This window comes from Candidatus Glassbacteria bacterium, from assembly GCA_019456185.1.
Classification (GTDB): Bacteria; Gemmatimonadota; Glassbacteria; order GWA2-58-10; family GWA2-58-10; genus JAJRTS01.
The window spans coordinates 89999-147669 of sequence record VRUH01000002.1 but is presented as its reverse complement, the minus strand read 5'-3'; the positions used below and the strand labels follow the sequence as shown (position 1 = coordinate 147669).

The window sequence follows — 57671 nt, the reverse complement described above, 5'->3', positions numbered from 1 at the left end:
TCAGCCCGCAATGGCGATTTAACCGCCGCTTACGCCGATCTCAACCGGGCCGCGACAAATTATATCGGCGACAGGCTGAATGTCGAGGCCGCCGGGATGACTGTCGATGAGATCGACAACCTGTTGAGCGGGCGGGGAATCGATGAGCAGGTCCGCGATAACCTTCGCTCCGCGCTGGATCACTTCGCGTTCGTGCGGTTCGCCGCCGGCGCCGCCGGCGACCTGGAAACGTTCAAAGAATATAAAGCCGGGATCGGTAAACTGCTGAACAACCTGGGCAGGAAACTATGAGCAGGAAAACAGTAAAGCCGCGGATGACGGGACTCTTGGTCCGGGTAGCCCTGCTGCTGCTGCTGACGGCAGCACAGTTATCGGCTCAGGATGAGGGCGAGACCACGCTGATGGCCCAGTTCCGTGCAGCGAACCAGGCATACAGCGAAGGCGCCTACGCCCTGGCCCTGAAGGGCTACCGCGAGCTGCTCGATGCGGCTGATCCCAGCGCGGAGTTGTACTATAACACCGGATGCGCCGCGCTCAAAACCGGAGAGCTGGGCGAGGCGGTCGTTAATTTTCACCGCGCTTCGCGGCTGAACCCGCGTGATCCTGATATCAGGTTCAATCTGCAGTTTGTCGGTGAACTGACCCGCCCGAAAGGAGAAGAGGAAGAGGCTGAAAATGTCTTTTTCGGCCTGTTGTCCCGCCTGGTATTCAGCCTGACCACCCGGGAAGCGAGCATCATCCAGCTCGCTTTCCTGCTGGTTTTCACCCTCGGCGCTGTAACTGCGGCCACCGGAGCCGTGGGCGGCAAGCGCAAATTCGCACTGGCGCTGACTCTGACGGGACTGTTTCTGCTGCTGGTCAACAGTTCGGTACTGGGGTTACATATCTACCGCTTTACCTATGTCAGCGAGGCGGTGGTGCTGCAGGCCGATGTCGAGGCGCTCAGCGGTCCGGGCGAAGACAATACGCGGGTACTGGTGATCCCGGAAGGGACTGTGATGCGGGTCAGGGAGCAGCGGGGGGACTGGGCGCTGGTCAGCCTGCCCAGCGGGCGCAGCGGATGGCTGAGGTTGGAGCTGATAGAGGTGATCTGATAATCAGTCCTGCCCGGATTTGTCCTTGACGCTGTACGGGTAACCGGGCACTCGCTTTTTCCCGTCGACCAGCGGCCCGCGGCCGGCGGGATCGCGGACGATTCGGAAGCCCACCGCGCTGATTTTGTAGTCGGGCCGGGCGCGTTGACGGTAAGCGGCCTGGCAGCCCTCGGCCTTGAAATGCCATCCCCCGCCGCGCAGGACTCTCGAATTCCCCAGAGACGGGCCGTGCGGGTTTCTGGTTTTCAACTCCTCGTAATTCTCCATCCAGTCGTTGCACCATTCCCACACGTTACCGTGCATGTCGAACAGCCCCCAGGCATTCGGTTCCTTGGAGCCGACAGGATGGGTCGTGCCCTCACTGTTGAGCTTGTACCAGCCAACCCGCTCCAGATCGACCTCCTCATCCCCCGAATAGTAACGGCTGGCGCTGCCGGCGCGGCAGACGTATTCCCACTCCGCCTCGGTCGGCAGGCGGAAACCGTTGCGGCTGAAAATGCAGCTTCGGTTGCGGATATCGTAAGCCGGCATAAAGCCGGCCAGCTCGCTCAGGCGGTTACAGAACTGGGCGGCGTCGAACCAGCTCGCCTGGTCGACCGGCCTGCGGCTGTCCCCTTTCATCAGGCTCGGGTTGAACCCCATCACCTTCTCGAAAAGCGCCTGCGTAACCTCGTACGCCCCGATCTCGAAACTGTCGACATATACCCGCCGCAATGGCCTGGAATGAACCAGCCAGTCATCGCGCTTATCCTCGCTACCCATCACGAAACTGCCGGAGGGTATCCTGATCATGTGCAGATTTTCAAACACCCAACTGCTGTCATCGGGACTGATTTCGTAACACTGTCCCGGAATGGCAAACGCCATCAAAGCAAAAACCAGCAGTCCGCCGGCCAGCCGGGCCGTAAGTGCTCGACTGTGGAGATTCGGCCGCATACTCATTTTAAGTCTCCAGTTCTCAGCACTCATCCCGTAATGAACATGCTGCTTACCCCGTTCGACAGCGGTGAATTGAACTCTTTTATCTAGTTAAAATATTTTTTCCGGAATTTCAAGTCCTGTCGCCGATAATTAGAATAATATCTTTCTGTTCGCGCTTCCATGCACGGTATGTAATAATTTGAGAATTCGGCGCTAGTATATTAATTTGAAATCTGTGTCATCCGGCTTAGGGTGATGACTGCGTGCGCGGTATTCATGGTCAATCATCAGGATCAACCCGGGAAGGATACCCGTATTATCGCCAAAGACCTGGAATTGAGAGAGTTATCGGACGAGGAGCTTGTCAAGCAGTTCAGGGATGGCCGGGAGCGGGCTTTTAACGAGTTGATGGGGCGCTATAACCGTCGTATTATTAACTACATATACCGGATCATCGGTGACAGGGACAGGGCTGAAGACCTCCTCCAGGATACGTTCGTCAGGGTTTACCGGAATATCGACCGGTTCGATGTGGACCGGAAGTTTTCCACGTGGCTCTATACTATCGCCACCAACCTGTCCAAGAACGAACTGCGTAATAAAGGGCGCAGTCCGCTCCTCTATTTTCAAAACTTCTTTTTTCGCAAGTCGGACCAGAAGATGTTCGAGGCAGTGGACCAGAAAATCCGCCCGGACGAGGAGGTTTACCGCGGCGAACTGGCCCTGATAGTGGATGCGGCGATCGAGAAACTGCCCAAGCGGCACAAGCTGGTGTTCACCTTACGCGAGCGCGAGGGCAAGAGTTACGAGGAAATCGCCGACATTCTCGACTGCAATATCGGCACGGTAAAAAGCAGGCTCAACCGGGCCAGGGCCAAATTCGCCCAGGTTGTCGAGCCGATGCTGGAATAACACTGAGATAACAGTCAACCGGAGGGTGGAGTCAAAATGGCGTTTCCCATACAGCGCGGCCGCCGGCTGAGAAACAGCAAGGCGATCAGGGACATGGTCGCCGAAACCAGCCTCAGCCCCAGGGATTTCATTTTCCCATTGTTTGTCGTTCCGGGCAGCGGAGTGCGCAGAGAGATCGGCTCGATGCCCGGAAACTACCATCTGTCGCTCGACAGGATCGCCGGGGAAGCCGGGCGGGTGCATTCGCTGGGAGTTCCGGCCGTGATCCTGTTCGGACTGCCCGAGGAGAAAGACCCGCTGGGAAGCTCCGGCGCACGCGATGACGGAGTGGTCCAGCAGGCTGTCGGAGTACTGAAGAAGGAGCTGCCGGAGCTGTGCGTTATCACCGACGTCTGCCTCTGCGAGTACACCGACCACGGTCACTGCGGCAGGATTGTCGATAACGATGTGGACAACGATTCCACCCTGGAGCTGCTGGCCGACCAGGCGCTGAGTCACGCCAGGGCGGGGGCCGATATGCTGGCGCCCAGCGATATGATGGACGGCCGGGTGGCGGCTATCCGCGATAAACTCGACGCCGGAGGGTTTCACAACCTGCCGCTGATGAGCTACGCGGCTAAATATTCGAGTGCTTTCTACGGCCCGTTCCGCGAGGCCGCCGAGAGCGCCCCCGCCTTCGGCGACAGGCGGACCTACCAGATGGACCCGCCCAACGTCCGCGAGGCGCTCCGGGAGGTGGAGCTGGATATCGCAGAAGGGGCGGATATCGTGATGGTCAAACCAGCGATGGCCTACCTGGATGTGATCAGAGCGGTCCGGGAAAATTTCGACACGCCGGTGGCCGCCTTTAACGTCAGCGGCGAATTCTCGATGGTCAAGGCCGCGGATAAGCTGGGCTGGATCGACGGGCGGCGGGCGATGATGGAAGTACTGACTGCAATCAAGCGGGCCGGGGCGGATATGATTATCACATATTTCGCGCCGGACGCCGCTGAACTGATAAACAGGGAGGGTGCGTGAGCGGAAGCGATGGACTGGACGGGCGGATTCTGGATCGGGTGCAGAGCGGATTCCCGGTAACCGAGCGGCCTTTCGCGGTTATGGCCGATGAGATAGGAATTGCGGAAGCTGACTTGATCGAGCGGGTGAAAGCCCTGCGCGAACAGGGTGTTATCAGACGGTTCGGAGCGGTGTTCGACTCCCGTAAACTGGGTTATGTCAGCACGCTTGTCGGAGTGAAAATTCCACGGGCTGAGGATCTCCCGGCCGTGGCGGCGGAGGTCAGCACGTATCTTGAAGTGACCCATAATTACCAGCGCACTGATGAGTACAACCTGTGGTTCACGCTGATCGCCGCCAGCCAGGAGCGGATCGATAACATAATCGGTCGGATCGGCTCATTGCCGCAGGTGGCAGAGATCAGGAACCTGCCCGCTCTTCGCCTGTACAAGATCAAAGCCGATTTCCGCGCCGCGCGGGGGCAGGGAGGGGGAGAGTGGTGAGTGTCAATGCTGCTTTGCAACTGAGTAAAAAAGATAAAAAACTGATTCGTCTTCTGCAGGTGGAACTCCCCCTGGTGGAACGTCCATACGCCGAGCTGAGCGAGCGGTTGGGCATGAGCGAGCGGGAGGTTCTGGATAAAGTGTCGTCCTGGGTCGGCAGCGGGATTATCAGGCGGTTCGGGGCCACGGTCCGTCACCAGCGCATGGGCTACAGCGCCAACAGCATGGTGGTCTGGCGGGTCACCGATCCCGAGGTCGCTGACCGGGCCGGCGAGATATTCGCCGGATTCCCCGAGGTTACCCACTGCTACCGTCGTCCCGAGTTCGAGGGCTGGCCCTACACGTTGTACACGATGGTTCACGCCACCAGCCAGGAGGGTATCGAACAGACCCTTGAGAGGATGAAAGAGGCCTCGGGCCTGGACGAGTACCGTGGACTGCTCAGCGAGAAGGAATGGAAAAAAACGTCAATGCAGTATTTCAGTGAGGAGGAGGATCAGTGATCGGCAGCCGTTCCGCGCAACTTTTCGAGCAGGCCTGCAGGGTAATTCCCGCCGGAGTCAACAGCCCCGTGCGCGCGTTCGGCTCGGTGGGCGACACTGGACCGTTTTTTGTCGAGCGGGCCGAAGGTACGCGGATATTCGATGTCGACGGTAACGAGTACCTGGACTATGTCTGCTCCTGGGGCCCGCTGCTGTTCGGGCACAACCCGCCGGGCCTGGCGGAGGAGTTGAACCGGGCGGTCGCCAATGGCACCAGCTACGGTGCGGCAACGGAACTCGAGGTGGAACTGGCTGAACTGATCACCGGCATGGTGCCCTCTATCGAGATGGTCCGTCTGGTTAACAGCGGCACGGAGGCCGCCATGAGCGCCGTGCGGCTGGCACGGGGCTTCACCGGGCGCAAGCTGGTGGTCAAATGCGAGGGCTGCTACCACGGCCACGGCGATGCGTTCCTGGTCAAGGCCGGCAGCGGCGGGGCCACGTTCGGCGTGCCGGACAGCGCGGGAGTCCCGCCGGAGCAGAGTGCGCTGACAGTCAATGTCCCCTACAACGATCTCGAGGCAATGGAAGACGTGTTCGCGTCCTCGGGCGGAGATATCGCCGCGGTGATCATAGAGCCGATAGCGGGCAACATGGGCGTGGTGCCGCCCCTAGAGGACTATCTCCAGGGTTTGCGCCGGGTCGCCGGACAGCACGGCGCGCTGCTGATTTTCGACGAAGTGATCAGCGGGTTCCGCGCCGGTTCCTCGGGCGCCCAGGGCCTGTTCGGCATCGAGCCGGACCTGACCTGCCTGGGCAAGATTATCGGCGGCGGTCTGCCGATGGGTGCGTTCGGCGGCAGGCGCGAGGTGATGGAAAAACTGTCGCCGCTGGGGCCGGTGTACCAGGCCGGGACCCTCTCGGGCAACCCGCTGGCTGTCACGGCCGGGCTGTACATGCTGCGCAGGATCGGCAAGGAGCCGCCTTACGACAGGCTCGAGAGCCTGGGCGCGCGGCTCGAAACCGGTATCCGCGCCAATCTGGACAAGCTGGGTCTCGAACTGACAGTCAACCGGGCGGGCAGTGTGCTGACCCTGTTTTTCAACCCCGGACCGGTCAACGACTTCAGCGCCGCCAAGCAGTCGGACACAGCGGCGTTCGGCCGTTATTTCCACGCTCTGCTGGAACAGGGCATCTTCGTGGCTCCGAGCCAGTTCGAGGCCGTGTTCATCTCCGCGGCCCACACCGAGCAGGATATCGACCGCACGGTGGAAGCAAATTTTAACGCATTGCAGAAAGTATCCGGCTGAATGAAATGTTTGTCCGGCAAAATGGTGCTGCTGCTGCTTTCGGCATTTCTGCTCGCGGCGCTCTCCGCCTGCCATCGCGGGGCCGTCCTTCCTCCCGGGCTGGTAAGTCCGCCGGGAGGATCTCCGCCGGTGCGCGTGCGGCTTATGAACGGTCCGGGACCGGTGGAGATCGGAGCCGAGAGCGGGGTGCTGCTGTTCTCCGATCTGGCCTCGGGCGAAAAGATAGCCGCGATCGAGCCGGGTGGTCGCTGGTCTGTGGTGCTGTTCGGCCCCGACGGCCAGTTGCGGGTGGCCTCGCCGGACGGCCGGGTGAGCAGGCCGCACCCCGCTGGTATCCGGGTGCATATGCCGGGGGGGAACGGAGAGTTCAGGTTAACGGGACGGAGTTATCGCGGGGAACTGCTGCTTGTCAATTCCGGCGGTAACCGGATCATGGCGGTCAACCGCCTGCCGCTTGAAGAGTACCTTCGCTCGGTGGTGCCCTCGGAGATCGGCTCTCCCGGCAGTGCGGCCTACCAGGCGCTGAAAGCCCAGGCTGTCAGCGCGCGCAGCTATGCGATGTCGCTGATGAGCGAGAACCGAAGATTCAGCTACGACCTCACCGCCGACACGGGCGACCAGATGTACAGGGGAACGTCCACGGAACACCAGCTTACCGACAGCGCAGTATTTGAAACGGCTGGAGAGTGCCTGACCAGCGGCGGCCGTGTGCTGACAAGTTTCTACCACAGCACCTGCGGGGGCCGCACCGCAGATCCGTCAGAGGTCTGGGGCAAACAGTTCGCCGAACGTAACCGCTGGCTGCGCTCGGTGGGTGACGGTTCTTACGACAGCGGATCGCGCTGGGCCGAGTGGGAAGTCAGCTGGAGCCGTCAGCAGTTGCTGCTGCTGCTCAAGAAATACCTGCCGGAGCTGATGAAGATGTCGGCCGGGGAGGTGGGAGAGCCGACCGATATCGAAATCATGCGGAAAGGGCCGTCCGGGCGGAATGTCCTGCTGAAAGTAACTACCGATAAACGCGTGCTGCAGGTGGAGGGAGACAATATCCGCCGTGCGCTGCGTAAGCCCGACGGTTCGATACTGCCGAGTACGATGTTCGACCTTTCGCTCCAGCGCGGCGGGAGCAGCGGCCTGTCGATAGTGGCGCGCGGACGGGGGTTCGGCCACGGCCTGGGCATGTGCCAGACCGGCGCGATAGCCAGGGCGTCCGCGGGCCAGGACTACCGTAAAATCCTCGATCGTTATTTCCCCAAAGCCGGCATCAGCCGACTTTACTGATCCCGCTGGCACAGCTTTTTCTCTGAAACTTAATCTTTCCCGATAAAAAAACAGGAGCGACTCATCCATCGCCCCTGCGATCAAGCTCGATATTTTCAACATCCGCGCTAATCGACCTGGAAAGTATTCCTGGCCGTTGTCCGGTTGAAAAAACGGTCCCAGGCCTGCACACTGACGGTGTGTTCGCCTTTTCCCGGTTTAGCCAGTTCGACCCGGAAACTCTCTTTGGTCGTGTCCAGCAAGTCATCCGAGGGTGACATCGGCCTGGCATCTCCGGAGTCCAGCGTAAGCTCCACCCGCTCGATCCTGGTTGTAGTGTCCTCGACACGGAAAGACACGACCACGGCCCCATCGGCCTGACTGTCCACCACGAGGTCGCGGATAACAGGCGCGGTATTGTCCACGAAGAACGGGGCGCTCAGGCGTTCCGAGCAAAGTGCCCGGTCCGCCGGATTATCCAGCGAATCGAACGCGACCACTTTCAGCAGGTAGCGACCGTCGGCAATATTCTCCGTATCGAAAATCACGGTGTTGGTTTTGCTTTTTTCCCGCAGTGTGCGCCAGGAGCTTTCATCGATTCCCCGGTAATAGATGCTGTAGCGGAGCTGGTCGCCGTTGGCGTCGTTGGCGTTCCAGCCGGCCATCCTGAACCTGCGATCGTATTCCTTTTTGCCCTGAAACGGCTTATCGGTATCGTTACTGGCGCCTTTCATCAGTTGCGCAACTTCCTGCGGGTATTTCTTGGCAGAACCGCCCTCAGCGAGCGGAGCTCCGTTCTGCTTGATATAGAGTCCCTGTGGCATGAACCGCACGGGGCTGATCATCGGCGGGCGATTGCGCCTGAGATAGGACACCGTGACCTCGCGGAGCAGCGGAGTCCGCGACGGGTTGTCGGTCTCCATCTCCACTCGCCACTGGAAATTACGGCGCGCCGGAGAAGATATCAGCTCTTCGGCTACGCCATGCATGGGCGATGACCACGGACTCCAGGTTGTGTCGGGCTTATCGGTGTTGCCCGAGCGCGTGCGGAAACTCAACTTGGTCCCGGATGGGACTTCGCCCATCCAGGTAAGCCGTCCCCACTGCGCCGGGATACCGGCCGGCAGGACGTCGCTGGTGAAAGTCCCCTTCAGCGAATAACCTTTTTCCAGCGAGTGCACCTGGCCGGGGTTGCCGGTGATGATCAACGTTCTGCCGCCGGTATAGAGGAACCCGGTGGCTTCGCTGCTGCCGAACTTGTTGATCAGGGTAAGCTCTCCCCGGCGGTCGATCTTGTAAAGGCTGCGTTTGTCCTTGGAGGCGACAAACAGCGCCTGGTTGTCCTCGGAGAGGCCCAGGGCCATGATCGCATCGCCGCTCTCGCGCCAGATTCGGGTGACAAACCGGTCCTGGTCGAAATAGTAGATCTCGCTGTTGGTCGGCGGGGCCATCCGCACCGAGGGCGGGCGAAGAATCATCCCGCGTTTCAACTCCTGGCCCTCCTGCTCCTGATTGTTTTTTCCCGTCTGCCCGTCGGTATCACTGGGTTGGGAGAACATGTTCTGGCCCTGGCCGTTGCCGCTCTTGATCTCGAACGCGACCACGAACAGGTTGTTGTCGCTGTCGACAACGATCGAGCGCATGTCGTTCAACGGGCTGTCATAGACAATCGAAACACCGCCGTCGGCATCGATCTGGTAGAGCAGGGCGCTGCCGCTGGAGCCGGCGAGCAGGTTGCCTTTACGGTCGAGAGCCAGGGAAATGATGTGGTTCTCGTCGGAATCGAGAATCAGGCTCCCCCGGTGGCTGCCGGTGACTTTGTAGACTTTGCCCTTGAAGCCGACCGCGACGAACAGTTCGCCGGCGGGGCCCGGCAGAATTTTCCAGATATATTTTTCCTCGGGATCGAAATAGACCTCGGCCTGGCCGGTACCGCCCGGTATCCGGTAAACACGTCCCTCGGGCGAGGCGCCGACGAACAGGTCGCCGTTGGGGGCGACCGCCAGCGCCATCACCTCCGGCTCCAGCGCATCGTATACCACCGACGTATCCCCGTTGACATTTACCCTGAGCACTAGCCCCTCGTGGCCGGTGCCAAGATATGCGCCGCCCTTGCCGTCGGGAGCTATCGACCAGATAAAAGGCACTCCCGGCTCGGTGAAGCGCTTTAGTTCGGGCGCAAGCGACAGAGACTCGTCGGCAAGGATAGAGACGCCCTCTGTTTCGCCGCCGAGGAAATCCTTCCTGCCGTCGATCTTCCAGAACCGGACTCCGTCCGCCCGGGCGGCGGATGCCAATGCCGCGATCAGAAAGATTACAACCAGCGCATGTTTTGCCAAACCAGCCTCCGTGTATTTCCAGACTCAATGAATGTCCAGGCTATCAGGTTCCGGGCTTCAATGTCAACTGAATCAGGCGGAACCCGTTAAGCACGTAATCGGTCGGCAGCTCGAATTCAGCGACAGTTTTGTCGTTGAGCGGCATTGTGGCGCCCGAGGATTTCCGGGAATTGAGCAGCGACCATACCGAGCCGGGCAGCTCGGGCATCTCACTGCCGCCAAGCACCAGGCCGCGGTCCATCGTAAACGCCTTGACATACAGGCAGTTGTTTTTTCTCGTTTTATTAATCAAGCCCACCAGTTCTGCCAGGCTGGTATACAGAAACCGTCCCGGTGAAAGCTGAAACTCGGCGCGGGTGATATAGTCGGCCGAGCCGACGAGGATAAACAGGCGGGTTTTCTCGACTGTTTCCGGCGCGACAACCTGGAACTGCCGCCGGAAGGACGGGGTTACGAACGGGTCGAGCGTGACGTTCACCTGCAACGTATCGCCGGGCGTAAGCTCATCGCTGTCCACGTGGACCTCCGCGACCCGCGCCCTGGGCAGTCCCTCGGCCACCTCGAAATCGAAACTCACCCGACGAACCTTGGCCGGGCCGTAGTAGTTGGCATACAGGTACTGCATTGTCTGCAGGGCCTGCTGGATGAACTGGCCGGTCGCCGAGGAGCCGGCGTACATGTTTTCAAGTTTCACCGCCTCGGTGCCCTCGATCTCAATAGTTCCGCTGACCCTGAGAGTCTGTTCGGTAACCGCATTGCCGGCCTCTGAAAGGGAGTTGAGCATGGTAATCGCCGCCAGTACCGGCGAGAGCATCTTGTTGTCCACCATCTCGTAGTGGAACGTTTGCCTGGGCAGCGATGGCAGCGACAGGCTGATTTCGATCGGCACCATCGCCGGTTGAGCGCCGATAATGCCGAACACTCCGTTGGTGTGGTCGGCGCGGATGCTGCCCTGAAAATCCGTGGTATTGGAAATCTTGAATGAGCGGGCCACGTTGGGCAGGACAGTTATTATTTCCGCGGAGGTCATCGGAAAATCGACCGGACCGAACTGCATGAACGGGTGGCCGAACGCCAGCACTTTTTCGTCGTCGCGATGGGTGAGCGTGCCGGTGGCCGCCAGCGACAGGTCTCCACGGACAAGCTGGGCGGCCACGGCAGAACCCGGCTGGAGGCTGACCGGCCCGGAATCAGTCGAGCCGACGCTGCCGCCGGCCAGGGGAACCAGCCCGAACCGGTCGAACATGCCGCCGAAGCGCTCGAAGACCGACTGGCTGCAGCCGGCGAAAATCAGGGGGATATCAAGCCTGGCCAGGGGGAAGCCGCCGGCTGCCAAACCGCCCGTCGCTGCCGGCGCGTTACCGGAGTTATCAAGCAGCGGGTTCTCGGGAGCGGTGAACGGATCGTAGCGCGCGGGTGCGGACCGGGTCAGGCCGCCCTCAATCGGTCCATGTTCCGCTGATGTGTTTCGACTGGAAGAAATGACCGTGCGCTCGATCTCGAGCATCTGCTCGATCGGCGTGATTCCGCAAATCGGCTCCTTGCTGAACTGCCAGCCATAGGCCAGCGCGCCGATCAGCTTGTCACCGATGTAGATCGGGCTGCCGCTCATGCCGCCGATAACCCCCGTGTGGCGCAGACGCTCGCCCAGCAGTTCGGCGAGGATGATATCCTTCTTCGGGGAAAAATTGTTGAGTTTACCGAGTATCCTGACTTCAAACCGTTCGATGCTGTCGCCGCTGAATACCGATAGCCCCCAGCCATCCATCCCGGCCTCGACCTCATCGATCGGCATGATCTGGCTGGCGGATGAGCCGGCCGCGGAACAAAGCAGGAAAACGGCCAGCGTAACTGCGGTGCTGTTGCTGAGAAAAGACTTGAATGTCATTCTTATCAATCCCCGTTATCCGTTGATTCGTTTGAATGTAGCAAATTAGCTGGCTGGAATAGTTCTGTCAACCGTCAAGCATGCAGCCGCCTGATACTGGAATGATAGTGGACAGAGGGCCTAAGAGTTCCAAGAGGGAAGATTTAGGCCGGAGTCTCGTCAACCTTGCGTCCCACCACCCGGATCACGGCAGCCAGCAGCGCCAGCACCAGCAGGTTCGACAGCCAGGGATTCACCAGGCCGAGTCCGACGGGGAGATAACCGAGCAGGACAGCGCAGATTCCGACAGTGATGCTGTATGGCAGTTGAGTGCGAACGTGGTCCACATGGTCCGCTCCGGAGGACATTGAACTCATGATGGTGGTGTCGCTGATCGGGCTGCAGTGGTCTCCGAAAACGGACCCCGAAAGGATCGCGCCTATCGTGCCGAGCATGGTCAGTTCCACCGCCTGCCCGCTCATGCCTGCGTCCAGCGGCAGATGGTAGGACAGCGGGATTATCAGGGGCATCAGAATCGCCATCGTGCCCCAGCTCGTGCCGGTGGAGAAACTGGTGAAAGCGGCGAGCAGGAAAGTGATCGACGGCAGCAGGCCGGGACTCAGCAGACGTCGGGTGACAGTCAGCAGGTAGGTTGCGGTCTCGAGCTCGGTGCAGACAATCTGGATCACCCTGGCCAGGGTCAGAATCATCATCGCCAGGACAAGCGACTTGAAACCGACCAGGAACGCCTCCATCGCCTGGCGCAGCGTCAGCAGGCGTTGGGCGAATATCAGCGCCAGGCTGGAAAACACACCGGCGAACGCGGCCCAGAGCAGCACCTGGAACGGGTCGGCCGCCCCGATGATGTTATACAGGGTCGGTTCCGTTCCCCCGGCGGACACCGCATCGCTGCCGCTGCGATACAGACCCGCCATCAGCACGATACTCATCACGGCGATCGGCAGGATTGCGTTGTACCAGCGATGGTCAGAGCTCGGTTCCGGTTCGAGCCGCTGCATTTCATAATCAAGCAGAGGCTGGGCGCCCGAGGCCAGAACCCGCCCGGTTTTGAGCGCACGTTCTTCCGCTTTCAGCATCGGGCCGAAATCCCGCCGCGAAATCACGATCAGCAGCACGAACAACAGGCAGGCCCAGGAGTAAAAATTATACGGCAAGGCCTTGAGGAACATCCAGTAAGCGCTCTCGTCAAGCCCCAGGCTTTCGATAGCCGAGCTGAGCAGGGCCAACTCGTAGCCGATCCAGGTGGAGATCAGCGCAACGCTGGCCACCGGTGCGGCTGTTGAATCGACAATGAAGCTGAGTTTCTCGCGGCTGACTTTCATCTTGTCCGTGAACGGCCGCATGGTGTTGCCGACCATCAGCGTATTGGAATAGTCATCGAAAAAGATCAGCAGGCCGATCAGCCAGGTGCTGAACTGGCTCATCCTCCTGCTGACCGCCAGCCTCGACAGTTTTTCGACCAGTCCCGCCGCGCCGCCGCTGCGCGTGATCAGACCCACCATCCCGCCGAGGGTCATGCTGAAGATGATTATCCGGACATGGTCCGTATCGGTCATGGCTTCCACCAGGTAAGTGTCGATCAGCCGCACCAGACCGGTCCAGGGGTTCAGCCCCTGGATCATCGAAACACCGACCCAGACTCCGAAAAACAGCGCCGGCAATACCTGGCGGAATACCAGGGCCAGCAGGATAGCCAGCAGGGGAGGAAGGATGGTGAAGAATCCCGGCCAGACCCGGATCGATCTGCTGATTTTCGAGCCGTCCAGTGCGATTTCAATGACGTACGAACCCGCGCCGGAAAACCTTAGTGATGCGTTCCCATCGCTGTTCAGGACCGTGTCCGGGACGGCTGCCCGGCTGCCGTCGGAGTTGAAAACCCTGACAGGAGCGCGGTCGGGGAAAACTTCCGGACCACCCTCAACACTGACTGTCGCAGGAACGCCTGCAAAAATCACGGCGGGAAGCCGCAGAGAAGGAGCCGGCTCACTGTCCGCGGCGGAGCTTACTCCTGGCAAACAGAGAATCAACAAGGTAATGACAATAAGTGGAATGGCTGGACGTAAGCTGATTGAGAGTAGTCTCATCCTCATCTGGCCTCGTTTCGCGGAGTTCCTCAGAAAGCCGGCAGCGGCAATGTCCGGCGTATGCAAATCTATTTCTGATGGACAGAATTGTCAAAGAACTCTCGAAACCCGTTAAATATGACTGTTACTTCACTTGTAGATAGATCATGACTTGACTTGAAGCTGATCTGGAGCCATAATGACTCAGAAGCGGACAAACGTTGCAAAGTTGCTTCAGGCAGGTATTTGGGCATGATGTTACGGTTCCGGTTAATCTCAAAGAGTGCCTAATGGCTGAAAAAAGACAAAAAGACATATCCGAAGAGGACGGCCCCGGGGAAGACCGCCTGGACGATTCGGAAGAGGACAAACTGGAAGGCGGCGGGGCCGAAGATGCGGCAGCCTCTGTCAGCGATCCTGTAAGTCAGGCTGCGAGTGATTCCGCCGGCAAGGAATCAGCGGACTGGTTTGTCGATTTCGACGTCTGGGAAGCCGCGCTGGAAGCCAAGTTCGGACCGAAGTTCGAGCAGGTTCTGACCGGAGAGCTCGGAGCCGATTGGGTAAACAAGCTGAACAGCAAAATGATGAACGAGCGTAATTTTTACAATGTACTGGATGATGTTAAAGACGGGATCACCGGTCAGACCCAGGCCGGCCATCCGCAAATCGTGGAGCGCGGAGACAGTGATTTGCCGGATGACTGGGTGGGATTCGAGGCTCTCGGGCCGGGCGAGGTGATCTACGATGAGAGAATGGTCGGTCCGGCTGGCCCAGGCGGCGGGGGCGGCGGAGGCGGGGGCGGCGGCAGGTCTTTGCCAAATCTGTCGGATATCAGGAAAAAAGAGTTCGATCAGGCAGGTGAGCTGAAGGCTGCCAAGGAAGCTTTCAGCGACTTTGATATGATCGACGGTGACTCGACTCTGCCCGACGAAGAGGTCGTGCTGATGGATCGCAACGATTTCAGCAGACTGAGTTATTTCGCGCGCAAGGAACTGGACCGCCACAAGGACGATCTCGATACCAGCAAGGTGCTCGAACGAAAGAGCGAAAAAAAGGAACAGCAAAAGATCGGCGCTGCCAACAAGTTAATCCTGCTGTTGGCGTCGCTGGTGCTGCTCTACACGATATTCACTCTGGCAGCGCTTCCGTTCGGAGAATATTACGAAAATAAAATAGCGGCGGACAACCCTGCCGACTACCTGTTCCGGCCATCGACAGCTCTGTACAAGCAGGGCGAGCTGTCCCGCACTACCGGGGGGGCGGCGATCAGTTTTTACTTCCTGCAGCCCGCGATGAACCGTCTGGAACTCAATCATATAATCGGCGGCGACGAGCGCAGGTTCGAGCTCGAGCTGTATAACGGTAAAAGCCTGGAGATCGCCGACGGTCCGTGGGGCGGGGCGATGGAAGTACACCGGTTTTACAGCCAGAACTGGCCGACCAACCGGAGCGCATTCCTGCAAAGTCCGTATCTCAGTCTAAGCAGTAACGGCACGCCGCTGCTGCTGGCGTTTGAACGGTCTGTCAGCGGAATTCTGCCCGGCTTGCTGGTGATGGATGTGGTTACCGATGACGGCCGGCACGTGGCGGTGGCGTACGTTGCGGACAATCTGCTTAACATTCGGCTTGTCGACCCGGTTCAGCAAGGCAGCGCCGAAGAAGCCGGATTGACAATCCAGTTCCTGTTTCTGTTTTCCCTCCTCGAGCTCTAATCGAATTCTTCGCGGGTTCACCCTTTCAGTCGGCACTCCGTGTTATTAGATTGAACTCTTTATCAGATCAGGGGGAATCCGCGCTGGATACCGGATACTTGAGACAATCGCATTGGGTGGAGAGAATATCGATGAACCTGTTCGGCAGAAAATTACAGAAGCCCGCGATGCTTGCCGCCGCCTTGTTTGCGCTGTTTTCCCCGTCACGGGCTGCCGCGGACGGGCCGGACAAACTTTCCCTGCTGAAAAGAGCATTCAACGCCGACAGCGTGCTTGTGTTTCAGGCCGACACTGTCCTGAGCGGCCAGCCGTCGGGAGTGAGCGAGACAATCGTCTTTGTCAACTGTAACGGTGCGGTGGACAGGGCTGTCAACGGAAGCGTGGTGATACTTAACGGCGAGCTGGGCCTGCGGCGCGAAGCAAAACTGGCGGGAGATATCATCCTGGTGCGCTCCTCTCTGTTCAAGTCACGCGGGGCCGAAGTGGCCGGTGAGACGGTCAGCATATCTTCCACGGACGCCGTTCGTGAGGTGAACTCCGCTGTCGAGGACCGGAGCAGTGTTGGAAGTGCGTTCCCGATCCACCTCGATATGTGGACCAACCCCATGGGCGGGTTCAGGGTCGAGGGCTATGACCGGGTTGACGGGTTCTCAGTCTCCTGGGGATTCGAGTTGGTTCAGCCCGACTGGAAAGATTTCCGTGTATTCTCGGCCAAGGTGATCTCATCGACTTCCCGCCAGGCGATCGGGTTCGACAGCCGGCTGAGGGTTCCCCTGGATAAAGAACAGCGCTGGCGGGCGGAGCTGGGAGCGCGCAGCCTGACAGACACTAACGGGCGCTGGCGTCTCGGCGATCTGGAAAACGCGATCAAGGCGTTTGTCGCCGGCTACGACCATCGCTACTACTTCCGCCGTGAGGGCTTTTCCGCAGGAGTGGTCAGACTGTTCGGCAGGCGGAGCAGGATCGGGCTGATCTACCGCAGCGAGCGCTTTGCCAGCCTGTTTAACCAATCCCCGTTTACCCTGGTGGGCGCGGAGAATTTCGAGCCGAACCTCCCGGTTGACGGAGGACCGCTGCATGGCCTGGCTCTTGAGGGCGTGATCGATACGCGCAACGATCTCTATTTCACTCTGACCGGAAGCCGCCTGGCCTTCGAGGCTGAACTCGCGGGCGGAGCCCTGGGCGGCGATCACGGATTCGCACGCTACGTCTTCAGCCTTGAGCGCTGGGATACATTTAACAGCAGGCACCACACTTATCTGTGGCTCAAATTGGCGGGAGCTGACCAGAGCCTTCCGTTCCAGCGCGGCTATACGATGGGCAATGCGCTGCGCGGGCATGACAATTTCGCCTATTCAGGTGACAGGATGGTCCTGATCCAGGCGGCTTACGGTTATAGCCTGCCGACCATACCGGTGGTGGAATACCTCTTTTTTCGCTGGCAGGCGGACTTTATTTACGAGACCGGGACAGCGTTCTTTCACAACGACCCCTCCGAGAGCTTCAGCGACCTGAAACAGGACGCCGGTTTCGGTTTTACCGGCAATACGATTATGGGCCGTGTGGGGATTCACCTGTTCCAGGACCTGGACAAGTCCATCCACTCGGGCCGCAGAATAACTGTCACCCTGAATATAAACGTCTTCGAGTGAGCGTGGGGAGCGGTGGATGAACATGGCGTGGTGCGCGCTGGCAGTCGCCGGACCGGCGCTGGCGGCCTGGGAGGTATGGAGAAGCACCCGGATTGGATTCAGGCGTTTGGAAATACCCCTGCAAAGTCACACTTGCCGAAATCGCGGCGCTGTCAGGATCCTTCATCTCTCCGACCTTCACATTACCGCCTCGCTTCGGCATAAGCTTGACAGGATTGAAAGCCTGCTCGATGGTGAGTGGGATTTCGTTATGATCAGCGGAGACCTTATCGACAATGACTCCGGGATCGATCCGGTCAGCGATTTTCTGGGTCGTCTTAAGGCCTCATGCGGAAAATTCGCCGTGCTCGGCAACCACGATTACCTGGACTCGATAGCGGGCAACCCGCTGAAGTGGGTCAGGGCTTTTTGGCATGCTCTACTCAACCGCAAGAGTGATGAATTGCATGTAGCAAACGATATCAACAGGCTGGTCGGGTGTCTGGAGGAACGCGGCGTCCGGCTGCTGCGCAACGAGTTGGCCGAAGGCGAAATTCCCGGAGCCGGACCGTTCCAGGTCTTCGGGATCGACGACCCTGCCACCGACAGGGATCGCCCGGCTGAGGTCTCGGCGGATGTTAACCCGGATGCGCTGCGGCTTGTCCTGACCCATGCCCCAATCAGACTCGGACCTCTGGCCCGGTTTGCTCCTGAGCTGATCATGTGCGGGCATACCCACGGCGGCCAGATCAGGCTGCCGCTGCTTGGTGCGATATTAACGCACAGCGACGCCGGGCGCAGGAGCTGCTCGGGTCTGGTGGAGCTGGATGGCTGCCGGGTGCATATCAGCCCCGGTGTCGGGGCGGGCCGCCTGTTCCCGTTGCGGTTTTTTTCGAAAGCCGAAGTTACCGAAATCGTTCTCAAAGCTTCTGATCGGGATATCTAAAGCTTTTCCCGGATTGAACCGGAAATCGGAAACCCTTGACTATGAATTATAGAATTGACTAATATTAGTAGATTTGTGGGGGCGCTGTCAGAGAACGATGGGGGGCACTGTCCGTGGAGCTGAATTTTGCCGTTGCGTGATGATATCAAGAACAAGCTGACCAGTTCCATAGAGAAGATGCCGAGTCTGCCGACGACAGTCGGTAAGATTATTCAGCTCGCCAACGACATCAATTCCTCGGCTAAGGATATTCTGGCCGTGATCCAACTGGATCCAGTCGTGGCGGCCAAAGTCATGAGGCTGATCAACTCGGCCTACTATGGAATGCCAAATAAAGTGTCGCTGAAACAGGCTGTCGTTCTGCTCGGAATCAATACGATCAAAAACCTTGCCCTCTCCAGTGCGGTGGTCAATCAGATGGGCAAGAACAAGATCGCGATCAAAAGTTTCGACCAGCACCGTTTCTGGGAGCACAGTCTAGGCACCGCGATAGCCGCCAGGGCTATCTGCAAGAAAATAGGTACCGACCCCACCGAGGTCGATGAGTTTTTCGTCTCGGGCCTGATCCATGACCTGGGCAAGGTCGTGATGGCTCTGTCGCTGCCTATGATCTATTCCCGCGCTCTGAAGTATGGTGAAGATAACAAGCTGAGCGGGATAGTGGCTGAAAAGGAGAAAGTCGGGATCGATCACGCCGAAGTCGGCAGCATGCTTGGGCTGAAATGGTCGCTTGACGAAGTGCTGGTCGACTCGATTCTAAACCACCATCACCCTGCCGAGAGCAGCAGCAAATTGACCTGGGTGGTGCATGTGGCGAACTGTTTTGTCAGTGCCAACGGATACGAAAATACCGGAGAGTACGATACGCCTGTTGTCGATCCCAGGGCTTTTGAGGTGATCGGGTTGGAACGGGCCGAGATAGAAGCCGAGCTTGCCGATCTGGCCGAGGAAATTGAAAAGGCCAGTGTCTTCCTCCAATCCTGAACCAGCGGGAACAACGATATGCGGCTCAAGTTCTGGGGAGTGAGAGGTTCAATTCCAACCCCTGGTCCGACTACGGTCAAGTACGGCGGTAATACCACCTGCATGCAGATCATACCCGATGATGGCGAGACGTTTGAGGGCGAAGTGCTGATTATCGATGCCGGTACCGGGATCAGGGAACTGGGCCTGGAATTGATGAAACTGCCCAAGCCGCTCAAGATCAATCTGCTGATCACCCATACCCATATGGACCATATCAACGGTTTCCCGTTTTTCGTCCCGGCGTTCATCCCCGGCACCACCATCAATATCTACGGTCCGCTGCACTACGAAAAAAGTCTGGAAGAGATTTTCGCCGGCCAGATGGACTACAGCTATTTCCCGATCTCTACCGCCCAGCTTGCGGCCGGGCTGAACTACCACGAGCTTAACGAGGGCGAGTTCGAAATCAGCTCGCTCAAGGTCAGGGCCCACTATATGAACCACCCGGTCCTGACACTCGGCTACCGGATAACCGACGGGACCAGCTCGATCCTGTTCTCCGGCGATCACGAACCATATTTCGATATCATGGGCGACGACTCATCCGAGGACGAGGATGATGTCAAAGCCATTGTAGAGCAGCAGAACAGCCGGCTGATCGACTTTTTCAACGGTGTCGACCTGCTGGTCTGCGACGCCGCTTATACGCCTGAAGAGTACGAAACTCACCGGGGCTGGGGCCACAGCAGTACCGACCATGCGGTCGACTGGGCTATCGAAGCCGGAGTGAAAACCCTGGTGCTGTTCCACCACGAACCGAATCACAGCGACGACAAGCTGGACGAGGTTCAGGAGTACGCCAGGAAACGGGCCAGGGACAAAGGCTCCAGCCTGGAAGTTCAGACTGCCGCGGAAATGAAAATATTCAGTTGATCGGCGGAGGGCGCATCACTGCCGGTGCCTCCGCCAGCTTTAATTAACTTGTCCGGCCGGCGGGGCTCTCACCAGTTCCCGCCCGCTTGCCGCCGGTATCATGCGAACAGTTCCCGTTCCCCTCACAGACCGTCACGACCTCTCCTACGACATCCTGATCGAACCGGGCTTGTTCGAAAAAACCCCGTCAATTCTGGCCGAAATGTTTTCCGGCCGGGCTGTGGCGCTGATTGCCGACAGCAATGTCGGCAACCTTTACGGACGTGATCTGTCCACAGTTTTACGTGGTAGTAAATTCAGACTTGTTGAATCGATCCAATTCCCGGCCGGTGAGGCCAGCAAATGCCGCAAAGTTAAAGAGGAGCTCGAAGACCGGATGTTCACCGCCGGGATGGGACGCGACAGCCTGGTGGTGGCTCTGGGCGGAGGCGTGACCGGCGATCTGGCGGGATATGTGGCGGCCACGTTTAACCGGGGAGTTCCCCTGGTGCAGGTGCCAACCAGCCTGCTGGCAATGGCCGACAGCAGTGTCGGCGGCAAGACCGGAATCGACGTGCCCTGGGGCAAGAACCTGCTCGGCGCGTTCCATCAGCCCGCGCTGGTACTGATCGACCCCCGCGTACTGAATACCCTGCCGGAGAGGGAGCTGAAAAGCGGGATGGCCGAGGTGGTCAAGCATGGGGTTATCCGCGATGCGGACTTGTTCGGCTATATCGAAGACAATCTCGATAAGATCCTGGGATGCGATGAAGAGACGATGACCGAACTGGTGGCGCGCAATTGCCTGATCAAGGCCGACGTGGTCAGCCGCGATGAACGCGAAAGCAACCTGCGCCAGATACTCAATTTCGGGCACACCCTGGGCCACGCGGTCGAAGCGTTCACCAGATTCGGCTGGCTGCACGGAGAAGCTCTCGCGTGCGGAATGGCGGTGGAGGCGGAACTGGCGGTCCGCCTGGAACTGATGGCCGCCGGCGACCGCGACAGGATTACGGCCCTGCTGCGGCGACTCGGTTTGCCGGTCGGTCTCGGCGCGCTTGACGTTTCCGCCGGAAAGCTGCTGGAACTGACACGGCTGGACAAGAAAGCACGCGGCGGAAGGGCCCGCTATGCCCTGGCCGCAGGGGTCGGCGGGATGGCCGCAAACGCTGATGGCAGCTACGGGATCGATGTCGATGAGGACCTGGCGGTTCAGGTGCTGATCGATGCGGGTGCGCAAGCCTGAACCTGAAAGAAGAGATGATGGCGGGAGAACTGATCAAAACCGGGACCGAGGGGCTGGACGAAATCTTTTTTGGCGGGATAATCCCCGATAACAGCCTGCTGGTGGAGGGTTCGCCAGGCGCGGGTAAAACCACTCTGGGCTTGCAGTATATCTATCGCGGGGCAGCGGATTTCGGCCAGCCCGGGATCATTATCACCTTCGAGGAAGAACCGGAAAAGCTTTACCGTGACGCGCTCGTGTTCGGCTGGGACCTCCGCCACCTCGAATCCCGCAACCTGCTCCGCATTATCCCGTCCTCGCCCGAGGCTGTCCGCGACATGCTGCTCAAGCCCGAGAGCGGGTTCTCCCGGATTTCGCGCAGTATCGGCGCCAACCGGGTGATGGTCGACTCGATCACCCACTTCCGCCGCCTCACGGACAACACCCAGCAATTGCGCGTCCTGCTCAGCAAGTTTATTACGGGGCTGATGAAACTGACCAGCAGCGCGGTGCTGATCAAGGAGATCGAATCCACCGAGCGCGAGGGCGCGAATATCGAGGAATATATCATCGATACGGTGGTGCGCCTCTCTTACGAGCAGCATGGCCGCCAGCGGCGGGAGCGCTTCCTGGAAGTAGTCAAATCCAGGGGGCAGAAGCACCTTTCCGGCAAGCACACGCTGAGGTTCAACGATACGGGTCTGGTGGTCTACCCGGTCTGCGGCGCGTTGCATGGTCTCGACGGCGAGGGGCGCAAAAAGACAGGGAAGAAACAGGCGAGGGCGCATGTTTCAACCGGGATCGAGGGCCTGGACCTGATGTGCCAGGGAGGGCTGCCCGCGGGCAGTTCGAGCGTGGTGGCCGGCAGCAGCGGGACGGGCAAATCCGTGCTGGCGGCCCAGTTCATGTACGATGGCCTCAAGGGCGGCGAACCCGTGCTGCTGGTCCGCTTCGGTGCCGATGAAAGCGAAGCTCTCGAAACCACCGGCCTGTTCAGCGCCAGGCTGGAGAAACATGTCGGGGACGGCAAGCTGAAAGTCCTCTTCCGCAGCACTCACGAACTGGCTCCCGACGAGCTTCTTCACGAACTGAAATCCATGCTGGACCAGCACAAGCCCGGCCGTCTGGTGGTAGACAGTCTCTCACAGCTGATGCAGAGTGTGGACGACGAGGAATATACGGTCGACTACCTGGGCGCGCTGCTCAAACTGTTCGCCCACCACGGAGTCACCAGCCTGTTCACGTTCGAAATGGACAAGATGTTCGGATCGCTGGAGATTGACAGCCGCCGCACGCTGGGACTGTTCGATAACCTCGTGCTGCTGCGCTACGTGGAACTGGAGGGCGAAATCCACCGCGCCGTGGCGATCCTCAAAATGCGCGGAACCGACCATCACAAGTCGATCCAGGAGTACGTGATCGGCGACAAGGGGATCGAGGTCAAGCACAAGTTCGAGAAAGCGGTGGATGTGATGGGCGGCGGAGCTGCAAGCTCGGGTCCCGACAGGCTGGAACTCAAGGATATCCTCGAAGACGCCACCCGCTGGGCGCAGGCGACACGGCGGATGCGCGAACGTCAGGGCGGCGGGTTCTAAAGCGCACTGGCCCGGCGATGATCCGGTTCACGATTCGCTCAGGAGAGATGCCATCGACCGCCGTACTTTTATCCTGGCTTCCGCTGCCGGCCTGGCCGCAAAAGCCCCGGGGCTGGCGGGACAGGAGAGAACTGCGTTGGCAACCGGGGGTTGGCGCAGGATCGAACTGGGCCATCCCATGCCTGACCCGTTCTGCATGCGCTGGGGTGACGCCTGGTATATCACCGGAACCCACCACGGCGCTCATGGTGGGTCGAACGGCCTGCTCTACGACATGTACCGCTCCGCTGACCTCCGCAGCTGGACGCACCTCGGCGGTATCCTGCGGCGTCCGCAATACGAGGGCAGCGGCCGCGCCAACTACTGGGCTCCGGAAATAATGGCCCGCGACGGCAAGTTCTACCTCTACTACACCGCCGACTCCAACGGAGACAACTACAAGCGCTATGTCCGTCTGGGGATTGCCGAACGGATCGAGGGTCCTTATCTCGACCAGGGAGTCAGGCTGACAGCTCAGACCTCGATCGACGCCAACCCCAACTGGACAGATGATGGCGGCGGCTGGATGTTTTTCACCGGCAACGAGGGCAACGAGCATGTCGGCCAGGTGCTGGTGGACCGCCTGGTTTCGCCCACCGAAACCGCTGGAGAACCGCGCAAGGCGTTTCCGGGTGAGACGGTCGGCTGGGAGGAAGGCGCGTTTCTGGTTCCATATGCGGGCAGGTATTTTCTGTTTACCAGCATGGGCAACTGGCGTGACGGGAGCTACCACGTCCTGCTCTCGGTTTCAGACAGGCCCGAGGGACCGTTCACGAGGCTGACCGACGGCGATAAGCCGTTGGTAATCCTTCGCTCCCACGGCAGCCAGCTCGGCACTGGGCACAACAGCGTGTTCGACGGGCCGGATGACAGGTTGGTTATCTGCTACCACGCCTGGGACCCGGAACACACCGGCCGCTACCCCTGTTTCGCCCCGCTGCGGTTCGACGGCGAGAGGTTCCATGTCGAGCTTTAGCACATTTTTCGTTTCGGGAGGCCCGCTCTGGACAAGGAGCTGAAAGAGTTTATCCGCAAAGTGGCCAACACGGTCACCAAGCTGGAAATTCTTGCCTATTTCCAGCAGCATCCGTTCGCCATGGACAACCCGGAGGGCGTGGCGCGCTGGCTGAACCGCTCCGCAGGTGATGTTACTCTCGACCTGGAAGAACTCGCTGCGGCCGGGGTAATCGCCCGTGACGGTTCAGACGAGCCGGTGTACAGTTTCGACGCCCAGGGGGAGTCGGCGGAACTGGCGGCGCGGGCGGTCGAGGCGTTCAACCTCACGCGCGACACGGTTTATGAGGAAGTGCTCGCCCGCCAGCAGGACCGGGATGAGATGCGCCGCCAGTACCAGCGCCTGCTGGATACGGAAAAAGGGAAAACCGAGACGATTCTCAACAGCCTGGCCGAGGCGGTGGTGGTGATCGACCGCAAGGGCCGGGTGTTGACCGCCAACGAGCCGTTTCTTTCCAGATTCGCCGGGAGAGAAGACCGGTTCAGTCCGGGGGCTGAGCTGGGGGATATGGATATCTCTGACGAGGTAAGCGCGGTGATCGAAAAGGCAGGCGAGGCGCAAGGGGCCGGCGTGGAGTTTGTTTGCGATGAAAGCCATTACCTCGTCACCAGCAGGCCGGTTACCGACGGGACGGGGAAAGTGATCGGGGACGATGACGGGCATCCTGTGGCGGCTGTCACGGTGTTCCGCGATGTTACCCGGGAGCGAGAGATCGAGCAGATGCGCGAGGATTTCGTGCGCATGCTCAGCCACGACCTGAAAAATCCGCTGGGAATCATTTACGGCAGCTCGACACTGGTTCTCGACGGGAAACTCGGGCTGCTCAACGAAAAACAGAAAAAGCTGCTGGGCAACGTGATCAAGTGCTGCAGCCAGATGGAAAAACTGATCGGGGATTTTTTAACCCTGTCGCGCCTTGAGGCGGGCCAGCTTGTGCTGAATCCGCAGACTGTCGACCTGGACTCGCTGGTTGGGGGAGTGGTGGAACTCTCGAAAACGCAGTTCGCGGAGAAAGACCTGATCGGTCTGTACCATCCAGCCGGTGAAAAACTGGAAGTGTCCGCCGATCCGGTGCAGCTCGAGCGGGTGGTGAGTAACCTGGTTGGCAACGCGGTGAAGTACAACCGCGAAGGCGGACGGGTGGACGTGTTCTGCCGCCGCGAGGGCGATTGCGCGCGAGTCGAGGTGACCGATACCGGATTGGGCATCCCCGCCGAGGAGGTCCCGTTCGTATTCGACAAGTTCAGGCGCTCGGCGGCTGTGGAGCGGATGAAAGGCTCCGGCCTGGGCCTGACTATCTGCCGCAACCTGGTCCAGGCGATGGGCGGCGAGATCGGCGCCGAAAGTATCGAGGGTCAGGGCAGCCGCTTCTCGTTCAGCCTGCCGCTGGCTGTCCAGCCCGCCTGAACGACATCGAGACTTTCAGACCGCGCTTAGCTCTGGCAGAGACTTTTTCCCCCTGATCTTGAGTGTCAGCATTATCAGGTCGGTAATGCCATCCACCCCCAGCCGCTGCTGGTTGCACACCAGATCGTAGAGATGCGGGTCTTTCAGGCTGGCGGCCATGAAGTCTTTGACGAACCGGCCCCGCTCCCTGTCGTTTTTTTCAACGTGGCGCTTGCACTGCTTCAGGTCATCGAGCCCCTCGTAACCGGCCACCTTCCTGACCCGCCAGTCAAGCGGAGCTACAACCCGTAGATGAAGTCCACCGCTTAAATGTGCGGTGATCACGCAGCTTCCCCTGCCGATCAGGATCACCCGCCCGCGGGCCGCCAGTTGGAAAATCGTCTCGGCGAATTTTTTGAATACCTGGAGGGTGGAGGGTTCGCCGGTAAAGATCCCGGTAATGTAATCGCCGAACGCGAATTTGCGTTGATCGTCCAGGCTGTTGACCAGCGCCCGGCTGAGCTTGTGGTTCCGGCAGACCGTGTCGACCAGCTTACGGTCGTACACCGTCCATGGCGGTTGATGGTCTCGGGTCTGGCTGTTGAGAATTTCGGCAAGTCGGTCGGCGATCCTGAAACCAGCACAGCCGTACTCCCGCGAAATCGTGATAAAGCGAGTGGTCCGGTGGTCAGGCTCATGCCTGGTCCGGCGGCCGCCGGACTGCCACAACTTGAACTGCTCTTCTACCTGCGCTGGCCTGTCTTTACGTGAAAGTCCGCGAAGTTTGAGGTCATCCTGCATGGCTGCCGCTCCTTTCTCCCGTAGTATGGTGGGAAACCGCGGCGGTAAAATGCGGCAATGCAATACTATTCTCTAACTAAAGATGAGGATTGCGACAGGATAAAGTCAAGTGGTGGAGTAGGGAATAGCGGGGGCGAATCAACTGAAAAGCAGCGCCAGGACGCCCGCCAGCACGAACTGGCTGTCGCCTGTGACCTCGACAGGGATCTCTCCCTGGAGCGTGCGGCGGTGAAAGAGTTGCAGGTAGCAGAAAATGTAAACGCTCACAGCAAGCATCACCCAGCCGAACCCACTCAGCCAGCCGGCAACCGTTCCGGCGGCGATCACGATCGCCTGGAGGGTTGTCAGCGAGTAAAGCAGGGCCGATGTCCTTTTCGTGCCGATCAAGGTCGGCAGGGTCTCCCTGCCCACGATCAGGTCCCCCTGGATATCGCGAAGATCGAACAGCAGGGAGCGGACTGTTACCAGCAGGAATGTTGAAATAAAAATCAGGGCGAACGCGGGCGTTAGCAGAGGCAGACCCTTGAGGTAAAACGGAAACATAACTGTCACCACCGACCACCCCAGGGCCATGAACAGGTCCTTGCTTGCCGGGATCAGCCGCAGAGACAACTTTCGAGCACCGATTGCCAGCAGCTTTCCCGGGATGTCGATCCGGTAAATCATGCCCAGGCCGATCAGCAGGAACATGATCAAGAACGGGGCCGCTCCCTGCGTTCCCGCCAGTATCAGGGCGGCGGCGGCGCTTACAATTGAAAGCCAGAGCAGCAATTTATTCAGTCGGGAGCCGGGCATGGGTGCTGTCAGATTCTCCAGGACGACATCGCCGCTGACGGTGAACCTGCTGATCAGGTGCACGCTCAGGATATAACAGAACGAGATTGCATACGGCAGCCAGCCGAGACTGATCCCCATCAGCCGCGCATTGGCATAGCACAGCATCGCGCTGCCAAAGGCCACATAGAGGTTGGAGCGTACCATGAACCGGAGCGTCCGTCTCAGCCGGCGCCAGGCGCCGCTTGCGTTCTCGGGCTCTATTTCTCGAAGGCGTTCGACGACCTGCATCAGAATCCAGTTCGGAGTGCTGGCGCCGGCGGTTACGGCCACGGTCCGGAACCGTCTGAGACTGGTTTCCTCAAGTTCATCTGCTGTTTCAACGTGGAACGTGGGCGTTCTCACTCCCTCGCTGATCTGAACCAGGTGTCTCGTGTTCGCGCTGTTTTTGCCGCCGACAACGACAACGGCATCCGCATCGGCGGCCAGTTCCCGCAGTTCGTCCTGGCGGCGGTGTGTGCTGGGACAGATCGTGTCCAGCACTTCCACATTCCCGAACCGTTCCCTGACCGCGTCGGTCACCTGCTTGTAAATTTCCCGGGTCAGGGTGGACTGAGCCACCACGCATACGCTGGTGGCCTCGGGAAGAGCGGCGACCTCCTTCACCGTATTGAGCACGTGGCCCTCACCCTTTGCGTACCCGGCCAGCCCGACCACTTCCGCGTGCTTGCGGTCGCCTACAATCACCACCATCTCTCCGGCCCTGTGGTGACGGCGGACCAGGCCCTGGATCCGTGCCACGTCCGGGCAGGTGGCGTCGCACACCGGCCCGCCCATCCGCTTGATCTCCTCACGCCGCTCGGGAGTTACCCCGTGGGTCCGGATGAAAATCGTCTCTCCCTCCGACGGGTGGTTTTCCTCGTCCATGATCCGCACGCCCCGGCGCTTCAGGATTTCGATAGTCTGGGGATTGTGGATCAGCGGACCATCGGTGAAAATAGGCCCGCCGGCCGCCTGGTCGCTCTGCTCCAGCACCCGGGCCATCGCCCGCCGGACTCCCTTGCAGAAACCGGCTGTTTGTGCGAGGATGACTTTCATCTGCAACCTTTCAGGCTGATAAATCTTGTCCGCCGGCCCGGATAGTGGTTATTCTGTTATCAGAGTTTACGGCCGGTCGTGCCGGGAAGTATATTTACCCTGATCAAGCCGTTAAGTCAACCAGGAGCACACGGGAGAAAACGTTGCCACCTCAAAAAGATAAAGTTCTCGGAGTTATTCCGGCCCGCTGGGCCTCGAGCCGCTTTCCGGGCAAAGCGCTGGCGATGATTGCCGGCAGGCCGATGATCGAGCGAGTCTGGCGCCAGGCCGCCAGGTGCGCCACTCTCGATCAGATCGTGGTCGCCACTGACGATGAGCGGATCGCCGGTTGCGTGCGGGAGTTCGGCGGCGAAGTGGTGATGACCCCGGCTGACACGCCCACCGGCACCGACCGGATAGCCATTGTCGCCCGTGAGCTGCCCGGGTTTCCGCTAGTGCTCAATATCCAGGGTGATGAGCCCCTGCTCGAACCTGAACCGATTGACCTGGCCGTGGAGTTGATCCACGCCACGCCATCGGCCGGCTGCACCACCCTGGTCCGTCCGGCCCGGACCGTCGGGGAAATTGACGATCCGAACGCGGTAAAGGTCGTGATGGGCGCGGGCGGGAGAGTGATAACATTCAGCAGGGGGCAGGCGCCGTTTTGCCGCGACGGGGGCCTGCTGAAAAATGTGGGCACGGGCGGGGAACACCCCTGGTGGATTCATCTCGGGCTGTATGTCTGGCGGCGCGAGGCGCTGCTGAAGCAGGTCTCGCTGCCGGTAGCGCTGATCGAGGCCAGCGAGGGTCTGGAGCAGCTCCGTTCGATCCATGCGGGCACGGAATTCTACGCTGCGCAAATCGAGGCTACCGCCTCGATAGCTGTCGATCTGCCCCGGGACGTGGCCGAGGTGGAACGGACCATGAGGGAACTCGGTCTCGATTGAAAACGCGGGCTTAAGGATTGCAATCGCAGGCGGCAGGGATTATATTTTTTAAATTCTACGAAAAAAGCAAATCGTTACACCGGGACCATCTCGGAAGGGGCACGGTTTTGAGCAGGTATGCCGAAGTCAGGCGCGATCAGCTGAAGCACACCGAGGGAGTCAAGTACATTTTCGTCACCGGCGGCGTGGTCAGTTCCCTGGGTAAGGGGATAACCTCCAGCGCCCTGGGGATGCTGCTCAAGAGCCGGGGCCTGAGTGTAACGATCATGAAGTTCGATCCCTACCTTAATGTCGACCCGGGCACGATGAACCCGCTTCAGCACGGCGAGGTGTATGTCACCGACGACGGCGCCGAGACTGACCTCGATCTGGGCCACTACGAGCGTTTCCTGGACGAGTCCCTTTCCCAGGACAACAATGTCACCACGGGCCGGATCTATAACACGATCATCTCCAAGGAGCGCCGCGGAGACTACCTCGGCGCTACTGTCCAGGTAATCCCGCATGTCACCGACGAGATCAAGGCCAGCCTGGTGCGGCTTACGCTCAAGCGCAAGGTGGACGTGGTGATCAGCGAGATCGGCGGGACCGTGGGCGATATCGAGTCGCTGCCGTTCCTGGAGGCGATCCGTCAGTTCGGCCTGGACCTGGGCCGCAGCAACGTGCTCTACATCCATGTGACCATGGTCCCGTACCTGGACTCCAGCGGAGAACTGAAGACCAAGCCGACCCAGCACAGCGTAAAAGCCCTGCGCGAGATCGGGATCCAGCCCGACGTGCTGGTCTGCCGGACCAGCCGCACGCTCAGCACCGAGATCAAGCAGAAAATCGCCCTGTTCTGTAACGTATCCCAGCGGGCGGTTTTCGAGGCGCGCGATGTGAAGTCGATCTACGAAGTCCCGCTGATGCTCAACAGCCAGGGGCTCGATGATCTGGCGGTCGAGCACCTCCAGTTGGACACCAGGCGCCCAAGGCTGGGCCGCTGGAAAAAGATGGTGGCCCAAGCGGTCAACGGGAAAAAGAAAATCGAAATCGCGGTCTGCGGCAAGTATGTCAGCCTGGTCGACGCGTATAAATCGATTATCGAGGCGTTTGTCCACGCCGGGGTGGCCAACGACGTGCAGGTGGAACTGATTTGGGTGGACACGGAGGGGATCAGCCGCTACACCGCCAAGCGCAAGCTGAGCCGGTACGACGGGATCCTGGTGCCGGGAGGATTCGGCAGCCGCGGGATCGAGGGCAAGCTGGAGACAATCCGCTACGCTCGGCTGAATAAGGTGCCGATGTTCGGGATCTGTCTGGGGCTTCAGTGCGCGATTGTCGAATTCGCCCGTAATGTCTGCGATGTCGAACAGGCCACCTCGTGCGAATTCGATTCCTCCTCGCCGCATCAGGTGATCAGCCTGATGCCGGACCAGGCAGAAGTTACCGAAAAGGGCGGTACGATGCGGCTCGGGGCGTATCCCTGCGAGCTTACCGAGGGAACTAAGGTCCAGCAGATCTACGACGAAATGCTGATCAGCGAGCGCCATCGCCACCGCTACGAGATCAACAACGCATACCGCCAGGTTTTGAGCAAAAAAGGGATGATCTTCAGCGGACTGAGCCCAAACGGACAGCTGGTCGAGATAATCGAGCTCAAGAACCACCCGTGGTTTATCGGCTGCCAGTTCCACCCGGAACTCAAGAGCAGGCCGATGCGCTCGCATCCTCTGTTCCGCGATTTTATCCGTGCGGCCAAGGAAAACAATGAGAAACGAAAGCAAGAATGACCGTAATTCCGACCTGTTCTCCAGCGAAGTAGTCCGATTGGCCGGTGGTCGCCTGGGAGGCGGCGAGCGGCTTTTTCTTATCGCCGGACCCTGCGTGGTCGAGAGCAGGGAGGTGATGTTTCGCAGTGCCGGGGCGCTGGCTGAGCTGGCCGCGAGGCTCGGTGTTTTTTTTATCTTCAAGGCCAGCTATCTCAAGGCCAACCGCAGTTCTGGCGACAGCCCGCGCGGCCCCGGCCTGGACAAGGGTCTGGCGATTCTGCGCGAGGTGGGCGAGAAATTCTCCCTGCCGCTGTGCACGGACATCCATGAAACACCGCATGCCGCTCCGGCCTCGGAGGTGGTGGATATCCTGCAGATACCCGCTTTCCTGTCTCGCCAGACGGAGCTGATCGAAACCGCGGCTGCCACGGGCAGAATCGTCAATATCAAGAAAGGACAGTTCATGTCGCCGGAGCAGGCATGCCGGGCGGCGGAGAAAGCGCGTGGGACCGGTGAGGGCGGAGTGCTGCTCACCGAACGCGGCACGTTTTTCGGCTACGGAGACCTGGTGGTGGATTACCGCTCGCTGCGGGGCATGCGTCCCAGCGGCTGCCCGGTCGTATTCGACGCCACCCACAGCGTGCAGCAGCCGGGCGGAGCGGGCCGGATTTCCGGAGGAAACCGAGCGCATGTACCCCTGCTGGCCCGAGCGGCCGTGGCCGCCGGAGTGGACGGCCTGTTTCTGGAGGTCCACCCCGACCCGCCCAACGCGGCCAGCGACCCCTGCACGAGCCTGAGTATCGAGCAGGCGAACGAACTGATACCTGAACTGGTGGAACTGGGAGACTATGTCAGGGAAAATATTCGATCTGCCGGAATTGAATAACGAGCCGGATGCGCCGCCGGAGGTTGTGGAAAAGGCCGCCAAGGTTGAAATCATTGCCATGGATATCGACGGGGTACTGACCGACGGGCATACCTGGCAGCTTGATAACGGCGAGCAACTGCTGTGTTTCAGCGTCCAGGACGGTGTTGCGCTGAACCTTTGCCGCTACGTGGGTGTAAAACTTGTCGTGCTCAGCGGCCGCAACCTTCCCGCGGCCCGGATCCGCATGGAGCGTTTTCCGATCGACGAGATGCGGCTGAGCTGTATCGACAAGGCGGCGGCCATGAAGGAGATAAGTGCCAAGCATGGCGTAGCGATGGCTAGAATCAGCTTTATCGGCGATGACATGATCGACCTGCCGCTGATGAAGCTGGTGGGGCTGCCCGTGGCCGTGCCCAACGCGATCCCCGAGGTGCTGGCGGCGGCGGTCTGGGTTCCCGTCAGGCCCGGCGGCGAGGGTGCCGTGCGGGAGCTGATTACCCTGGTTCTCAAAGCCAGGAGACTCTATGTCCAAGCAGTGCAAAATTACCTGGGGGACCATTGAGCGCGAAGCAGGGAAACGAAAACGGTTGCCGGGACACCAGCCGGAAGTCGATTCTGGAGCAGGCCCGTCGTGTGATCGGAATCGAGCGGGATGCGGTGGACGGGCTGCTCGGCCGTCTCGACAACTCGTTCCCCGAGGCCGTGGAGCTGATCTGCTCCACCGCCGGACGCGTGATAGTCTCCGGAGTCGGCAAGAGCGGAATTGTGGGCCGCAAGATTGCCGCCACGCTTACCTCCACCGGTACGCCCGCAATTTTTGTCCACCCGGTAGATTTCATGCACGGCGATATAGGCCTGGTCAGCAGGGATGATACGTTCCTGGCGATCAGCAAGAGCGGTGAGAGCACCGAGCTGGAGCAGATGCTGCACCATTGCAAGCGGCTGGGAATCAAGGTGATCGCACTTACTGGCAAGCGGGACAGCATGCTGTCATCGCTCTCGGACGTGGTCCTGGACGCCGGCGTGGCCCAGGAAGCCTGTCCCCACGATCTGGCGCCCACGGCCAGCAGCACGGCGGCGATGGTGATGGGCGACGCGCTGGCGGTGTCTCTGCTGGTGCGACGGGATTTCAAACCCGAGGATTTCGCCCGGTTGCACCCGGCGGGCGCATTGGGCCGTCAACTCCTGCTGCGGGTGCGTGAAGTGATGGTTACCGGCGAAGACATCGGTAAGGTAGGGTCGGATGCCGGGATGAAAGACGCGCTGCTGGAACTGGTGGCCAAGCGCGGGATCTGCGCGGTGATTGAAAGTGACGGCAGTCTGGCCGGCGTGGTCACCGACGGGGATTTCAAGCGGCTGCTCGCCCGCAGCGCCGACTTTATCGGGATTCCGGTAGCCGAGGTAATGAACACCAGCCCCAAATTCATTCACCCGGATAACCTGTGTGTGGAGGCTGTGGAGAAGATGGAAAGTCACTCGATAATCTCAATGCCGGTTGTCGACGAGTCCGGCGGAGTGGTCGGCATGGTCCATCTCCACGACCTGATGCGGGCCAGGATAATCTGAACACCCAGCGGATTTCGGCCATGAAATCGATCCCTCGAAAATTATTGTCCTGCTGCGCGCTGATTCTGCTGGCCGCCGCTAGCGCCCGGTTTTCCGGATGCGGCTGGTCGCAGTTGGAGCAGGGGCAGGTGAACGAGCAGCCGCAGGAGAGCGCCGAGGTAGCCGACCAGATATTCGACGGGTTCGAGATGACGCTGACCGACAACGGGATTCTCCGGGGCCTGGCCCGCGCCTCGACTGCCGAAAAATTCGGCGAACAGCAGGTGCTTAAAGCCAGGGACCTGACCGTGCTGTTTTATACCGACGGTGGCCGGGTGCGATCCGTGCTGACTTCCCGCCGGGGGATTATCCATACCGATACGGGTGATATGGAAGCGATGGATTCGGTGGTGGTGATCAGCGCCGACAGCAGCAGGACGCTGCACACCGAACACCTGGTCTGGATCAAAAGAGACAACCGGATCCACGGCGACAGCAGCGTGGTTGTTCGGGGGCCGCGCGGGGAGGTCAGCGGCGATGGATTTAACGCCGATGTTGGCTTCGAGGAAATAGATCTGAAAAATCCGACCGGAGATATCAATGTGCTCGGCCACCGGTTCTGAGCGCAGATCAGCCAGTCTGACGGCCTGCCGGCTGCCGGTCCTGTTATTCCTGCTTGCCGTATCTCCGCTGGCGGCGCAACAGGACTCCACCGATTCCGTCCCGTTCAAAATCCGCCGCGCCGATCAGTTTCTCCAGCGCAGGGATTCCACCGGCGCCCGGACATACCTCCTGCACGGCGACGTGCTGATTACCCACGAGGCGACAACTATTACCTGCGACCGGTTGATTTACTATCCGGACGCCGGGTATTTTCAATGCACCGGGTCCGTGGGCGTTTCCGGCGATGAGCGGGTCCTGGCCTGCGACACGCTCTATTATCACCTGGAGCGGGGTTATTACCGGGCACTCGGTGGCCTGCAATGGTCATCTCGGGACATCCGCGGCAGCGGGCTCCAGGGCGAGTACTGGCGCGACAGGGACCTGTTCCGGGTAACGGGCGACGCTTTCGCCGCCGACAGCACCAGGGAGCTGCGCAGCGAGCAGATGGAGTACGATTACGGCTCCGAGGTTCTGCGCGCCGAGGGCGACGTCCGCTTCACCAACGACGAAAGCGGATCGAGTGCCGCGGCCACCAGCGCCATCTACCGCAGCGGCGATCAACTGCTCGTCCTCCGCGGCCGTCCCGTGCTGACCTACTACGCGGACGACGACAGCCTGCGCGAGGACGCGTACAACCTCACCGGCGATGTGGTCACCAGTTACGGTTCCGACAGCCTTGTCTCCTCCGGCCGGGTGCGTCTCTGGCAGGACAGCCTGACCGTGACCGCCGACAGTCTGTTCCACGACCGCACCTCGGACATAAGTTATTTCCGCGGCGGTCCTCCTGTGCTCGAGCACCCGGATTACAGTTTGAGCGCCGCGGAATTGGACGTGATCTCGAAGGATCGTGAACTGGAGCGGATCGAGGCCACCGGCGATGGCCGCGGGGAGTTCTGGTCCGGAGCAAACGGTTCGACAGGTGCCCGGGAGGGTGAGAAGTACGTAAGCTGGATCGAGGGCGACAGCCTGCGGCTTTTTTTCAGCGGCGGCGCGCTGGACAGTATTTACGCCACCGGCTCGTCGCGCAGCTACTACCAGGAAAGCGCGGAAAGCGGCGTAAACTACGTTCAGGGCGGTATGATCCTGCTCGTTTTCGAGAATACTCTTTTGCAGGTGGTCGAGGTGGGCGGCGGCGGGCGAGGCGTTTATCTTCCTCCGGACACTGGTGGTGTAATAACTGCCATCCCTGACTCTGCTGGCTTTTCTGTGCAACCTGACAGCGTTTCTCCCCGTTAAATCATTGACATCCGCCCGCAACCCGGTATAATTAAAAAGCAACTGGCACGAATCTTGTTGGGATTGGCCGAGGTTGTGGTGACTGGAGCAGCGAAGATGGCTTTAAGCGCGAGTTCGCAAACTGTCGATACGGAGAGCGGACGGCAGTCTGATCCGCATCTCTATACAAAAGGACTGGTCAAGGTCTACAAGAAGCGCAGGGTGGTGGATCAGGTTGATCTCGAAGTCGGCCGGGGCGAGGTGGTGGGATTGCTGGGACCCAACGGTGCGGGCAAGACGACCACTTTCTACATGATTGTCGGTTTGATCAGGCCGGAGGCCGGCGAGATATTTTTCGGCGACAGGAAGCTGACCGGCCTGCCGATGTACCGCAGGGCCGAAATGGGGATCGGCTACCTGCCCCAGGAACCGTCGGTTTTCCGTAAGCTCACGGTCGAGGAGAACCTGCTGGCGATCCTGGAAACCCGCAAGCTCAGGCGCGCCGAACGACTGGAGCGGCTGGAAGAGCTGCTCGACGAGCTGGGCCTGCAGACGGTACGCAAGAGCAGGGCCTACAGTCTCTCGGGAGGTGAGCGCAGGCGTCTGGAAATTACCCGGGCGCTGATAACCCAGCCGCGGTTCATTTTGCTCGACGAGCCGTTCGCGGGTGTGGACCCGATTGCGGTCGATGATATACAGGAAATAATCAGCCGGCTCAAACAGCGCGGAATCGGGATCCTGATCACCGACCACAATGTCCGTGAAACGTTGAAGATAACCGACAGAGCCTATATCATGTTCGAGGGCCGGATCCACCTCAGCGGGGATGCGGATACCCTGATCAACGACGAGACAGCCCGGAGACTTTACCTGGGCCAGGATTTCAGGATGTGAGGGCGGTGCCGCCCCGGGTCTCAGCCGGTAATTCAGCCGCGGAATAACTGATGGCGCTACACGTCAGAATGGAACTGCAGTTCCGTCAGGAACTGCAGATTAATCCCCGCCTCTACCAGGCGATGGACCTGCTGCAGATGCCCATGCTGGACCTTCAGGTGCATCTTAAGCAGGAGCTGATGATCAACCCGTTCCTGGAAATGGCCGAAGAGGCCGAAGAGGGAGTGGAGACCACCGACGAGGACGAGGACGAGGACGAGGAGGAAGCCCCGCAGGAAGACGAAATCGGGGATAGCGAGGATAGCGGGGACGATCAGGATTCAGACGCGGATGATAGCGACCCTTCTGACGAGGCAGTCGATCCGCTGATCGAGGGGGAACCGGACGAAGGCGACCTGACCTCCGGGGACACTGGCGATATCGACTGGGACGAAATCCTTAAGGAGAACGACAACCTGGACTACGATAATTACGCCCAGGAAGTTGACGACCGCGAATTCCACGAAAAAGCTCCCGCCAGCGGCAGCTCCCTTTACAAACACCTTATCGAACAGTTGATCCTGCTGAAACTTGACGACGGGCAGCGCCGGATCGGCGAGGAAATTATCGGCGATATCGACGACAACGGCTATCTGCAGAGTTCGGTCAGCGAAATCGCCTTCCGGCTGCGCGCCGCCGAGGATGATGTGCTCGAGGTGCTGGAGCGGATCAAGACCCTTGATCCGGTCGGAATCGGCGCCCGCGACCTGCGTGAGTGCCTGCTGATCCAGTTGCGCGACAAGGGCAGGGAGGATGAGCTGGTTTACCGTCTGGTGGATGAGTTTTTCGATGAGCTCTCCAAGCGGCACTGGCAGGATATCGCCAAATCCATCGGCCTCGGACTCAAGGAAATTCAGGACGCCGCCGATCAGATCGCCCAACTGGAGCCAAAACCGGGCAGGTTGATCAGCGAGAGCCGTGACGATAATTACGTGGTGCCCGATATGGTTGTGGAGAAAGTCGAGGGCGACTATATCGTTTACATCAACGACTTCAACCTGCCCCGCCTCAGGCTCAGCCGCGCCTACAGGGAAATCGCCCGGGACAAGAAACAGTTCAAGGGCGACACCAAGGATTTCATCTACAAAAAGCTCAACAGCGCCAACTGGCTGATTCAGGCTATCGAGCAACGCAAGCAGACCATGCTCAAGGTCATGAACTACATCGTGGATAAGCAGCACAACTTTTTCGAGCACGGTATCAGCCACCTCAAGCCGCTGACCCTTCGCGAGGTGTCCGAGGCGATCGACATGCATGAATCCACGATCAGCCGGGTGACCAACGACAAATACTGCCAGACCCCCAGGGGCGTGTTCCAGCTTAAGTTTTTCTTCAGTGTCGGACTGGCCAGCGAAAGCGGTGAGGACGTTTCTGCACGGGGGATCAAGAATGATATCTCCAAGATGATCGAGGGCGAAGACACTTCTAAACCGCTCACCGACCAGGAAATTGTCGCCCGTCTCAAGGAGGAGGGGATCAGGATCGCCAGGCGCACGGTGGCCAAGTATCGCGATCAGATGGGTATTCTGCCGGCCAGGATGCGCAAACGCGTCTAATCTTTCTGTTACAGATCAACGGGGACCGGTCATTTTTCCACTCCCCGCGGTGGACATCGGACTGAATTTGGGCTATGTTTAATTAGCCGGTTGTTAAATTTGTTATCCTTATCTTCAGATGGCATATCTTGCCGAGCATCAATCACAACACTTCCCGGGAGGCCGATCGATAAAAATACATTGTCGAGGTGACTGCAATCTGGGTGAACTGCACGTGGACGGGTGGCAGGTGACTACAGTGAGGCGGAGTTTAGGAGAGGTTTTCGTGAATCCTGAAGGGGGGATTTGATGCAGATTAATATCACCAGGAAGAATGCGGGAATCAGCGACAGTCTGAGAAGCTATATCGAAAGCAAGCTTCAGGGCCTGGAATACCGTTACCAGAAAATTGTCGATGCCCAGGTGCTGATGAGCGAGGAAGGCCGGGACAACTTTGTCGAAATCAGCCTCCACATTACCGGAGTCACCCTGTTCGCCAAGGGTGACGGCGCCAATCTCCGGGCGGCTTTCGATTCCTGTGTTGATAAATTGGACCGGCAGCTGTCGAAGAAAAAAAGCAGGATACGCCGCAAGTCACTTACTCAAGAGGAAGCGATCCTGAGCGGAAAGCTGATCGCCGAGGAGAGACGGGATGAAGCCGTTGAGGAAGAAGTCGGCCAGCCGGTCTTGACGTTTGATCCCGATGAAGAGCTTGATCAGCAGGAAGAAAGAACCGGAACCTGACGAACAGGAGTTGTACCGAAAATTCAACAGATATTTGCAGAGCCGCGTCTTCCGTAACCCTCGGGAGAGGCGGCTTTGCGCAAGATGCCCGTAACGGGCCGGGGACTGCGGCAAGCCTATGGAACAGAAAGAAAAAAAGCTGAAGGTCGCCACGATCTACCGCGAATATCGCGAGCGGTTCAAGCTGAACCTGCTGACCGGCGAGAAAACTCTCGAAAGCCTGATAATCAACGCCGAGGTCAGCCGGCCCGGGTTGATCCTGGCCGGGTTTTCAAAGAGATTCGCCTGGGACAGAACGCAGGTGATGGGAGAGACGGAAGTAGTGTACATGCAGAGCCTGAAACGCCCCGAGCTTAAAAAGTTCCTGGACAGGATGTGCGGGTTCGAAATCCCGTGCATTTTCGTTACCAAGGGACTGAAACCTCCACCGGTTCTGCTGGAGGTGGCAGAGCGTCATGGCCGTCCGGTGCTGGGCACGAGCCTGGGTACGCAGGAATTCACCCGACGCTTCAGCACCTTTCTCGAAACGCATTTTGCGCCCCACGAGTACCTTCACGGCTCGCTGGCCGATGTTTACGGAGTGGGTCTGCTCTACACCGGTCCCAGCGGGATCGGCAAGAGCGAATGCGTGCTGGACCTGGTCGAGCGCGGTCACCGTCTGGTGTGCGACGATGTCGTTCACATTATCCGCGAGGGCGACGAGACGCTTGTCGGTATCGCCAACGATAAGGTGGGCCACCACATGGAAATCCGCGGCCTGGGGATTATCGACGTGTTCCGGCTGTTCGGTATCAGGGCCGTCCGTAAGCGCAAGCGGATCGAGGTGGTTGTAGAGCTTGTCCACTGGGACGACAGAGCGGATATCGACCGCACGGGTCTATCGGACAACACCACCGAAATCCTGGCTGTCGAACTTCCGCTGGTACGTGTTCCGCTGGTGCCGGGAAAGAATATTACGGTGATCAGCGAAGTTATTGCCACGAACCATCTGCTCAAACTCAAGGGCTATAATTCTGCCCAGGAGTTCAACCGCAGATTGCTTGAACAAATGCAGCCGGTCGATTATATTGACGAAGTTTCGGAATGACCTTATAATTTGCGGAGTTATAAATTTGATTCAACCGGTGAGGAACGTGACATAAAATTTGGAATCCGCAAAAGACCACTGGAAAATGCCACAGCTCCGGACAGAGGTGACGATCCTGAACAAGCTCGGCCTTCACGCCAGGCCGGCCGCACTGCTGGTTCAAACCACCAGTAAGTTCAAGAGTGACATATACCTCAAGAAAAATGACATGGAAGTCAACGCCAAGAGTATCCTCGGAGTCATGATGCTGGCGGCCGAGCAGGGAACTGCCCTGATGGTCTCGGTCGCGGGTGAGGATGCCCAGGAAGCGTCGCGGGCTGTGGTCGAACTGTTCAAGAACAAGTTCGATGAAGACGGCGAGGAGCAGGAATAAATGCCCAGGCCCGCATCCGGGAAAAAGGCCAAGGGCTCCGGGAGGAAAAGGAAAGGCCAACTGATTCTGACCGGGCTGGTCGCCTCTCCGGGGCTGGTGATGGGAAAAGTGGCCGTTATCGGCCACGGGGTTATGAATATCCCGCTGCGCAAGTTGAGTGCGGGCCAGATTGCAGACGAGATACAGAGATTCCAGGACGCCCTGAACCTGACCCGTCAGCAATGCGGGGAACTGCGGGACAGGCTACGCAGCAAACTGGAAGACAAAACCGCAAGTATTTTCGATGCCCACCTGATGATGGTCGACGACGTGACGGTTGTCGAGCAGACCACCACCCTGATCCGCGAACAGAAAATCTGCGCCGAGCAGGCCTATGCAATGACTGTGGACCGGTTCGCCAAAGTGCTGGCCGATCTGGGCAGTGATTCCTATCTGAGTGCCCGTGCCGACGATATCCGCGATGTGGAACGGCGAGTGCTGTCTAATCTGATGGGGCTCGGCGATATTTCCACGATCAAACTGACCGAACCGACGGTGCTGGTGGCCCACGACCTGACCCCGTCGCAAACCGCCCAGCTTGACCCTAAGATGGTGCTGGGCTGCGCCACCGATGTCGGCGGCACCACCAGCCATACGGCCATTCTCAGCCGCTCTCTGGAAATACCAGCCGTGGTTGGGCTGGGCGATATCAGCAGTCAGGTCACCACGGGCGACCAGGTGATAGTTGACGGCTACAGCGGCAGGGTGATTATCAGGCCCACCAGGCGGCAGTCAGAAATATTCTATCAACGCGCCACCGAATACCGTAAGATAGAAAACCGGCTGGCCGAACTTAAGGATTTGCCGGCTCGCACGGTGGACGGTACTCTGGTGGAACTCTCGGCCAATATCGAATTCCCCAGTGAAATCGATTCGGTTATCAGCCACGGCGCCAAGGGTGTGGGATTGTTCCGCACGGAATTCCTCTACCTTACCCGCCCTGACCTGCCCAGCGAGCAGGAGCAGTATGAGGCTTATTCACTGGTTGCCCGCCGCCTGTCTCCCGATTCGGTGATAATCCGGACGCTCGACTTGGGGGCGGACAAGTTTTCCACCCAAATCCAATCCTCTCCTGACCCGAATCCGTTTCTCGGCAACCGGGCGATCAGGATCTGCCTCCAGCGCAAGGATATCTTCCGCACCCAGTTGCGGGCGATCCTGCGCGCCACGCCGCACGGCGATGTCAGGATCCTGCTGCCGCTTGTCTCTGCTATCGAGGAATTGAAAAAATCGATGGCCTTTATCCGCAAGGTGCGCCGGGAACTGGAGGATGAGGGTGAGAAAATAGCCAGGCGGGTGGAAATCGGCAGTATGATCGAGGTGCCCTCCGCCGCGCTGATGATCGATGATTTTCTCCACTTTGTCGATTTCGTCTCAATCGGGACCAACGACCTGATCCAGTACGTAATGGCTGCCGACCGGGGCAATGAGCGCGTCGCCCATCTCTACCAGCCACTGAACCCTGCGGTCATCAGGCTGATCGATAAAGTGATCAAGGCCGCCAAAAGAAGTAATAAGTGGGTCGGAGTCTGCGGGGAGATGGCCGGTAATCCAGATTCGGCCCTGCTGCTTGTCGGTCTCGGAGTCGATGAACTCTCGACCAGTCCGGCGGCGATCCCCGTAATCAAGAAAGTCATCCGCTCGATCAGTTGCGAGCAGGCGCGGGATATCGCAGACAGGGTGCTGAGCATGAACAGCGTGGGCAGGATCAAAAACTACCTGAGCCAGCGGATCGAGGAACTCGGTGAGGGAGTTACGGAGAGATTCGGCGACTGACACCCCGGCAGCGCGCGTTGTTGTGGAAATAAAGAGCGGCTTGCCCGGTCCGGTTCCGGAACCTCGTACCGCTGGAGTCCAAACTGCACAGAACAGATGATCACGCAGAGGAGACGCATTGCGCAAGATAGGTCTGACGAGCTGGATTTTTGTCGGTATCATCCTCGGAGTTCTCTCCGGCTGGCAGATCGGTGAGCCGCTGCTGGTTGTCTCGCAGCCGCTTGGAACGGTATTCCTGACCCTGCTCAAGATGGTGATCGTGCCGCTGGTGTTCAGTTCGATTGTCACGGGCGTAGCCGGGATCGGCAACACCGGCAAGCTGGGCCGTCTGGGCGGCAAAATCATGCTCTACTACCTTTCTACTTCGCTGCTTGCGATCCTCACCGGTCTGTTGATCGTCAATATTGTCAAACCTGGCGTAGGCGCGGAGCTGGGCCTGGAGGCGGCTCCGCAGAACTTGGCCGCCGAGGGCGCCGGTATAACCGACCTGTTTATCCGCATGATCCCGGAGAACCCGATCTCCGCGGCGGCCGAGGGCCGGATGATGCAGATCATCTTTTTCGCCATCCTGATCGGCGTGTTTATCACCCGCGTCGACAGGAAATTCGGCGAGCCGGTGGAAAGCTTCATCAAAGGCATGTTTGAGATTATGATGACCATGACCAGGTTTATCATTTATCTTACACCCTTCGGCGCGTTCGGGCTGGTCGGCTCGGTTGTGGCCCGCACCGGTTTCGCCCCGTTTATCCCGCTGGGCAAATACGCCTTCTGCGTGGTGGCCGCCCTGCTGATCCACGCTTGTGTCACTCTGCCGTTATTCCTGCGATTTATCGGCGGAGTCAGTCCGGTCAAGCAGGCCAGGGCGATGGCCCCGGCGCTGATGACCGCTTTCTCCACCGCCAGCAGTTCGGCTACTCTTCCGCTGACGATGGAGTGCGCCGAGGAGCGCGCGGGGGTCAGCAACAAGACCACCAGTTTCGTCCTGCCCCTGGGGGCCACGGTCAACATGGACGGCACGGCGCTCTACGAGTGCGTGGCGGTCGTGTTTATCGCCCAGTACTATTTCAGCCACGGGCAGGGAATGGAACTCTCGGTCATGCAGCAGGTCGTAATCGTTATTACCGCGCTGATGGCCTCTATCGGGGCGGCGGGAATCCCGCTGGCCGGGCTGGTGATGATGAGCGTGGTGCTCAAGGCGGTAGGACTGCCGCTGGAGGGCGTGGGGCTGATCCTGGCCGTGGACCGGATCCTGGACATGGGCCGCACCACGGTCAACGTCTGGAGCGACTCCTGCGGCACCTCGATTATCGCCACCACCGAGGGTGAAACCGACCTGAATGTGATGGCTGCCAAACAGAGTTGAAGCGGTCTGTCATGAAGGGGCGAACCTCGTGTTCGCCCGCATGGTTTTCCCGTAGGGGCGACGCATGCGTCGCCCTTTTTTTGTCAAAACCCTTTTTTGCGCGTGGTGGAGAGAGATTGTTATAGAGAAACACACCCCGCCCGCTGTTGCAGTCACCCCTCTTGATAGAGGGGATTTTTGTCGTAATGGCTAACCTGATTTTCGCCACAGCCAGAACAGATAAAGGGCCACGGCAAGCCGTGGCCCTTTATCTTTAACTATGTCTTCCAGAAAACTGCCCTGCTCGCTAAAAACTATCCACCGCCGCCATGACCTCTTCCCGGAACCAGGCCAGTATCCCGGAAGCGATCGCGCTCAAGACCAAAACATACAGCGGCGCCGAATGGTTGACCAGCGGCAGATCCACGTTGGCCTTCATTGCAACGCCTGCCGTATCGTACCAGCCGTAGAGCGTATTGGACACCTTCGCCATCCAGCCGCTGCCGGTGGCCCGGGCGGTTTCGATAGTAGCGGCACCCGTACTGAGGTCGAACACGAACAGGAAAATCGCCAGCGCCACCGCTCCCATCGCCGCCGCCGCCACTCCCAGCCAGATTCCACGTCTGAAAGCTCTTTGCTCGGCTGCGACCAGTTGTTCCCGGACGCGGACCTCGGCCATTATCCTGTCGGCCAGGCCGGCGGGAGCGTCCACTTGCGGAGTCTCCTCCAGAGTATGCAGGATTTGCTCGTGGATGCCGGCAAGCTGATCGCAGGCCGGGTCGGCCGCGCGGGCAGCATCCATCCGCCGCCTCAACTCCGGATCCAGGCCGCCTTCCACATATTCGGCCACGTGTTGCTCGAATTCCTGGTAGTCCATGATGTCCCTCGCCTGATTTATTTTAAATATACGCCGTCTTTTCCGGTTTGTGCAACTATTAGTCCCGCCAACTGCATCTTGCCCCGCCTGATATATGTGGCCACGGTCGCCCGCGGAATTTCCATTTCCTCGGCTATCTCGTCATAGCTCTGCCCGCCGAAATAGTGCAGGCCGATTGCCTGGGCCCACTCCGGTTTAAGCCTTCGCAACTGTTCCCGCACTATCCCGCCCATCTCTGCTGCCGCGTATTCCTCCTCCGGGTCCTCGTCCTCGTCGGCCACCACCTCGGCCACGCTGCGGCCCTGTTCGGCCATCGGCGAATCGAGACTGGTTGCGTTCAACTGCTTCCTGCGCATCCTGCTGATACAGACATTGGCCGTAATCCGGTAAATCCAGCTCGACAGCTTGGCCTCACCGCGGAAATCCTCCAGCGAACCGTGGACCTTGAGGAAAATGTCCTGGGTCGCCTCCTCGGCCTCCTCGCGGTTGCCGAGCATGCGGTAGGCCTGGTTATAGACCTGGTGTTGATAGGTCTCTACCAGTTGCCGGAAATCTGTGTCGGACTGGACCATGGTCCCGCGAGATAAAGTTTTCGAATGCTGTCTGAGTCCTATGACGTAGCGGCGCCCGTCTAAATTTCACTTTTTTTGTTGAAAAATCAATTGCAGGCGAAATAAGTTGAAACCGGCGGAAAGAACACTGCGTCCTAAGGATTCAGCAGGAGCAAGCCTTGTTTGTAAGAAAATTGAAAGCAGCCGGTCGCGGGCTGCGTCTTATGATCTAGATTGACGAGAGAAGTCCCAAGTATTATCAACTTAACTGGAGGTTAGTATGGGACCGGCAACTATTGGCGCATTTATCCCAATAGCAGGATTCGCGGCGTTGGTGCTGATCGTTTATTTCGGCGTGACTCGTAAACACTCGGAAAACGTGGAACTGATCAAGCGCGGGATCAACCCGGAGAAGTACAATATCAAGCTGCCGGGCAGGCTGGGCCTGCCGTTCGGCGTGGTGTTCCTGGCGCTGGGCTTGGGTTTTTTGATTGCGATGATTGCCACCGGTAAAATGTACCATACCAATGAACTCGGTTGGGCGCTGGCCTCGCTGATCGGCGGTATCGGGCTGATTATCTACTGGAAGATGACCGCCTCAGACCGCGAGCGGGCGCTGAAAATCAAGGAAGAGCTGCTTCTCCGGCCCGGCACCGATTTCGCGCCTGACAACAAGCCCGAAGTATCCGAAGAATAGGAACTGATTCATTCCCGCAACTCAGGGGGCGGCGCATGCGCCGCCCCTTTTTTTGTGTTTGACCTCTTGCCAGTATTCGGCAGATCGTTATATTTGATCGATATAATGTTAGAATCTGTTTCATAACTCCTGAATGGCTGTAGGGGCGACGCATGCGTCGCCCCTACGGTGGCCGGGTTTTGCAAAAGGTGACTGTTTTTTCAGTTGATTACGATTTTTAGAGCCATAAAATTTAAAGGAAACATCTTGCCGGAAAATATTCCACTGATCGAAATAGACAGTGGCTTGCAGGGTGTCGTCCGGCTGGCTCCATTGTTCTGCGAGGGGATCGAAATTGATGACGGCGCGGCGCTCTGGGCCGTATTCGAGCCGTTCTGCGCCGAGATAGCACGGCGTTACGAGGGCTGCACTGTCAGCGGGGTCGAGGGAATCCAGAAAGCGCGGGAGCTCTACCGCTCGATCGGGGTTGATCCTACCCGCAACCGGCCGTCCTCGGAGGCCCTGATCCGACGGCTGATCAAGGGCAAAAAGCTCTACCGGATAAACTCCCTGGTCGATACGATCAACTTCTGCAGCCTGAACTGCATGCTGCCGCTGGGCCTCTACGATCTAGATAACGTGCAGGGCGAATCGGTTGTTCTGCGCAGGGGCGAGGCCGGCGATTTCTACGAGGGGATCGGCAAGGACCGGGTCAACCTCGAGGGCCGCTACGCGATGTACGACAGCGCCGGGCCGTTCGGCTCTCCGACTGCCGACAGCAGCAGGACGCGTATCCGCCGGGAAACTGTCCGGGCGTTGATCGTGATCTTCGCACCCATCGGCGTGACGCCGGAACAACTGGAGGACAATACAGCTTTTACAGCCGATGCAGTAAAAAACTTCGGCGGCGGCGGTCCGGAAGTCAGCATCGGGACTCCGGTTCGATGACATTCGGCAGTTGACACGATATGCCGATGTAACTATTTTTGTTTCAAGATGTTAACTCCAGCAGACACTCAGTATCAGGGGAGTATGATGGCCACTGACATGGCGAAGGAAAAAGAGAAGGCGATTGGCCTGGCGATTACTCATATCGAGCGCCAGTGGGGCAAGGGCGCAATCATGCGTCTGGGCCAGGACGGCCCGATGGTCCAGGTGCCGGCGATTTCCACCGGTGCGCTGAACCTCGATATCGCAACCGGTGTCGGAGGTATTCCCAGGGGACGGGTGACCGAAATCTTCGGCCCGGAGTCCTCGGGCAAAACCACCCTCGCACTGCACGTGATCGCCAATGCGCAGAAAACGGGCGGGACTGTGGCGTTTATCGACGCCGAGCACGCGCTCGACGCCAGCTATGCCCAGAAACTGGGCGTGAACCTGGAGGACCTGCTGATCTCCCAGCCGGATACAGGCGAGCAGGCCCTGGATATCGCCGAGGTGCTGGTGCGCAGCAACGCGATCGATGTGGTCGTGGTGGATTCGGTGGCCGCGCTGGTGCCCCGCGCCGAGATCGAGGGCGAGATGGGCGACTCCCACATCGGCCTGCAGGCCCGGCTGATGAGCCAGGCCATGCGCAAGCTGACCTCGACGATTCACAAGAGCCTCACGGCGATGGTTTTCATCAACCAGCTCCGCGAAAAAATCGGCGTGATGTTCGGTAACCCGGAAACGACCACCGGCGGCCGGGCGCTGAAATTCTATTCCTCGCTGCGGCTGGATATCCGCAAGGTGGGCAACATCAAGGACGCCGACACTATTACCGGCATGCGCGCGCGGGTCAAGGTGGTCAAGAACAAGGTGGCGCCGCCGTTTCGCAACGCCGAGTTCGATATCATGTTCGACCATGGGATCAGCTACTCCGGCACCCTGCTCGACCTGGCTGTCGACAGCGGGATTGTCGAAAAAAGCGGAGCCTGGTTCAGCTACGACGGTGAACGCCTGGGCCAGGGCCGCGAGAACGCCAAGGCTTCTATCGAGGAAAACAAGGACGTTTTCGAGAAGATCGACACACAGGTCAAGCAGCATTTCGGTTTGATCGAATCCGAGGTGGAGGAAAGACCGGCCGAAAGTTCGGGCGGCTCTGAGGACGAGGGCGAGTAGCGCGTGGCCGTGAGCGATAGCCGGGACCCGGCGGATGCCGACAACCGGACAGAGGATTACGGCAGGGCGCTGAAAAGTGCCACCGGAATGCTCTCGCGCCGTCAGCATGCGGTCCGTGAACTGGAAACCAAGCTGCTGGCCCGGTTCGACAGGGAGACGGTTGCGGGTGTGATCGGCCGCCTGGGCGAACTGGGCTACCTGGATGACGAGGCGTTCGCCCGGGAATACGCCCGTCAGCGGTTTTCCCGTTCACCCCGCTCGGCGCTGGCGGTGACCACCGAGCTTGAGGCTCGGGGAGTGGACCGGACAGTGGCCCAGTATGCTGTCGCCGCGGTGCTGGAGGATGAGGGTTTGAGCGACGAGTTGCTGGCCGAAAAGGCCGCGTGCAAGAAACTGGCAATACTAGGAACTGCCGATTTGGAGAAAAATAAAGCGAAGGTTGGGCGGTTTCTTGCAAGCCGAGGTTTCAGCCGGGCGGCAGTATACGTTACAATAAAAAAAATTCTCGATTAAAAAGATACCAACATCAAAAAAGGTATCTTTTTTTCTTCAATACTTGGAGTTTTTATCTTAAAAGAAACGATTTAAGGCTGGTGAAAAGTTAACAATTTCAAAAAGCTAGATAATGGCTAAATCTGAAGAAGTATTCATAAGTTACAGCCACGATTCTGTAGAACATGATAAAAAAGTATTGGATTTGTCCAATCACTTGCGTTCTGAAGGTGTAGACTGTGTGCTCGATCAATATGAGGACTCGCCTCCCGAAGGATGGCCTCGCTGGATGGACAAACAAATTAGAGATGCACAACATGTAGTACTAGTATGTACTAAGAATTATTATAAAAGAGTTATGGGCGATGAGAGAGAAGGAATAGGACTAGGTATTAAATGGGAAGGAAATCTCATATACCAACATATTTATAATGCCGAGTCACTAAATAAAAAATTTATACCTGTTATTTTTTCTGAATCTATGAAAGAATTTATACCCATTCTTTTGCAAGGAGCCACCTATTATTGTCTTTCGACAGTTAAGGGTTATGATGGACTTTACAGAAGATTAACTGGCCAGCAAAAAGTATTGAAGCCGAATCTTGGTAAACGTAAAAAGTTGCCTCAAAAGTCTGTTAATACAAATACATTGATGTTTTTTACTTCACCAATCGATATAGAATTATGGGATGCAGCAAAATGGAGTTCCACATTTTTTGCAGCTGTACCGGGAAATCCGCCAGTGTTAGGTCTTGGATATAAAAATGAAGCTTTTGGCAGAAAGATTTTTCAAGGGTGGCGAGAGAGATTTGGCGAAAATGATGAATTGGAAGAATTGCGTATTGCAATTATCGAAGGGGATATAGAAGGGGAAGAAACTGGATATTCCGTACATATTGGACCAGATATTGATGCAGCTATTTCCCGCTTTAAGTGCCAAGGATATAAGTACAACAGAGATGTTTTAATGAGTGTAAGTAGGATAAATCGCATGAACCCACTTCCAAATAGTAATCATCTTGAAGTTTTTAAAAATTTATACAGAAAATTCAAAACTTACTATTTAGTACCTGGTGTAATTTCAGAAGATGGAACATCACTTACACCTATATATGAACTCGGAATATTTAAGGGAAAGATATTTTTTAGAAAAGTGGAAGATATAAATGAACATGATATTGATTCTGTAGTATTGGGTACTGGCGGTTTAGATCGCCCTGCTAATGATTGGACTGGTTAGATTTAGAGCAGTTTTATTAAAGAATATAATGGATGAGACTATGCATAGTGCGGATCAGATCAGGAAAGAGTTTATCGAATTTTTCCGGAGCAAGGGCCATACGGCGGTTCCCAGCGCGCCGGTTGTGCCCCAGGCCGACCCGACTCTGCTGTTTGTCAATGCCGGGATGAACCAGTTCAAGGACGTGTTCCTCGGCGCGGGCAGCCGTAACTATACCCGGGCGGTCAACAGCCAGAAATGCATCCGGGTCTCCGGCAAGCACAACGACCTTGAAGACGTGGGCCGCGACACGTACCATCACACCTTTTTCGAGATGCTGGGTAACTGGAGTTTCGGCGACTATTTCAAGCGCGAAGCTATCTCCTGGGCCTGGGAACTGCTGACCGATGTCTGGGGCCTGCCCAAGGACAAGCTGTACGTAACCGTTTATGTGGAAGATGACGAGGCCGGGCAGCTGTGGGCGTCTGAAACCGATCTCGGCCCCGATAAAATTTACCGCTTCGAGAAGGATAATTTCTGGGAGATGGGCGATGTCGGTCCCTGCGGCTCCTGCAGCGAAATCCATATCGACCTCGACCCCGGACCGGCCGACCACAAGCTCGCCGCCGATCCCAAACGCGGGATCAACAGCGGCGGCGACCGTTACGTGGAACTCTGGAACCTGGTGTTTATCAACTCAGAACGCAGGCCCGACGGCTCGCTGGTGGCGCTGAAAGAAAACCACGTGGATACGGGGATGGGTTTCGAGCGGTTGCTCTCGGTGCTGCAGGGCAGCAACTCCAATTTTGAAACCGACGTTTTCCTGCCCCTGATGGATCGGATCGCCGAGCTCAGCGGTGTCGACTACCAGCCCGGCGAACCGGGCCTGGCCCATCGCGTAATCGCCGACCACGCCCGGATGCTCACTTTCGCGCTCACCGACGGCGTTGTTCCCTCCAACGAGGGACGCGGCTATGTCCTGCGCAGAATTCTGCGCCGCGCGGCCCGGTTCGGCCGGGAACTGGGTGTGAAAGAGCCGTTTATCTACAGCCTGGTCGGCACGGTGTGCGATATGCTGGGTGAGGCGTACCCGGAGATTGTCCGGCGCAGCCAGCACGTGACGCGGATGATCAAGGCCGAGGAAGTGGGGTTCGGGGCTACGCTGGACCGCGGGATCGAGCTGTTCGAGGAAGTTGCCCAAAAGGTTAAATCCTCCGGTGAGAGCATGATCCGGGGCGAGGATGCGTTCAAGCTCTATGATACGTTCGGCTTTCCGCTGGACCTGACCGTGCTGATGGCCCGCGAAAAGGGCCTGGAGGTGGATCAGGAAGGTTTTGCCGGGCACATGCAGCGCCGCAGGGAGCAGTCCCGCTCCGAGGCCAAATTCAGCGCCGGCGTGGATGTCTCGCGCTGGGCGGCGAAATTCGACAGCGGAACCTCCACCGTATTCAGGGGTTACACCGAGCAGAGCCTGGAAACGAAAGTGCTGGGAGCCGACGAGCAGTCCATGGTACTGGCGGAGACACCGTTTTACGCCGAAAGCGGCGGTCAGTTGGCCGATCTGGGGACGATCGAGGGCAAAGGGTTCGTCTTCCGGGTGGTGGATGTCCAGCGCACGGGCGGCCTGGTAATCCACAGCGGAGAGTACGAGTCGGGCTCCGCCTCCGATGCCGCCTCTGGTACGAAAGTAACCGCCCGGATCGACACGGAGCGCCGTCAGGATATCGAGCGCAACCACACCGCCACTCACATCCTGCACCGGATGCTGATCGAGTCCCTGGGCGAGAGTGCAACTCAGGCCGGCAGCCTGGTCGCACCCGATTACCTGCGGTTCGATTTCCATCACTACGAGAAACTGCCCGACGAGATCCTGCTGGAGATCGAAAAAGGGGTCAACGCCGAGGTCCGGGCTGACAGGACCGTGCGGTTTTTCGAGCAGGATTACGAGCAGGCGGTGGCCGGGGGGGCGATGGCGCTGTTCAGCGAGAAGTACGAGAGCACCGTGCGGGTGGTGGAAGTGGACGGTTTCAGCCGCGAGCTCTGCGGCGGCACGCATGTGGACGCCACCGGACGGATCGGGGCGTTCGTGATCACCCAGGAGGGCAGCGTGGCCGCCGGAACCCGCCGGATCGAGGCGCTGACCGGTGAGAGAGCCGCCGATTACCTGCTGGAGCGAAGTCATCTTATCGGCCGCGTGGAGCGTAACTATTCGATCCCCGCCGCCAAGCTGGACAGCCGGATCGCCGCCTTGCTCGAGGAGCAGAAAGCACTGGCCAAGGAGCTGGAACAGGCGCGCAAGGCAAGCTCGAAGGCCGGGATGGACGATATGCTGGCCGATGCGGCGGAGTTCCCTGGCGGAGGAAAACTGGTAGTCCGCAAGCTCGACAATGCGGATCTGGACATGCTCAAGTCGCTGGGCGACTCGTTCCGCGAAAAGGCCGGCAGCGGCGCGGCGCTGTTCGCCTCGGAGGCCGACGGGAAACTGCTGTTCGCCTGCGCGGTCACCGATGACCTGGCTGGCAGTGGTAAATTGAAAGCCGGGGACGTTGTCGGCCGCATCGCCAAAATAGCCGGCGGCGGCGGCGGCGGCAGAGCTCATTTGGCCACGGCCGGCGGCAGGGACGTGAGCAAGCTGAATGAGGCGTTGGCCGCATTCCCGAGAGTGGTGAAGGAACTGGTGAAATCATGAACGGCAAGCCGACAAAAGCGCTGTTGTTCCGCGAATCGCTCAACCAGGGGCTGGCCGAGAAAGTGGCGGGCCTGGATCGCGACCATTACCCGGAGTCGCTGATCGAGATCATGGAGGCGGTGCTGCTGGACCAGGGCTGCCCGCGCGGTTTGCCCCTGCTGGCCGCGGGGCTGATCAAATCCGGACCGGATGCCGGTGAAAAACCGCAGGCGGCCGAGGTGCTCTGGCAGGGCCTGATTATGACCGCTCTGCTGGCGCAGGAGGAACCGCCTGTCGACGGACTCGCGGCCGGACTCACCGAGCGGTTCGACAGCGCCCACCTGCTGCTGGCGGCCGACACGATGCTGACCTGGCCGTTCGAGTTTCTTACCGGCGGACTCACAGAGCCGGACTCATCGGCTGAAATGGCCGCAGCCTGCCGCAGCGCGCTGGCCGGATTGGCCGCGGCGGATGGCGGATTTGCCGGACTTTGTCAATGGGAACCGCTGATTATCATGCTTGAACCGCTTTGCCGGGGCCGTGACCTGCGGACTGTCAGTGGCCTGAGAGAGCTTGCCGGGGCGGCATATCTCGCAGATCTCAGCCGCTGGCTGGCGCGGCCCGACTGGCTGGCGAAGGCTTGCGATCAGGCAACTTCCGGAGCGGGACGGGCGGATTTGTCCGGCGGGTTGGCCGAAGTGCGAGCGCTGTTATTTGAATGACCGTTCCCCATGCGGGGATTGAGTATGGAATGAATACCAGGATAAAAGACGGCGCCACAATCGCGGTGGCAATGAGCGGGGGAGTGGACAGCTCGGTCGCGGCCGCTCTGCTTGCCGAGCGCGGGTTTCACGTGATCGGACTGACTATGCGCCTGTTCTGCTATGCCGAGAAGCCGTCGAGCGAAAAGAGCTGCTGCAACACCCAGTCGATTGCCGATGCCCGAGCAGTCTGCGACCGGATCGGCGCTCCGCATTATGTGATCGGCAGTGAGAAGGAGTTCCGGAGCGATGTTATCCAGCGCTTCGTGGACAGCTATCTCTCCGGTTCCACTCCCAACCCCTGCGTGGACTGCAACACGTTTATCAAGTTCAAGTTCCTGCTGCACCGGGCAATGAGCCTGGGGGCCGATTACCTGGCAACCGGCCACTATGTCCGTCTGGGCGAACGCGACGGAAGTCCGTGCCTGCTGCGGGGACTGGACCCGGACAAGGACCAGTCTTATTTCCTGTGGGGCATTCACCGTGCCGCACTGGACAAGCTGGTGTTTCCGCTGGGTGAGTTCCGCAAGCCTGAGGTGCGCGAACTGGCAGGAAAATACGGACTGGCGGTTCGTGAGAAAACCGAAAGCCAGGAGATCTGTTTTGTCGAAAACGACAGTGTCGAGGATTTTATCCGGAACTACTCAGCCGGCGGCGAGATTGAACCGGGCTACCCGGCCAGCACCGTCCCCGGCCCGGTAGTCGACAGGTCGGGACAGGTTGTGGGAGAGCACCGCGGCAGCGCATTTTACACGATCGGCCAGCGCAAGGGTCTGGGCGTGTCGCTGGGCCGCCCGGTTTATATAACGCGGATCGATACGGTCAGGAATGAAATAGAAATCGGCGAGGGCGAGGATCTCGGTTCCTCGTCTTTCAGCGCAGCCCAGGTAAACTATCTGGCCGATCCCCCGCCGGGAAAGTCGTACAGGGCGGAAATCCAGATCAGATACCGTCACACGCCGGCGGCAGGCATGGTGACAGCCGCCGGGAAATACTCCGTGCGCGTGGAAACGGAACGGCCGCAGAGAGCGGTTACCCGCGGCCAGTCAGTGGTTTTTTACGACGGTGACCTGGTACTGGGCGGGGGAGTGATCTCGGAAACAGAAAGCCGGAAGTGAACGAGCAATAATGCCATTGGATATTTTTTTCACCAGCAGTAATTTCTCGATCTTCTGCCGCAGAGTGTCAATTTCCAAGGGTTTGCTGACTAGACAGTCGGCAGCGACAGATTCCAGGTCCAGGCTTCCGGCGGCCAGCCCCCTAATAATCGTTTGCGGTCAAATCCGACTGGGGATAGGATATCCTCAAGGAGGATTTGACAATACCGAAGATGCAAACGATCAGCCGAATGTATTCGGCTGACAGAAGCCACCAAGCTTGCTTAGCGGCAGTTTACCGGGTATTTTACGATTTTCCTGATTCTAAGGGAATCCGTCATGATTGTTGCAGCTAAGATTAAAAATATATACAGATAGGCTGTTTTAATCTTCAAAGCGACAAAATGAAACATCAATTGACAAGAGATAGGACGGGGGAATTTTTCTTTGCAAAGCCGTGACCGCTTGTTAATTTACAAAATCCGGAAAATTGACCGGTACGTGTTCGCTAACTGCACCGGGGATGGCGGTTGAAATGACTAAGATTATAGCCGTGGCAAACCAGAAAGGCGGTGTGGGCAAAACTACCACCTCGATCAATCTGGCGGCCTCCCTGGCGGTGGCGGAGATCAAAACCCTGCTGGTGGATATCGATCCCCAGGCCAACTGTACCAGCGGGATGGGGCTGGATAAAAACGAAATCGAAAACGACGTTTACGATGTGGTGATCGGCGGTCTGGCGCTGGATGAGGCTATCCAGGAAACCGATCTCGAGTATCTGGATCTGGTGCCGGCCAGCCGCGACCTGTTCGGCGCCGAAGTCGAACTGGTCAGTATGCCCGGCCGCGAATTCCGTCTGCACAAAGCGTTTTCACGGCTCAACGGCTCCTACGGCTATGTGATAATCGACTGTCCGCCATCGCTGGGAATTCTTACGCTGAACGCGCTTACCTGCGCGGATTCGGTGCTGATCCCGATCCAGTGCGAATACTATGCGCTGGAGGGACTGAGCCAACTGGTCAGCACGATCAAGCTGGTCAGCCACAAGCTGAATCCCCAGTTGCGGATCGAGGGAATCCTGATGACGATGTTCGATTCGCGGCTCAACCTCTCGCAGCAGGTTGTGGAGGAAGCGCGAGGCTATTTCGCAAGCCAGGTCTACCGGACCATGATCCCGCGCAATGTCCGTCTCAGCGAAGCGCCGAGTTTCGGTAAGCCGATCATTCTCTACGACGCCACCTGCAACGGTGCGCAGAGCTACATGCAACTTGCCCGGGAACTGGTTGACAATGAGCAAAAAAAGAAGGCTGGGTAAGGGACTGTCGGCGCTGATCGGAGAGGAGGATCCCGGGAACGAGGTGTTTTCGATCGGGAGGGGAGCATCTTCGGGCGAGCGCACCGGCAACAGCGTGGCAATAGCCGATATTGTCCCCAACCGCCACCAGCCGCGACGCAACTTCGACCGGGACGCAATCCGGCAGCTCGCCGATTCGATTAAAAGCCAGGGACTGATCCAGCCGTTGGTGCTGAACGACAGCGGTGACGGCGGCTACGAGCTGATCAGCGGTGAGCGCAGGTTGAGAGCTGTCAGGACTCTGGGCTGGAAAACCGTGCCGGCGGTGATCAAGAAAGTCGATGAATCCGCCCTGCTGGAAATGTCCCTGGTGGAGAATCTGCAGCGTGAGGACCTCGACCCGATCGAGGAGGCCGAAGGCTATCAGCGCCTCGCGGATTCTTTCGGGCTCAAGCAGGCCCAGATCGCTCAGCGGGTCGGCAAAGACAGAAGCACAGTGGCGAATTCGATCCGGCTGCTGCGGCTGCCGGAGGTTGTACGCCGGCAAATATCCGCCGGAAAGTTGTCCGCGGGGCACGCCAGGCAATTGCTGGCCCTGGACGAGGCCGGCGCACAGATCGAGCTGGCGCGCCGGGTGATCGACAGGGATATCTCGGTGCGTAAGCTGGAGCGCCTGGTCAGGGAGTGGAAACTCGGTCGGGCCGTCGGAAAGCCCGGCGCCGGCAACGGCGGCAGGAGCGAAGCGGAACAGGCTGCGATCCGCGAACTGGAAGACAGACTCCGTCGCGCTTTCGGAACCAAGGTCAGGATCAGCAGCAGGGCGGAGGGGAAAGGAAAAATAGAAATCGAGTACTATTCCTATGAGGAATTCGAGCGGCTGTTGGAACTGTTCGACGTACAGCCGCTGGGTTAAGCGAGGTCCGCCTCAGGGAGGATGGTGATGAAACACCTGACCCTGATGATAGTGCCGTACCAGGGCGCAGATATCCGGAGTCTGAAAATCCGCCACAGCATGCTCAAACTGCTGGCCGCGCTGGTGATCGTGATTATCTGTCTGCTGGTGGGTACGCTGATCTATCTCAGGCCGGTAGTGGAGAAAGCCCGGCAATATGACCGGCTGAACGCGCAGAACCAGCTGCTGGCTCTGGAAAGACAGAAAATAAAAGAACTTAACTTCAAGATCGCGATGCTGGAAAAACTGGTGAAAAAAATCCACCTGGCTCAGGGAGTTGGTCAGTACCAGGGGGTCGAGGAGGCCGGCGAGGCGGACGGAGAGCAGGAGACAGCAAATCAGGAAAACTACGCGATTCCGCTGGAAGGCAACGGGCCTTCCTCGCTTGACGACGTCAAGAAGCGCGATACCCGTATCCCGCGCGGCGCCCCGGTTGAGGAAAAAAGTTATATAAGCAGATTGTACAACGCTGAAATTTACCATTTCGGGATCGATATCGCGCTCAAACAGGGTACTCAGGTTCGGGCTACGGCCGACGGGACTGTCAGTGTGGCGGAGAAAAACGACGACCTGGGATATTATGTGATGATTAAACATGCCAGCGGTTACAGCACTCTATACGCCCATAACAGCCGGCTGGCCGTGGAAAGCGGGAAACGCGTGCGTAAGGGAGACCTCATTGCCTACAGCGGCAACCTGGGCCAGAGCAGCGGCCCGCACCTGCACTACGCAATTCTGGACGAGGATGGAAACCCCATCGATCCGCTGCCGTTTCTGGAACCTTAAGCAACTATATCAGAGGAAGGATGATGAGTGAGAATATGAAGGAAGGCGAGCGGCTTAATACGATTATCGGCCAGGGCACGGTGTTCAAGGGCGAATGTTCGGTCAAGGGTACTGTCAGAGTCGATGGTATTATCGATGGTTCACTGAAAGCGACCGGTGTGGCGATCCTGGGTAAAAGCGGTAAGATCAAGGGCGATCTGGTCGTGGGCAACGCAGTCGTGGGCGGCGTGGTCGAAGGCAGCGTTATCGTCGAGGGCAGGCTGGAGTTGCAGAGCGGGGCCAGGGTTGAGGGAGACATCAAGGCCAAGAAGCTCATCGTGGAGGAAGGCGTATTCTTCCAGGGTTTCTGCAACATGGAGCGGAAGGAAGGCAAGCAGAAAAAATCAGCCGCCGCGACTATCTCCGGGCAAAAGCGGGAAAGTCAGCCGGTGCGCAAGGTGGAAGAGGCCGGTGTTGACAATGATGGGGAAGAGATCACTTTCCGTGGCGAGCCTATTTAATAAACATACCCGGTTGAGCTTACGCTCATAATCCCGGCAATCAATCCGTTAGGCGATTGCCACCGGTTATTTGTCCCTGTATTTCTCCGCCGCGTCCACCACCGCCCTGGCTTCCACCAGTTCAGCTTTCAACCGTTTTCTATTCACCGTGTCAGCTTCGGCGTCCAGCGCTTTTTCCAGGCGGGACTGCAGATTGCGCGCCTCGGCCAGATCGACGTCCGCCGCATCGACAGCCTTGTCGGCCAGCACGATCACGCTGTTGTCCTTCACCTGCAGGAACCCGCCGGATACCGCGTAATAGCTGCGCTCGCTGCCGGTGGTCAGCTTGAGCACTCCACTGCCCAGCGCCACCATCAGCGGAGCATGGCCGCCCAGCACGCCCAGCATCCCGTTTACCGCCGGAGCCACCACAGAGCGCACTTCGCCCTCGAACAGCACTTTCTCCGGCGTAATCAGCCTTGTGTTAAGCGGATGGAACGATGGCATCCGCGCCCTCCCGGTCAATCTCTTCAGTAATCAGCAGCAGGCAAGCCGGTTCGCTTAGCCGTTCTGTTTCTTGTCCTCTTCATAGCGCTCCACCACATCCTCGATACTGCCGGCCATATTGAACATCTGCTCCGGGATGTGGTCGTACTCACCCTCGACCACGCCCTTGAAGCTGCGGATCGTATCTTCCAGTTCCACGGACTTGCCGGCCCGGCCCGTGAACTCCTCGGCCACGTTGAACGGCTGGCTGAGGAACTTCTGCAGCCGCCGCGCGCGGTTGACAATTAGCTTGTCCTCTTCGCTCAGCTCCTCCATGCCCAGGATCGCGATAATGTCCTGGAGGTCCTTGTAGCGCTGCAGGATTTCCTGGACCCGCCTGGCGGTGTTGTAGTGCTCCTCGCCGATGATGTTGGCGTCCATGATCCGACTGGTGGACTCCAGCGGATCGACCGCCGGGTAGATACCGAGCTCCACGATCTGGCGGCTGAGTACGGTGGTGGCGTCCAGGTGGGTGAACGTGGTCGCCGGGGCCGGATCGGTCAGGTCG

52 protein-coding genes and 1 pseudogene (2 of these 53 running past the window's edge) are annotated in these 57671 nt (G+C 58.8%); 43 read left to right on the top strand and 10 right to left on the bottom strand.

From position 1 onward, the window contains the following. Both FVQ81_01685 and FVQ81_01680 read left to right on the top strand, forming a co-directional pair. Positions 1 to 291, top strand: the 3' end of a protein-coding gene (locus tag FVQ81_01685) for a protein BatD (GenBank protein ID MBW7995284.1). The gene continues 1539 nt to the left of window position 1, outside the view; the window shows 291 of its 1830 coding nt (coding positions 1540-1830); its start codon lies off the left edge, out of view; the stop codon is at positions 289 to 291. After that, complete coding sequence (locus tag FVQ81_01680) at positions 288 to 1094, top strand: hypothetical protein (protein MBW7995283.1); 807 nt, start codon at positions 288 to 290, stop codon at positions 1092 to 1094. The genes FVQ81_01685 and FVQ81_01680 overlap by 4 nt, the downstream gene beginning before the upstream one ends. Before the next feature lie 3 nt (positions 1095 to 1097). Here FVQ81_01680 and FVQ81_01675 read toward each other — a convergent pair whose 3' ends face one another. Next, positions 1098 to 2063 (bottom strand): formylglycine-generating enzyme family protein, encoded by a 966-nt coding sequence (locus tag FVQ81_01675; GenBank protein ID MBW7995282.1) that lies wholly within the window; start codon positions 2061 to 2063, stop codon positions 1098 to 1100. A 207-nt stretch (positions 2064 to 2270) separates the two neighbouring features. On the opposite strand from FVQ81_01675, the gene FVQ81_01670 reads away from it, so the two are divergent. The 6 genes from FVQ81_01670 to FVQ81_01645 are packed head-to-tail and all read left to right on the top strand — an operon-like array spanning position 2271 to position 7499. Next, on the top strand, positions 2271 to 2927 hold the full coding sequence (locus tag FVQ81_01670) for a sigma-70 family RNA polymerase sigma factor (GenBank protein MBW7995281.1): 657 nt from the start codon (positions 2271 to 2273) through the stop codon (positions 2925 to 2927). Positions 2928 to 2963: 36 nt separating this feature from the next. After that, entirely contained in the window at positions 2964 to 3947 is a 984-nt protein-coding gene (gene hemB / locus FVQ81_01665) for a porphobilinogen synthase (protein ID MBW7995280.1), read from the top strand. Next, the gene (locus FVQ81_01660; protein ID MBW7995279.1) at positions 3944 to 4429 is read left to right on the top strand and encodes an Lrp/AsnC family transcriptional regulator; all 486 of its coding nucleotides are present in this window, start codon (positions 3944 to 3946) and stop codon (positions 4427 to 4429) included. Before hemB ends, FVQ81_01660 begins: the two co-directional genes overlap by 4 nt. A 20-nt stretch (positions 4430 to 4449) precedes the next feature. Beyond that, positions 4450 to 4932, top strand: coding sequence for an Lrp/AsnC family transcriptional regulator (locus tag FVQ81_01655; protein ID MBW7995278.1), 483 nt, complete (start codon positions 4450 to 4452; stop codon positions 4930 to 4932). Further along, positions 4929 to 6221 (top strand): glutamate-1-semialdehyde-2,1-aminomutase, encoded by a 1293-nt coding sequence (gene hemL / locus FVQ81_01650; GenBank protein ID MBW7995277.1) that lies wholly within the window; start codon positions 4929 to 4931, stop codon positions 6219 to 6221. Before FVQ81_01655 ends, hemL begins: the two co-directional genes overlap by 4 nt. Beyond that, positions 6222 to 7499: a SpoIID/LytB domain-containing protein gene (locus tag FVQ81_01645; GenBank protein ID MBW7995276.1), complete on the top strand. Its 1278-nt coding sequence runs from the start codon at positions 6222 to 6224 to the stop codon at positions 7497 to 7499. 107 nt (positions 7500 to 7606) lie between these two features. Here FVQ81_01645 and FVQ81_01640 read toward each other — a convergent pair whose 3' ends face one another. From FVQ81_01640 to FVQ81_01630, 3 genes are all read right to left on the bottom strand, one after another. Continuing rightward, complete coding sequence (locus tag FVQ81_01640) at positions 7607 to 9817, bottom strand: hypothetical protein (GenBank protein ID MBW7995275.1); 2211 nt, start codon at positions 9815 to 9817, stop codon at positions 7607 to 7609. A gap of 43 nt (positions 9818 to 9860) precedes the next feature. Then, positions 9861 to 11705 carry a hypothetical protein gene (locus tag FVQ81_01635; GenBank protein MBW7995274.1) on the bottom strand — a complete coding sequence of 615 codons (1845 nt, stop codon included), beginning with the start codon at positions 11703 to 11705 and terminating at the stop codon, positions 9861 to 9863. 143 nt (positions 11706 to 11848) lie between these two features. Continuing rightward, the gene (locus tag FVQ81_01630; GenBank protein ID MBW7995273.1) at positions 11849 to 13795 is read right to left on the bottom strand and encodes a Na+/H+ antiporter NhaC family protein; all 1947 of its coding nucleotides are present in this window, start codon (positions 13793 to 13795) and stop codon (positions 11849 to 11851) included. 263 nt (positions 13796 to 14058) lie between these two features. Here FVQ81_01630 and FVQ81_01625 point away from each other — a divergent pair, with 263 nt between their 5' ends. The 9 genes from FVQ81_01625 to FVQ81_01585 all read left to right on the top strand — a co-directional run bounded on the left by FVQ81_01625 (position 14059) and on the right by FVQ81_01585 (position 25216). Continuing rightward, a complete protein-coding gene (locus tag FVQ81_01625) occupies positions 14059 to 15480 on the top strand; it encodes a hypothetical protein (GenBank protein ID MBW7995272.1) in 1422 nt (473 codons plus the stop codon). 98 nt (positions 15481 to 15578) lie between these two features. Next, positions 15579 to 17132 (top strand): hypothetical protein, encoded by a 1554-nt coding sequence (locus tag FVQ81_01620; protein ID MBW7995271.1) that lies wholly within the window; start codon positions 15579 to 15581, stop codon positions 17130 to 17132. A gap of 16 nt (positions 17133 to 17148) precedes the next feature. Further along, positions 17149 to 18057 (top strand): hypothetical protein, encoded by a 909-nt coding sequence (locus FVQ81_01615; protein ID MBW7995270.1) that lies wholly within the window; start codon positions 17149 to 17151, stop codon positions 18055 to 18057. Between the two features lie 126 nt (positions 18058 to 18183). Next, positions 18184 to 19041 carry an HDOD domain-containing protein gene (locus FVQ81_01610; protein ID MBW7995269.1) on the top strand — a complete coding sequence of 286 codons (858 nt, stop codon included), beginning with the start codon at positions 18184 to 18186 and terminating at the stop codon, positions 19039 to 19041. A gap of 18 nt (positions 19042 to 19059) precedes the next feature. Beyond that, a complete protein-coding gene (locus FVQ81_01605; GenBank protein ID MBW7995268.1) occupies positions 19060 to 19956 on the top strand; it encodes an MBL fold metallo-hydrolase in 897 nt (298 codons plus the stop codon). A 100-nt stretch (positions 19957 to 20056) separates the two neighbouring features. Then, complete coding sequence (aroB, locus tag FVQ81_01600; GenBank protein MBW7995267.1) at positions 20057 to 21181, top strand: 3-dehydroquinate synthase; 1125 nt, start codon at positions 20057 to 20059, stop codon at positions 21179 to 21181. 14 nt (positions 21182 to 21195) lie between these two features. Further along, entirely contained in the window at positions 21196 to 22755 is a 1560-nt protein-coding gene (locus FVQ81_01595; protein MBW7995266.1) for an AAA family ATPase, read from the top strand. 136 nt (positions 22756 to 22891) lie between these two features. After that, complete coding sequence (locus tag FVQ81_01590; GenBank protein MBW7995265.1) at positions 22892 to 23770, top strand: family 43 glycosylhydrolase; 879 nt, start codon at positions 22892 to 22894, stop codon at positions 23768 to 23770. Between the two features lie 60 nt (positions 23771 to 23830). After that, positions 23831 to 25216 (top strand): hypothetical protein, encoded by a 1386-nt coding sequence (locus FVQ81_01585; GenBank protein ID MBW7995264.1) that lies wholly within the window; start codon positions 23831 to 23833, stop codon positions 25214 to 25216. Between the two features lie 15 nt (positions 25217 to 25231). On the opposite strand, the gene FVQ81_01580 is transcribed toward FVQ81_01585, so the two are convergent. Together FVQ81_01580 and ispH are read right to left on the bottom strand one after the other, a co-directional pair. Further along, positions 25232 to 25996: a cytidylate kinase-like family protein gene (locus tag FVQ81_01580; GenBank protein ID MBW7995263.1), complete on the bottom strand. Its 765-nt coding sequence runs from the start codon at positions 25994 to 25996 to the stop codon at positions 25232 to 25234. 138 nt (positions 25997 to 26134) lie between these two features. Then, complete coding sequence (gene ispH, locus FVQ81_01575; GenBank protein MBW7995262.1) at positions 26135 to 27868, bottom strand: 4-hydroxy-3-methylbut-2-enyl diphosphate reductase; 1734 nt, start codon at positions 27866 to 27868, stop codon at positions 26135 to 26137. A 41-nt stretch (positions 27869 to 27909) separates the two neighbouring features. Between ispH and kdsB the strand changes: the two genes are divergently transcribed. The 14 genes from kdsB to FVQ81_01505 all read left to right on the top strand — a co-directional run bounded on the left by kdsB (position 27910) and on the right by FVQ81_01505 (position 42686). Then, complete coding sequence (gene kdsB / locus FVQ81_01570) at positions 27910 to 28794, top strand: 3-deoxy-manno-octulosonate cytidylyltransferase (GenBank protein MBW7995261.1); 885 nt, start codon at positions 27910 to 27912, stop codon at positions 28792 to 28794. Between the two features lie 140 nt (positions 28795 to 28934). After that, positions 28935 to 30566, top strand: coding sequence for a CTP synthase (locus FVQ81_01565; protein MBW7995260.1), 1632 nt, complete (start codon positions 28935 to 28937; stop codon positions 30564 to 30566). Beyond that, positions 30544 to 31431: a 3-deoxy-8-phosphooctulonate synthase gene (gene kdsA / locus FVQ81_01560; GenBank protein MBW7995259.1), complete on the top strand. Its 888-nt coding sequence runs from the start codon at positions 30544 to 30546 to the stop codon at positions 31429 to 31431. The genes FVQ81_01565 and kdsA overlap by 23 nt, the downstream gene beginning before the upstream one ends. Beyond that, positions 31394 to 31975 (top strand): HAD hydrolase family protein, encoded by a 582-nt coding sequence (locus FVQ81_01555; protein MBW7995258.1) that lies wholly within the window; start codon positions 31394 to 31396, stop codon positions 31973 to 31975. Before kdsA ends, FVQ81_01555 begins: the two co-directional genes overlap by 38 nt. 50 nt (positions 31976 to 32025) lie before the next feature. Continuing rightward, positions 32026 to 32979, top strand: a complete 954-nt coding sequence (locus FVQ81_01550; GenBank protein MBW7995257.1) for a KpsF/GutQ family sugar-phosphate isomerase — start codon at positions 32026 to 32028, stop codon at positions 32977 to 32979. A gap of 20 nt (positions 32980 to 32999) precedes the next feature. Then, a complete protein-coding gene (lptC, locus tag FVQ81_01545) occupies positions 33000 to 33581 on the top strand; it encodes an LPS export ABC transporter periplasmic protein LptC (protein MBW7995256.1) in 582 nt (193 codons plus the stop codon). Next, a complete protein-coding gene (locus FVQ81_01540) occupies positions 33559 to 34857 on the top strand; it encodes a hypothetical protein (GenBank protein ID MBW7995255.1) in 1299 nt (432 codons plus the stop codon). The genes lptC and FVQ81_01540 overlap by 23 nt, the downstream gene beginning before the upstream one ends. A 96-nt stretch (positions 34858 to 34953) precedes the next feature. Beyond that, a complete protein-coding gene (lptB, locus tag FVQ81_01535; protein ID MBW7995254.1) occupies positions 34954 to 35730 on the top strand; it encodes an LPS export ABC transporter ATP-binding protein in 777 nt (258 codons plus the stop codon). A gap of 50 nt (positions 35731 to 35780) precedes the next feature. After that, positions 35781 to 37325 carry an RNA polymerase factor sigma-54 gene (rpoN, locus tag FVQ81_01530; protein MBW7995253.1) on the top strand — a complete coding sequence of 515 codons (1545 nt, stop codon included), beginning with the start codon at positions 35781 to 35783 and terminating at the stop codon, positions 37323 to 37325. A 288-nt stretch (positions 37326 to 37613) separates the two neighbouring features. Next, positions 37614 to 38048 carry a ribosome-associated translation inhibitor RaiA gene (gene raiA, locus FVQ81_01525; GenBank protein ID MBW7995252.1) on the top strand — a complete coding sequence of 145 codons (435 nt, stop codon included), beginning with the start codon at positions 37614 to 37616 and terminating at the stop codon, positions 38046 to 38048. Positions 38049 to 38166: 118 nt separating this feature from the next. Beyond that, a complete protein-coding gene (gene hprK / locus FVQ81_01520) occupies positions 38167 to 39135 on the top strand; it encodes an HPr(Ser) kinase/phosphatase (GenBank protein MBW7995251.1) in 969 nt (322 codons plus the stop codon). Positions 39136 to 39220: 85 nt separating this feature from the next. Further along, positions 39221 to 39508 (top strand): HPr family phosphocarrier protein, encoded by a 288-nt coding sequence (locus FVQ81_01515; GenBank protein ID MBW7995250.1) that lies wholly within the window; start codon positions 39221 to 39223, stop codon positions 39506 to 39508. Beyond that, the gene (gene ptsP / locus FVQ81_01510) at positions 39509 to 41323 is read left to right on the top strand and encodes a phosphoenolpyruvate--protein phosphotransferase (protein MBW7995249.1); all 1815 of its coding nucleotides are present in this window, start codon (positions 39509 to 39511) and stop codon (positions 41321 to 41323) included. It abuts the gene before it with no gap. A gap of 118 nt (positions 41324 to 41441) precedes the next feature. Continuing rightward, positions 41442 to 42686 (top strand): dicarboxylate/amino acid:cation symporter, encoded by a 1245-nt coding sequence (locus FVQ81_01505; protein ID MBW7995248.1) that lies wholly within the window; start codon positions 41442 to 41444, stop codon positions 42684 to 42686. 286 nt (positions 42687 to 42972) lie between these two features. Here the strand turns inward: FVQ81_01505 and FVQ81_01500 are convergent, their stop codons facing one another. Together FVQ81_01500 and FVQ81_01495 are read right to left on the bottom strand one after the other, a co-directional pair. Beyond that, the gene (locus tag FVQ81_01500) at positions 42973 to 43542 is read right to left on the bottom strand and encodes a hypothetical protein (GenBank protein ID MBW7995247.1); all 570 of its coding nucleotides are present in this window, start codon (positions 43540 to 43542) and stop codon (positions 42973 to 42975) included. A gap of 17 nt (positions 43543 to 43559) precedes the next feature. Next, the gene (locus FVQ81_01495; GenBank protein ID MBW7995246.1) at positions 43560 to 44114 is read right to left on the bottom strand and encodes an RNA polymerase sigma factor; all 555 of its coding nucleotides are present in this window, start codon (positions 44112 to 44114) and stop codon (positions 43560 to 43562) included. A 259-nt stretch (positions 44115 to 44373) separates the two neighbouring features. On the opposite strand from FVQ81_01495, the gene FVQ81_01490 reads away from it, so the two are divergent. The 12 genes from FVQ81_01490 (at position 44374) to FVQ81_01435 (ending at position 56638) form a co-directional block, all read left to right on the top strand. After that, positions 44374 to 44790 carry a hypothetical protein gene (locus FVQ81_01490; GenBank protein ID MBW7995245.1) on the top strand — a complete coding sequence of 139 codons (417 nt, stop codon included), beginning with the start codon at positions 44374 to 44376 and terminating at the stop codon, positions 44788 to 44790. 192 nt (positions 44791 to 44982) lie between these two features. Further along, on the top strand, positions 44983 to 45717 hold the full coding sequence (locus FVQ81_01485; GenBank protein ID MBW7995244.1) for a hypothetical protein: 735 nt from the start codon (positions 44983 to 44985) through the stop codon (positions 45715 to 45717). An 87-nt stretch (positions 45718 to 45804) separates the two neighbouring features. Beyond that, entirely contained in the window at positions 45805 to 46869 is a 1065-nt protein-coding gene (recA, locus tag FVQ81_01480; protein ID MBW7995243.1) for a recombinase RecA, read from the top strand. A gap of 3 nt (positions 46870 to 46872) precedes the next feature. Continuing rightward, positions 46873 to 47382, top strand: coding sequence for a regulatory protein RecX (locus tag FVQ81_01475; GenBank protein MBW7995242.1), 510 nt, complete (start codon positions 46873 to 46875; stop codon positions 47380 to 47382). Positions 47383 to 47494: 112 nt separating this feature from the next. Next, positions 47495 to 48601, top strand: a complete 1107-nt coding sequence (locus FVQ81_01470) for a TIR domain-containing protein (GenBank protein MBW7995241.1) — start codon at positions 47495 to 47497, stop codon at positions 48599 to 48601. Positions 48602 to 48641: 40 nt separating this feature from the next. Further along, entirely contained in the window at positions 48642 to 51269 is a 2628-nt protein-coding gene (gene alaS / locus FVQ81_01465) for an alanine--tRNA ligase (GenBank protein MBW7995240.1), read from the top strand. After that, positions 51266 to 51970 carry a hypothetical protein gene (locus FVQ81_01460; GenBank protein MBW7995239.1) on the top strand — a complete coding sequence of 235 codons (705 nt, stop codon included), beginning with the start codon at positions 51266 to 51268 and terminating at the stop codon, positions 51968 to 51970. Before alaS ends, FVQ81_01460 begins: the two co-directional genes overlap by 4 nt. Beyond that, positions 51967 to 53127, top strand: a complete 1161-nt coding sequence (mnmA, locus tag FVQ81_01455) for a tRNA 2-thiouridine(34) synthase MnmA (GenBank protein ID MBW7995238.1) — start codon at positions 51967 to 51969, stop codon at positions 53125 to 53127. Before FVQ81_01460 ends, mnmA begins: the two co-directional genes overlap by 4 nt. Before the next feature lie 514 nt (positions 53128 to 53641). Beyond that, a complete protein-coding gene (locus FVQ81_01450; protein ID MBW7995237.1) occupies positions 53642 to 54421 on the top strand; it encodes a ParA family protein in 780 nt (259 codons plus the stop codon). Then, on the top strand, positions 54396 to 55313 hold the full coding sequence (locus FVQ81_01445; GenBank protein ID MBW7995236.1) for a ParB/RepB/Spo0J family partition protein: 918 nt from the start codon (positions 54396 to 54398) through the stop codon (positions 55311 to 55313). Before FVQ81_01450 ends, FVQ81_01445 begins: the two co-directional genes overlap by 26 nt. A gap of 21 nt (positions 55314 to 55334) precedes the next feature. Next, entirely contained in the window at positions 55335 to 56138 is an 804-nt protein-coding gene (locus FVQ81_01440) for a peptidoglycan DD-metalloendopeptidase family protein (protein MBW7995235.1), read from the top strand. A 20-nt stretch (positions 56139 to 56158) separates the two neighbouring features. Then, the gene (locus FVQ81_01435) at positions 56159 to 56638 is read left to right on the top strand and encodes a hypothetical protein (protein ID MBW7995234.1); all 480 of its coding nucleotides are present in this window, start codon (positions 56159 to 56161) and stop codon (positions 56636 to 56638) included. A 66-nt stretch (positions 56639 to 56704) separates the two neighbouring features. Here FVQ81_01435 and atpC read toward each other — a convergent pair whose 3' ends face one another. Both atpC and atpD read right to left on the bottom strand, forming a co-directional pair. After that, positions 56705 to 57124: an ATP synthase F1 subunit epsilon gene (atpC, locus tag FVQ81_01430; GenBank protein MBW7995233.1), complete on the bottom strand. Its 420-nt coding sequence runs from the start codon at positions 57122 to 57124 to the stop codon at positions 56705 to 56707. A gap of 54 nt (positions 57125 to 57178) precedes the next feature. Further along, positions 57179 to 57671: pseudogene (atpD, locus tag FVQ81_01425) on the bottom strand (F0F1 ATP synthase subunit beta) (it continues 896 nt past the right edge of the window).

Bases quoted from the DNA above. Each gene is read 5' to 3' on its own strand.
- FVQ81_01645 (MBW7995276.1), top strand. From the start codon at position 6,222: ATGAAATGTTTGTCCGGCAAAATGGTGCTGCTGCTGCTTTCGGCATTT.
- ptsP (MBW7995249.1), top strand. From the start codon at position 39,509: ATGCCCAGGCCCGCATCCGGGAAAAAGGCCAAGGGCTCCGGGAGGAAA.
- FVQ81_01580 (MBW7995263.1), bottom strand. From the start codon at position 25,996: ATGCAGGATGACCTCAAACTTCGCGGACTTTCACGTAAAGACAGGCCA.
- FVQ81_01460 (MBW7995239.1), top strand. From the start codon at position 51,266: ATGAACGGCAAGCCGACAAAAGCGCTGTTGTTCCGCGAATCGCTCAAC.
- hprK (MBW7995251.1), top strand. From the start codon at position 38,167: ATGGAACAGAAAGAAAAAAAGCTGAAGGTCGCCACGATCTACCGCGAA.
- FVQ81_01490 (MBW7995245.1), top strand. From the start codon at position 44,374: ATGGGACCGGCAACTATTGGCGCATTTATCCCAATAGCAGGATTCGCG.
- FVQ81_01495 (MBW7995246.1), bottom strand. From the start codon at position 44,114: ATGGTCCAGTCCGACACAGATTTCCGGCAACTGGTAGAGACCTATCAA.
- kdsA (MBW7995259.1), top strand. From the start codon at position 30,544: ATGAGAAACGAAAGCAAGAATGACCGTAATTCCGACCTGTTCTCCAGC.
- FVQ81_01540 (MBW7995255.1), top strand. From the start codon at position 33,559: ATGTGCTCGGCCACCGGTTCTGAGCGCAGATCAGCCAGTCTGACGGCC.
- FVQ81_01515 (MBW7995250.1), top strand. From the start codon at position 39,221: ATGCCACAGCTCCGGACAGAGGTGACGATCCTGAACAAGCTCGGCCTT.
- raiA (MBW7995252.1), top strand. From the start codon at position 37,614: ATGCAGATTAATATCACCAGGAAGAATGCGGGAATCAGCGACAGTCTG.
- hemB (MBW7995280.1), top strand. From the start codon at position 2,964: ATGGCGTTTCCCATACAGCGCGGCCGCCGGCTGAGAAACAGCAAGGCG.
- FVQ81_01500 (MBW7995247.1), bottom strand. From the start codon at position 43,542: ATGGACTACCAGGAATTCGAGCAACACGTGGCCGAATATGTGGAAGGC.
- aroB (MBW7995267.1), top strand. From the start codon at position 20,057: ATGCGAACAGTTCCCGTTCCCCTCACAGACCGTCACGACCTCTCCTAC.
- FVQ81_01680 (MBW7995283.1), top strand. From the start codon at position 288: ATGAGCAGGAAAACAGTAAAGCCGCGGATGACGGGACTCTTGGTCCGG.
- FVQ81_01675 (MBW7995282.1), bottom strand. From the start codon at position 2,063: ATGAGTGCTGAGAACTGGAGACTTAAAATGAGTATGCGGCCGAATCTC.
- FVQ81_01450 (MBW7995237.1), top strand. From the start codon at position 53,642: ATGACTAAGATTATAGCCGTGGCAAACCAGAAAGGCGGTGTGGGCAAA.
- FVQ81_01605 (MBW7995268.1), top strand. From the start codon at position 19,060: ATGCGGCTCAAGTTCTGGGGAGTGAGAGGTTCAATTCCAACCCCTGGT.
- FVQ81_01470 (MBW7995241.1), top strand. From the start codon at position 47,495: ATGGCTAAATCTGAAGAAGTATTCATAAGTTACAGCCACGATTCTGTA.
- FVQ81_01445 (MBW7995236.1), top strand. From the start codon at position 54,396: ATGAGCAAAAAAAGAAGGCTGGGTAAGGGACTGTCGGCGCTGATCGGA.
- recA (MBW7995243.1), top strand. From the start codon at position 45,805: ATGGCCACTGACATGGCGAAGGAAAAAGAGAAGGCGATTGGCCTGGCG.
- FVQ81_01595 (MBW7995266.1), top strand. From the start codon at position 21,196: ATGATGGCGGGAGAACTGATCAAAACCGGGACCGAGGGGCTGGACGAA.
- lptB (MBW7995254.1), top strand. From the start codon at position 34,954: ATGGCTTTAAGCGCGAGTTCGCAAACTGTCGATACGGAGAGCGGACGG.
- FVQ81_01625 (MBW7995272.1), top strand. From the start codon at position 14,059: ATGGCTGAAAAAAGACAAAAAGACATATCCGAAGAGGACGGCCCCGGG.
- FVQ81_01670 (MBW7995281.1), top strand. From the start codon at position 2,271: ATGACTGCGTGCGCGGTATTCATGGTCAATCATCAGGATCAACCCGGG.
- FVQ81_01630 (MBW7995273.1), bottom strand. From the start codon at position 13,795: ATGAGGATGAGACTACTCTCAATCAGCTTACGTCCAGCCATTCCACTT.
- FVQ81_01555 (MBW7995258.1), top strand. From the start codon at position 31,394: ATGTCAGGGAAAATATTCGATCTGCCGGAATTGAATAACGAGCCGGAT.
- alaS (MBW7995240.1), top strand. From the start codon at position 48,642: ATGCATAGTGCGGATCAGATCAGGAAAGAGTTTATCGAATTTTTCCGG.
- rpoN (MBW7995253.1), top strand. From the start codon at position 35,781: ATGGCGCTACACGTCAGAATGGAACTGCAGTTCCGTCAGGAACTGCAG.
- atpC (MBW7995233.1), bottom strand. From the start codon at position 57,124: ATGCCATCGTTCCATCCGCTTAACACAAGGCTGATTACGCCGGAGAAA.
- FVQ81_01440 (MBW7995235.1), top strand. From the start codon at position 55,335: ATGGTGATGAAACACCTGACCCTGATGATAGTGCCGTACCAGGGCGCA.
- FVQ81_01615 (MBW7995270.1), top strand. From the start codon at position 17,149: ATGAACATGGCGTGGTGCGCGCTGGCAGTCGCCGGACCGGCGCTGGCG.
- FVQ81_01635 (MBW7995274.1), bottom strand. From the start codon at position 11,705: ATGACATTCAAGTCTTTTCTCAGCAACAGCACCGCAGTTACGCTGGCC.
- mnmA (MBW7995238.1), top strand. From the start codon at position 51,967: ATGACCGTTCCCCATGCGGGGATTGAGTATGGAATGAATACCAGGATA.
- ispH (MBW7995262.1), bottom strand. From the start codon at position 27,868: ATGAAAGTCATCCTCGCACAAACAGCCGGTTTCTGCAAGGGAGTCCGG.
- lptC (MBW7995256.1), top strand. From the start codon at position 33,000: ATGAAATCGATCCCTCGAAAATTATTGTCCTGCTGCGCGCTGATTCTG.
- FVQ81_01435 (MBW7995234.1), top strand. From the start codon at position 56,159: ATGATGAGTGAGAATATGAAGGAAGGCGAGCGGCTTAATACGATTATC.